This is a genomic window from uncultured Microscilla sp., assembly GCF_947493425.1.
Lineage (GTDB): Bacteria > Bacteroidota > Bacteroidia > Cytophagales > Microscillaceae > Microscilla.
Map to the genome: position 1 here is coordinate 1 of NZ_CANLRP010000043.1, position 50,738 is coordinate 50,738.

Annotated in this window: 41 protein-coding genes; 24 read left to right on the forward strand and 17 right to left on the reverse strand. The window is 41.0% G+C overall.

Going from position 1 to position 50,738, the window contains the following annotated elements; genetic code table 11:
* Positions 1-619: 619 nt before the first annotated feature.
* Together Q0954_RS13250 and Q0954_RS13255 are read right to left on the reverse strand one after the other, a co-directional pair.
* Positions 620-1,309, reverse strand: coding sequence for a hypothetical protein (locus tag Q0954_RS13250; RefSeq protein ID WP_299457572.1), 690 nt, complete (start codon positions 1,307-1,309; stop codon positions 620-622).
* Positions 1,310-1,626: 317 nt separating this feature from the next.
* Positions 1,627-2,223 carry a hypothetical protein gene (locus tag Q0954_RS13255; RefSeq protein ID WP_299457573.1) on the reverse strand — a complete coding sequence of 199 codons (597 nt, stop codon included), beginning with the start codon at positions 2,221-2,223 and terminating at the stop codon, positions 1,627-1,629.
* Between the two features lie 294 nt (positions 2,224-2,517).
* Between Q0954_RS13255 and Q0954_RS13260 the strand changes: the two genes are divergently transcribed.
* Positions 2,518-2,949, forward strand: coding sequence for a hypothetical protein (locus Q0954_RS13260; protein ID WP_299457574.1), 432 nt, complete (start codon positions 2,518-2,520; stop codon positions 2,947-2,949).
* A gap of 70 nt (positions 2,950-3,019) precedes the next feature.
* Here Q0954_RS13260 and Q0954_RS13265 read toward each other — a convergent pair whose 3' ends face one another.
* A complete protein-coding gene (locus Q0954_RS13265; RefSeq protein WP_299457576.1) occupies positions 3,020-3,928 on the reverse strand; it encodes an SH3 domain-containing protein in 909 nt (302 codons plus the stop codon).
* Positions 3,929-4,132: 204 nt separating this feature from the next.
* On the opposite strand from Q0954_RS13265, the gene Q0954_RS13270 reads away from it, so the two are divergent.
* Positions 4,133-6,202: a TonB-dependent receptor gene (locus tag Q0954_RS13270; RefSeq protein ID WP_299457578.1), complete on the forward strand. Its 2,070-nt coding sequence runs from the start codon at positions 4,133-4,135 to the stop codon at positions 6,200-6,202.
* Between the two features lie 12 nt (positions 6,203-6,214).
* On the opposite strand, the gene Q0954_RS13275 is transcribed toward Q0954_RS13270, so the two are convergent.
* Together Q0954_RS13275 and Q0954_RS13280 are read right to left on the reverse strand one after the other, a co-directional pair.
* Positions 6,215-7,090: an alpha/beta fold hydrolase gene (locus tag Q0954_RS13275; protein WP_299457580.1), complete on the reverse strand. Its 876-nt coding sequence runs from the start codon at positions 7,088-7,090 to the stop codon at positions 6,215-6,217.
* A gap of 211 nt (positions 7,091-7,301) precedes the next feature.
* Entirely contained in the window at positions 7,302-8,420 is a 1,119-nt protein-coding gene (locus Q0954_RS13280; RefSeq protein ID WP_299457582.1) for a hypothetical protein, read from the reverse strand.
* A gap of 485 nt (positions 8,421-8,905) precedes the next feature.
* On the opposite strand from Q0954_RS13280, the gene Q0954_RS13285 reads away from it, so the two are divergent.
* From Q0954_RS13285 to Q0954_RS13315, 7 genes are all read left to right on the forward strand, one after another.
* Positions 8,906-9,853 (forward strand): carbon-nitrogen hydrolase family protein, encoded by a 948-nt coding sequence (locus tag Q0954_RS13285; protein ID WP_299457584.1) that lies wholly within the window; start codon positions 8,906-8,908, stop codon positions 9,851-9,853.
* Between the two features lie 393 nt (positions 9,854-10,246).
* The gene (gene lipA / locus Q0954_RS13290; RefSeq protein ID WP_299457586.1) at positions 10,247-11,143 is read left to right on the forward strand and encodes a lipoyl synthase; all 897 of its coding nucleotides are present in this window, start codon (positions 10,247-10,249) and stop codon (positions 11,141-11,143) included.
* 120 nt (positions 11,144-11,263) lie between these two features.
* A complete protein-coding gene (gene lipB, locus Q0954_RS13295) occupies positions 11,264-11,968 on the forward strand; it encodes a lipoyl(octanoyl) transferase LipB (RefSeq protein ID WP_299457588.1) in 705 nt (234 codons plus the stop codon).
* 66 nt (positions 11,969-12,034) lie between these two features.
* Positions 12,035-12,457, forward strand: a complete 423-nt coding sequence (locus tag Q0954_RS13300) for a hypothetical protein (RefSeq protein WP_299457590.1) — start codon at positions 12,035-12,037, stop codon at positions 12,455-12,457.
* A 396-nt stretch (positions 12,458-12,853) separates the two neighbouring features.
* Positions 12,854-14,977, forward strand: a complete 2,124-nt coding sequence (locus Q0954_RS13305) for a PAS domain-containing protein (protein WP_299457591.1) — start codon at positions 12,854-12,856, stop codon at positions 14,975-14,977.
* Positions 14,978-15,017: 40 nt separating this feature from the next.
* Entirely contained in the window at positions 15,018-17,297 is a 2,280-nt protein-coding gene (locus Q0954_RS13310) for a SpoIIE family protein phosphatase (protein ID WP_299457593.1), read from the forward strand.
* Positions 17,298-17,471: 174 nt separating this feature from the next.
* Entirely contained in the window at positions 17,472-17,927 is a 456-nt protein-coding gene (locus Q0954_RS13315) for a hypothetical protein (protein WP_299457595.1), read from the forward strand.
* 159 nt (positions 17,928-18,086) lie between these two features.
* Here Q0954_RS13315 and Q0954_RS13320 read toward each other — a convergent pair whose 3' ends face one another.
* Positions 18,087-18,482 carry a hypothetical protein gene (locus Q0954_RS13320; protein WP_299457597.1) on the reverse strand — a complete coding sequence of 132 codons (396 nt, stop codon included), beginning with the start codon at positions 18,480-18,482 and terminating at the stop codon, positions 18,087-18,089.
* Between the two features lie 209 nt (positions 18,483-18,691).
* Between Q0954_RS13320 and Q0954_RS13325 the strand changes: the two genes are divergently transcribed.
* The 12 genes from Q0954_RS13325 to Q0954_RS13380 all read left to right on the forward strand — a co-directional run bounded on the left by Q0954_RS13325 (position 18,692) and on the right by Q0954_RS13380 (position 33,515).
* Entirely contained in the window at positions 18,692-21,646 is a 2,955-nt protein-coding gene (locus Q0954_RS13325) for an FAD-binding and (Fe-S)-binding domain-containing protein (RefSeq protein ID WP_299457599.1), read from the forward strand.
* A 501-nt stretch (positions 21,647-22,147) separates the two neighbouring features.
* The gene (locus Q0954_RS13330) at positions 22,148-23,755 is read left to right on the forward strand and encodes an AAA family ATPase (RefSeq protein WP_299457601.1); all 1,608 of its coding nucleotides are present in this window, start codon (positions 22,148-22,150) and stop codon (positions 23,753-23,755) included.
* A 495-nt stretch (positions 23,756-24,250) separates the two neighbouring features.
* A complete protein-coding gene (locus Q0954_RS13335) occupies positions 24,251-24,952 on the forward strand; it encodes an NAD(P)H-binding protein (RefSeq protein WP_299457603.1) in 702 nt (233 codons plus the stop codon).
* A gap of 219 nt (positions 24,953-25,171) precedes the next feature.
* Complete coding sequence (locus tag Q0954_RS13340) at positions 25,172-25,837, forward strand: hypothetical protein (RefSeq protein WP_299457605.1); 666 nt, start codon at positions 25,172-25,174, stop codon at positions 25,835-25,837.
* A gap of 165 nt (positions 25,838-26,002) precedes the next feature.
* Positions 26,003-27,019 carry a glycosyltransferase family 2 protein gene (locus Q0954_RS13345; protein ID WP_299457606.1) on the forward strand — a complete coding sequence of 339 codons (1,017 nt, stop codon included), beginning with the start codon at positions 26,003-26,005 and terminating at the stop codon, positions 27,017-27,019.
* A 15-nt stretch (positions 27,020-27,034) separates the two neighbouring features.
* Positions 27,035-27,952 (forward strand): glycosyltransferase family 2 protein, encoded by a 918-nt coding sequence (locus Q0954_RS13350; RefSeq protein ID WP_299457608.1) that lies wholly within the window; start codon positions 27,035-27,037, stop codon positions 27,950-27,952.
* On the forward strand, positions 27,952-28,830 hold the full coding sequence (locus Q0954_RS13355; RefSeq protein WP_299457610.1) for an FkbM family methyltransferase: 879 nt from the start codon (positions 27,952-27,954) through the stop codon (positions 28,828-28,830). The genes Q0954_RS13350 and Q0954_RS13355 overlap by 1 nt, the downstream gene beginning before the upstream one ends.
* A 4-nt stretch (positions 28,831-28,834) precedes the next feature.
* Complete coding sequence (locus Q0954_RS13360) at positions 28,835-29,950, forward strand: glycosyltransferase family 4 protein (protein ID WP_299457611.1); 1,116 nt, start codon at positions 28,835-28,837, stop codon at positions 29,948-29,950.
* The gene (locus Q0954_RS13365; RefSeq protein ID WP_299457612.1) at positions 29,947-30,822 is read left to right on the forward strand and encodes an FkbM family methyltransferase; all 876 of its coding nucleotides are present in this window, start codon (positions 29,947-29,949) and stop codon (positions 30,820-30,822) included. Before Q0954_RS13360 ends, Q0954_RS13365 begins: the two co-directional genes overlap by 4 nt.
* A 9-nt stretch (positions 30,823-30,831) precedes the next feature.
* On the forward strand, positions 30,832-31,740 hold the full coding sequence (locus tag Q0954_RS13370) for a glycosyltransferase (RefSeq protein ID WP_299457613.1): 909 nt from the start codon (positions 30,832-30,834) through the stop codon (positions 31,738-31,740).
* A gap of 50 nt (positions 31,741-31,790) precedes the next feature.
* Positions 31,791-32,747: a UDP-N-acetylglucosamine 4,6-dehydratase gene (locus Q0954_RS13375; protein WP_299457615.1), complete on the forward strand. Its 957-nt coding sequence runs from the start codon at positions 31,791-31,793 to the stop codon at positions 32,745-32,747.
* Between the two features lie 99 nt (positions 32,748-32,846).
* The gene (locus tag Q0954_RS13380) at positions 32,847-33,515 is read left to right on the forward strand and encodes an NDP-sugar synthase (RefSeq protein ID WP_299457617.1); all 669 of its coding nucleotides are present in this window, start codon (positions 32,847-32,849) and stop codon (positions 33,513-33,515) included.
* A 72-nt stretch (positions 33,516-33,587) separates the two neighbouring features.
* Here Q0954_RS13380 and Q0954_RS13385 read toward each other — a convergent pair whose 3' ends face one another.
* Together Q0954_RS13385 and Q0954_RS13390 are read right to left on the reverse strand one after the other, a co-directional pair.
* Complete coding sequence (locus Q0954_RS13385; RefSeq protein WP_002695639.1) at positions 33,588-34,340, reverse strand: 1-acyl-sn-glycerol-3-phosphate acyltransferase; 753 nt, start codon at positions 34,338-34,340, stop codon at positions 33,588-33,590.
* Between the two features lie 77 nt (positions 34,341-34,417).
* Entirely contained in the window at positions 34,418-35,605 is a 1,188-nt protein-coding gene (locus tag Q0954_RS13390; RefSeq protein WP_299457623.1) for a phosphoglycerate kinase, read from the reverse strand.
* A gap of 294 nt (positions 35,606-35,899) precedes the next feature.
* Between Q0954_RS13390 and Q0954_RS13395 the strand changes: the two genes are divergently transcribed.
* The gene (locus tag Q0954_RS13395) at positions 35,900-36,748 is read left to right on the forward strand and encodes a helix-turn-helix domain-containing protein (RefSeq protein ID WP_299457626.1); all 849 of its coding nucleotides are present in this window, start codon (positions 35,900-35,902) and stop codon (positions 36,746-36,748) included.
* Positions 36,749-36,896: 148 nt separating this feature from the next.
* Here the strand turns inward: Q0954_RS13395 and Q0954_RS13400 are convergent, their stop codons facing one another.
* The 6 genes from Q0954_RS13400 to Q0954_RS13425 all read right to left on the reverse strand — a co-directional run bounded on the left by Q0954_RS13400 (position 36,897) and on the right by Q0954_RS13425 (position 44,849).
* A complete protein-coding gene (locus Q0954_RS13400) occupies positions 36,897-37,610 on the reverse strand; it encodes a dienelactone hydrolase family protein (RefSeq protein ID WP_299457628.1) in 714 nt (237 codons plus the stop codon).
* Between the two features lie 63 nt (positions 37,611-37,673).
* Complete coding sequence (locus Q0954_RS13405; protein ID WP_299457631.1) at positions 37,674-38,378, reverse strand: ATP-grasp domain-containing protein; 705 nt, start codon at positions 38,376-38,378, stop codon at positions 37,674-37,676.
* A 9-nt stretch (positions 38,379-38,387) separates the two neighbouring features.
* Positions 38,388-38,993: a nucleoside 2-deoxyribosyltransferase domain-containing protein gene (locus Q0954_RS13410; RefSeq protein ID WP_299457634.1), complete on the reverse strand. Its 606-nt coding sequence runs from the start codon at positions 38,991-38,993 to the stop codon at positions 38,388-38,390.
* A gap of 123 nt (positions 38,994-39,116) precedes the next feature.
* Complete coding sequence (locus Q0954_RS13415) at positions 39,117-40,385, reverse strand: MFS transporter (protein ID WP_299457637.1); 1,269 nt, start codon at positions 40,383-40,385, stop codon at positions 39,117-39,119.
* Positions 40,386-40,585: 200 nt separating this feature from the next.
* Positions 40,586-42,397 (reverse strand): tetratricopeptide repeat protein, encoded by a 1,812-nt coding sequence (locus Q0954_RS13420; protein ID WP_299457639.1) that lies wholly within the window; start codon positions 42,395-42,397, stop codon positions 40,586-40,588.
* Positions 42,398-42,614: 217 nt separating this feature from the next.
* Positions 42,615-44,849 (reverse strand): tetratricopeptide repeat protein, encoded by a 2,235-nt coding sequence (locus Q0954_RS13425; protein WP_299457641.1) that lies wholly within the window; start codon positions 44,847-44,849, stop codon positions 42,615-42,617.
* A 359-nt stretch (positions 44,850-45,208) separates the two neighbouring features.
* Here Q0954_RS13425 and Q0954_RS13430 point away from each other — a divergent pair, with 359 nt between their 5' ends.
* Positions 45,209-45,586: a hypothetical protein gene (locus Q0954_RS13430; protein ID WP_299457643.1), complete on the forward strand. Its 378-nt coding sequence runs from the start codon at positions 45,209-45,211 to the stop codon at positions 45,584-45,586.
* Between the two features lie 37 nt (positions 45,587-45,623).
* Here the strand turns inward: Q0954_RS13430 and Q0954_RS13435 are convergent, their stop codons facing one another.
* The 3 genes from Q0954_RS13435 to Q0954_RS13445 form a co-directional block, all read right to left on the reverse strand.
* A complete protein-coding gene (locus Q0954_RS13435; RefSeq protein ID WP_299457646.1) occupies positions 45,624-47,237 on the reverse strand; it encodes a S41 family peptidase in 1,614 nt (537 codons plus the stop codon).
* Positions 47,238-47,420: 183 nt separating this feature from the next.
* Positions 47,421-47,987 carry a hypothetical protein gene (locus Q0954_RS13440; protein ID WP_299457648.1) on the reverse strand — a complete coding sequence of 189 codons (567 nt, stop codon included), beginning with the start codon at positions 47,985-47,987 and terminating at the stop codon, positions 47,421-47,423.
* Entirely contained in the window at positions 47,984-49,267 is a 1,284-nt protein-coding gene (locus Q0954_RS13445) for an aspartate kinase (protein WP_299457650.1), read from the reverse strand. Before Q0954_RS13445 ends, Q0954_RS13440 begins: the two co-directional genes overlap by 4 nt.
* 162 nt (positions 49,268-49,429) lie before the next feature.
* On the opposite strand from Q0954_RS13445, the gene fbp reads away from it, so the two are divergent.
* On the forward strand, positions 49,430-50,440 hold the full coding sequence (gene fbp / locus Q0954_RS13450) for a class 1 fructose-bisphosphatase (RefSeq protein ID WP_299457652.1): 1,011 nt from the start codon (positions 49,430-49,432) through the stop codon (positions 50,438-50,440).
* Positions 50,441-50,738: the final 298 nt, after the last annotated feature.

A 50,738-nucleotide genomic window follows, 5' to 3' on the forward strand; every position in this document is an offset into this window, starting at 1 on the left:
CGTTATTTCGCACATTTCATAAAGATAACTCCCTCATTGTCAATTTCATAATCATCATACATTTCAAAGAACTACCAAAAATTGTTTTTCCTTTAAGGAAATTTGCCAAGACTTGAGTTATGAGACAGCCCCTTGGTTTGCAGGCGTGTTACCGGCTTTATGGCTTGTTGATTCTGAGCGGTTTATAAAATGAGTAGATGGTAGTCCGTAAACCAACAGCTGGCGCACTCGTCCCCGCGTGTGTTCCTAACACATCAAGATCAAGCACTTCTAAAAGTGAAGGAACATGTTCAAAATAAGTGTCGAGATTGAGGGCGTATACTCGAGGCTGACTGAGGCACTTTTAGCCTTTGGCAGAGCTCAGCGCAGCAAGGCAGCATCTATGGCAACATCCGGAGGATGTTGAGCCAGACCGTGGGACGGTGCTACGGCGAAAAAAATCTTGTAGTCCCGGCGGAACTGTCGGGGTAACGAAAGTCAGTAAAGAGAACCGCAGAACGAAGTTCAAGCTCTGCGAAGGTAATATGTTCTAAACCGGACAGTTTCAATTTTTTATCGGGGTTATTGTTGAGGGCTACGCCCGAAATCCCGCTTACGGGGCGATCACGTTCCTAAGCAGCTACTTCACTACATAAAACCTTCCAAAACCAACAGTTTCTTCTCCTTTGATGTTGAGTCGCCAGTAATAAAACCCTGGAGGAAGTGATGTTTTAAAAACTGCCTTACTTTTGGGCAAATCCCAACGTTTGGGCTGGCTTTGGGTAGCCTTGGTAAACACTTCTAATTCAAGTTTTTGCCCTTTCAAGGAGGCACTGTTCCAACTAAATACCACTTCTTGCCCTGCCTTGAGCAAAGTATCTATGGCAGGTAGGTTTTTTTGAGGCGCTGTTATACCTCGCTGTTGAGCCATTTGTGCATCAAGTGCAGGCAGGCGTTGGTGGGCGTATCGCTTTTTTTGCTGTTGCAGTACTTGAGCGTATCGTTGCTGGTTTTGCCACCAGTTTTTCGAACGGTTCAGTTGCCAAACCACCCACACCCCCGTTGCTATCAATACAATTGCTACCACTGCGTATCGCCAGGTACTGTTTGCTTGCTTGGTTTGGCTTGCTTGTTTGGTAGCCCATACATTTTCTAATTGTGCTTTGACGCCCCCTTTGCCAAATACCTCGCCGACAAGTCTTAGGTTTTGGTAAAATTCCAATTCTTGTTTCAGGTTGACATTCGTAGTGAGTTCTTCTTCAAATGATTTTTTTTCCGCCCCCTCCAGCTTACCGTCTAAATAGGCTAAAATTCTTGTAATATTATCCATTTTTAAAAGCTTTGTGGTGTAAATATATCGTTAGGAATGGTGTAAAAATAAATTTCTATAGTAACGCTAAAATATTTTGCCGCGTATAGCTTCAAAAGATGAGATTAAGAATGCGTATTTATTTTGGTACCATTCCTTAGGAATTGTTCAAAAATAAATTTACACTCTAAGGGGTGATTTTTCGCCTTGATACTTCGTTATTTTTATTGCCCGTAGCGCTGCTATGGGCGCAAAAAATAGCCTCGTCTCAAAACAAAACCTCTACCTCAAGAATGGTAATTTAATTTCTCACCATTCCTTAGCAAGTAATTGTTGGTTTAGTAGGGTAAGTGGTTAGTTTTGTAAGTCAGGAAATTTATAATGTTTTGCAAAAGCTTTTTAAAGTAGGGCAAACACACTTTGCTTCGCCTTACCCTGATATAAGCTTCACTTAGCTGGGTTTTTTCGGCAATTTCACGGTCTCTTTTCCTTTCCAAAAAAAACATACGAATGATGTCAATACAATGCTTCAGCCCCTTTTGTTTTGCCATATCTTTGAATACATCCTGTACAATTTCATTAAAAGTATTCAGTCTTTCGTACTCGTTCTCTTCGGGCATCATATTGTTATCTTTAATTTCAGTTTTTTTCATTTTCTCTTTCAGTTTTTTTAGCCCCTTGCGTTTGATAATGCCATAAATATACCCACCCAAATCTTCCATTACTTTGCCTTTGGCCAAGTTTATAAACAACACAATGACTGTTTCTTGCCAAATATCTTTAGCATCTTCTTTCAATGTAGCAGATGGGTATTTAATAGAGCGTAAAAACGCTTCTGTTTTGGGGTAATATAGTTCGTAAGCCTCTTCCCAGGCATCCTGATCTTTTCTTTTTAGTTTTTCAATAAACCTCTCATAATTCTCTTCCTGCGGCATAAATCAATAGTTGAATAATAAAAAAATTAAAGTATTACCAAAAAAAACGCCTCAAACCTATAACATTTTTCCTCTTCTGGTAACGACTAGTTACAATAAGTGATCTGAAAAAAATAAGATGTGCCAATTCAAGAAAATATATTGTTCTCAGACGATTCAAAAAAAACGGTGCATAGCCAAAGCTATGAAACTTTGTTTTGAGTAGCATGAGGGTCATAGATACACTTTAATGGCTCAATTTATTTATGAAAGATCACTAAGATTATTTTTCGTACATTATTCAATACAGGCTTTATGAATCCATCTAAACCAACAAGTATCCCTGTTTTAATCATTGATCAAAATCAGTATAAAATCTGTCTGCAACAAAAAAGCACTCGGGTAGAAGTGAGAATGAGCCCGTTGTGCAAGGCGCTTTATTTTTTGTTCCTAAAACACCCTCAGGGAATTACCTTGTATGACTTACATGCTTACGAAAAAGACTTAATGCTTATTTATAAACGGATTAGTCGTAGAAACGACTTTGAAGCAATGAAAAAAAGTATTCATAACCTGGTAGATCGCAGCGAAAACTCTTTTCACGAGAAGTGCGCCAGAATCAAAGCCACATTTAAAAAAATAGTCCCACTTGAGCTACTAGACCTGTATTATATTAAAGGTGAACGAGGTGGGGAAAAAAAAATACATTTGCCTCATACGCAGATTATTTACACCCAGTGCACCTAAAGAAAACCCGGAAAAAGAAGACCATTGATAGGGTTCTTTTTCCGGGTTCTATACACTTGCTCGACGTTTACTAAGTCATAATGGGCATCAGAAATACGTTAAATACGTACCCCACTTTACCCTTATACTTTACTTGAATCCAAGTACCCGTATGATCGCCAATTGTCACTGTCTTAGACCTGTCCAAAGTAGCGCATTCGTTCACTACCTCTAGCATAGCCCCAGCAGGCGCTAAAACTACCTGCTTGCCATCCTTAGAGGGTGTATCCCTTAATGTTACTCCCGACGGAGTGGCTACCTCCATCTCAAGTGGACGCGATGAGCTTGCGTACATTCGCACAAAAGCATTGACTGTGTACCCTTCTTTGCCTTGGTACTTTACCTTGATCCATTTTCCTATCATTCCGCCTATGCATTTGGCTTTTTGTTGTAGGTTTACGTTTTCTAACACTTCTAGTTTGGCATCATAGGGCGCTATTATTACCTCTTCTGATCCAATATCGGGCTTGCTACGCAACCTTACCCCAGAAGGAGCCGCCACATAAGCCTCTTTGTCGTTGGTAGGGCGGGTAAACTTATTTAAGTCTATGCTTTTCTTTTTAGGCTTTTGCTCTGCTTCTTGCGAGCCTTCACTTTCGTTTTCTTTCCCTTTGAGACTTAAAAAGCCACTAAACACATACCCCTCATTCCCTTTCGCTTTTATTTTGTACCAATTGCCTTTTTTGCCTTCTATGGTTTCGGCAGGACCATTTTTATCCAAAATTTCAACCTCACTTTTGTCGTCCAACAAGGCTACTTGTTTGCTGTCGCTATTGGGTTTGGCTCTTAGGGTAAGCCCCGAAGGAGCATTGACTTTAGCGGTAAGTTTGTTTACATCATTGCTTACACTGTCCGTACTTTGTTCTTTTTGACTTCCACCACAAGCTGTCATCAGCAGCAAGGCAAACGCCATAAAAATGAAATGATAGGTATACTTCATACAAGTTGGGTTTTGATTAATTAATAACTTAATAATAATAAAATTTAAGGGGTTTTTGTCAATGCAAAGATATATACATCAAGAAACTTTACTTGGACATAAAAGTTTCCAAATGTTGCGGTTCCTCATTTGAATTCTTTATTTTTTTACCCCTACATTTACCCCTACATTTGCCCCTCAGTTGTATCACCCAAACAAAAATTTATGTCAAAAAAAACGCGGTTTCGTTTTTTCTCTCTCTACTTTTTATCTGTATCATTTACCATTTCGTTTGGTTTTGCGCAAATACCTGTCGATACCTCGCTTACCAGGCTTTTAGATAGTGTAATAGTAACTGCGTCGCGTATGACGGGTCTTGAACAACAAGTACCTTATGCTTTGACAGTTTCTGATGCGTTTTATATGCAAACCGGGCAACGTCAATTGTCTATCAACGAAGCATTGCAAAACATTCCAGGGTTGGTGGCACTCAATCCCGACAACTTTGCCCAAGACTTGCGGGTATCTATCCGGGGTTTTGGGGCAAGGGCAGCGTTTGGTATCCGGGGTATCAAAATTATGGTAGACGGTTTGCCCGAATCTACTCCCGACGGGCAGGCTCAAGTAGATAACCTTGATTTGGGAGCTTTTCAGCAAATGGAGGTAATCAGGGGGGCAAGCTCCAGTCTCTATGGCAATGCTGCAGGAGGTGTGATCAGCTTTAACAGTGAAGCACTGCCGCTCAAGCCTTATGTGGAGCTAGGACTTACTACAGGGTCTTTTGGTTTACAGCGTTCCCAGTTAAAAACCGGCTGGCAGCAAGGTAAGCTGGGAGGTTTTTTGCACGTAGCCCATACCCAAACCAAGGGCTATCGGTCGCAAAGCGCCATGCAAAGCACTTTGCTATACAATCGTTTAGAATGGAAACTAAGCGCTCGTACCCGCCTAAAACTTATTTATAATTATGTATTTTCGCCCAAGGCAGATGATCCTGGTGCACTTACCCGCCCAGAGGCTGATAACCAACGCAGGGCAGCTCGTGAAAGAAACGTGATGTTTGCTACCGGAGAGGCAGTAGAACAAGGAAAAGTGGGGGCAATACTGACCCACCAGTTCAGCCCTTATCAGCGTTTGCAACTCAAGGGTTTTTTCTTGGACCGTAGTTTTTCTAATCGACTTCCTTTTGAAAACGGGGGCATTGTTCAGCTCCGGCGGGCTTATGCTGGAGGAGGCGCCACTTACTATTACCAAAACCAACAAAATAATTATAGAATTAAGGCAGGTATAGACATTGAAAACCAGCGAGATAATCGGCAGCGTTACCAAAATCTACAGGGCAGTAGAGGGGTGCAAACGCTGTATCAAATAGAAGGCTTTTCCACTACGGGTCTGTTTGTATTACAAGATATTGAGTTAAGCCCTATACTTAAAGTTAATTTAGGAACCCGGTATGATTTTATCGGGGTGAGGGCAACCGACCGTTTTTTAAGCAATGGCGATGCTTCGGGTAATCAATCGTTTCGGGTGTTTAACCCCAGCTTGGGTGTGGTATACAGCTTTGCCCCGCTTGTCCGGATATACGCCAACTTATCTACGAGTTTTGAGACACCTGCCTTAAGCGAACTATCTGCCAATCCTCAGGCTACAGGCGGTTTTAACCCTGAACTCACCCCACAAAAAGCGATCAGTTATGAGTTGGGAGTCAAGGGTTTAGCACACAAAAAGCTAAGCTATACAGCTGCTTTGTTTTATATTCGGGTACAAAACGAACTACTTCCTTTTGAGTTGGCAGCTTTTCCTCAGCGTATTTTTTACAACAACGCGGGCGCTTCTACCCGCCAAGGCATAGAAACCAGCTTAAAATACCAGTTTGTACCTGGAGTTTTGCTGGAAGGCAGTTACACTTTTTCTCGATTTGTTTTTGATTCGTTTGTAGCTGATGGTCAAAACTATGCAGGTAAATTGTTGCCAGGAATTCCCCAACACATGGGGCATCTGGGCGCGCGGTACATGCACCCCAATGGGAGCTATATGGCAGTGAATGCCCGGTTTAACGGGCGTATGTTTGCCAACAATGACAATAGCCTGTCTGACCCTGGTTATCAGTTGGTAAACCTAAGGGCAGGTTGGAAAAAGTCATGGAAAAACTGGGTAATTGAGCCTTTTGCCGGGGTAAATAATTTATTAAACATGAAGTATACAAGTAACCTGAGAATCAATGCTTTTGGCGAACGTTTTTATGAGCCAGGCGCTACTATTAATTTTTACGGTGGTGTACGGGTGAGATTTTTCTAGTGCACCAGCAGGTTAGCCCTCAATCTCTGCTAAAAAATCATTCAAAGCGTGAGCTACTTCTTCGGGGAGTTCTTCGTGTACAAAGTGCCCTGCATCGAACTCTTTGACCGCGATTTGCTCAAAACAATCGTCGATGTGCTCCAGAAAAGAAGGAATAATGACGGAATCGCGTTTGCCATAAACATATAAAGAAGGCATTGTAAATTTATGTCCCTCATAAGTTGCCCAGCGTTTTTTGTCTTTGGGCAAGGTGCGGTAGTAGTAGGCACTGGTAGTAGGTGTATCCGGAATTTTAAAAGCACGCAAATACTCTTCTATAGCCTCTTCGGGAAAAAGCCTTTGCTTTGACATACGTAAAAAATAACGCAACCATACTTCTTCATTCCCTTCAATGAGGCGTTCGGGAAGGTTTTCTTGTTGGTAAAACAAATGGTACCAATTAGGCTGGTTGTCGTGCTGCAGGTGCGCTTCTCTTGCTTTGAGATTTCCTTTGAGGTTATTAATTAACAAAATATTCATTAAAACCATTGCTTGCACCCGTTTAGGCTGACTTATGGCCATTTCCTGTACTATAGCTCCGCCCCAGTCGTGCCCTACCAAAACTACTTGATTGACCTCCAGTTTATCGAGGATACGCCATATATCGGTAGCCATTTCATTTTTCAGATAAGCCGGACGCGCCAGGCTACGATCGCTATTGCCTAACCCACGCAAATCAGGGCGAATTAAGCGGTGATTTTTAGGTAAATAATCCAGCATGGCTTCCCAGCAATAAGAAGTTTCAGGCCAACCGTGCAACAGCACCACTACAAGTCCATCTTGTTCATTGTCGCGAACACTAAAAGCCCCATGACCTGTCTTTACTTCTTTGATAATTGTTTTTGACATAACCTTATAATACCTCTTTAGCTTCAAAGAGTGTGTTTTAGTAAGTAGCGCTCACTCACTCATCATATGCTAATTGCACTGTATTTGTGACCGCAAAACTTTAGATCAAGCTCGGAAAACACTACTTTCAGTTAATTGATTAGTTTGTAATTAAAGTATAAGGAAAAATAGGAAAATAAACCTGTTTCAACAAGTTTATAAGAGGGATAATCTATATAAATTTACCCGCTTGTAATGCTTCTGCCACACTACTTGCCAATTGTACCCCACTAAAAAACAATCCAATGCCCAGTACTTTTTGTCGAGATGAAAGGTTGACAAAAGCCAATGGAAGAAATGTAACCGACATAAGGGCATAAAAAATAGGATATAAGATAAAACAAACCAGTGCTGGAGTACCCGAAAATACTGATATGCCTAGTAACATGACTGCACAACCTACTACGCCAATCCAAGCAGCTTTGATCACCGAAAATCGTTGTGCCCATAAGCTCAATGGATAACAAAGTAAGGCAGAAAAGGCAATTAAAATAGAAGTAAAATAAGAGCTTTTAAAACCAGTAGACTTTAAGAAAGGTAGCTTTGCGGCAGTTAAATTAGGAAAAAGCTCAAAGAAGTACATGGTGGCGAATCCCATAAACAAGCCTAATAATAATACTACTCCAAAACGCGATGAGGCTTGAGGCGTGTCAGTGTTTTGATCGTGATCAGTGAGAGGTTTAAAGCTCCGAACTGTGCTTTGCAGCCATAAACCAGCGCCAAATACCATCAAACCACCTGCAGCAAAGGTAATAGGAGCACCAAAAAAGGTAATCAGGTCTATGATAGAAGGCTCAATAGAGGCCGCCATGTCAGTGATTACTGCAAAAATAGCCATAATCTGGGGCAGCTTTTCTCTAGGTACAAACATGTCCAGGGTAGAAATAGCCGGGCTATGAAATACGTTCATAAACACCAGCCATAGCACAATCATAAGTGGGAAAAACATACGTATAATGCCACCAGGGTTTGCCCATACAGTAACCGCTACTACCATAAAAACCATAGATACAAAGTTGATTCCTATGCCTACTACTGGTATGGTACGATTACCTTTGAGGCGTGCTTTGTCTGCAAACCAACCAGCAATAGGTGGGGTTACAAACAAAATAAGTCCTTGCACAATGGCTAGTTCAAATACGTATTGACTAAACCTAAACTGAGTAAGTAGTTCTGGTTGGTACTTGTTGTAGGCTACCCAACTAATGACAATTGCCAGGTTGAGGGCGATCAGACTCCACACTTGTTTCCATTGGATATTTTGCGATTGTAAATTGGATGTATTGCTCATAAAATAAATGATGAATGTTTATTTGACAGTGAGGGTATGTATAGGCACTGTCAGGGTTTATATTTTTTTATGCTTGGCTTTGCTGAAGAGTAGGTGCTTAGGAATGGTACCAAAATAAATTTACATTCTTAATCTCATCTTTTGAGGCTATACTTTGTTAAAAAATAGCCGAATAGCGCTGCTATTAGCCAATTTTTTGCCTCGTCTAGCAACAAAATATTTTATTAAACTATAGAAATTTATTTTTACACCATTCCTTATTAATTTTGGTGGAGTTGTAACTTTTCCCTTCGCGGGAACAATGACACCTACGCAAAAAAAAAGTGTTTGGATTTTATAGTAGTATCAAAAACCTGGCAAACTTTGACAAAGAGAAGGGTAAGTTACAATAAGTGTTGCTTTGCCTGGTTAAATGTTTTTAACCAACAGACGAGAACCATTTCTTTCCATATTTTATTGTATTACAAGTACCCAACGATAAACCAATGAAAGAAAATAAAATAAAAGTAGGCATTATTCAGCATAGCTCAGTGCACCAAAACCTGGCAGCAAGTGTAGAAAAACTCACCACATTACTAGAGCAAGCTGCCCGACAAGACCTTCAGATGGTAGTAGTAGGCGAAGGATGGCTCTCTGGCTATCCGGTATGGTTTGACTATGTACCTGAAGCAGCCCTTTGGAATCATTTACCTACTAAAAAACTATATGCCCGCTTTCGCGAAAATAGTGTAGTAATAGACGGGGCGGAGATGGAGCATATTTGTGCGCTGGCAAAAAAGCATCAGTTAGTGCTGAGTCTTGGAATGAACGAGCGGGTAGAAAAAGGCGTAGGGGTTGGGTCGGTATACAACAGTCTGGTGTTGATAGATGCCAACGGCATCATTGTAAACCACCACCGTAAACTAGTACCTACTTTTACCGAAAAACTTGTACATGCCCACGGTGATGCTGCCGGGCTCAAAGCTGAAGATACCAAAGTGGGCAAGGTGGGAGGTTTGATTTGTTGGGAGCATTGGATGCCGCTCAATCGTCAGGCACTGCACAACGACGCTGAGCAAATTCATGTGGCAATGTGGCCCAATGTACATGAAATGCATCAGGTGGCAAGTCGACAATATGCCTTTGAGGGGCGTTGTTTTGTCTTGGCAGCCGGACAAATGCTCAAAGCTAAAGATTTGCCCGAAGAGCTTACCTTGCCCGAAAACCTTGCTACCAACCCTGAACAATATATTTTGCGGGGAGGAAGCTGTATCATAGCTCCTGATGGCAGGTACATTGTTCCGCCTGTGTTCGACAAAGAGGAGATTGTTACTGCCGAAATAGACTTGCAGGAAATGTATTACGAAAAAATGACTTTGGACACCTCAGGGCATTATTACCGCCCCGATATTTTTAGCTTTTCTGTCAATAGAAATCGCCCCAGCTTTGAGTAAAAGCTACAGATTTGGGCATTGCGTTGGTTTTTTAGTGGTCACTTTCAACAAGGGCAAACTAATAGGCACCTACTCAAAACTTTTGGCAATCGTATTGGATCATTGTAACCAGTTTTTGTCTGAATTTAACCTGTAGGCGTTCACCAAATTTTATTTGGAATATTTTTTTATATTTGTAAAACCAGAACCTGCAAATGGTTGTTAGTTTGGCAATAATGCCATTCCTTTACAGCAATAAACAGGATATCAAGTATATTTAAAGCGTGTTTTGTAGGTTAAGAATGACTTTTTTAACCCCAAATGTGCTTATAAGTATGTATTAACAAGACAAACAAGGCATTGAAAAACGATACAATTGTTGAACCAACGCCTGACATTAATAGATGAGAAGATATGAAAGAAACCCAAAATAAGGCTCCCTTAAAAGCACCCGTTGAGGATAAGCAAACCAAATTGGGCAAACCCAAATGGTTGAAACTTCAAATACCCACAGGCAAAGAGTATTTAAAAGTAGACAAAATTGTAGAAGACCATGGTTTGCATACCATCTGTCGCAGCGGTAAGTGCCCTAATATTGGCGAATGTTGGGGAAGTGGTACTGCTACACTAATGATTTTGGGTGATGTATGTACCCGTGCTTGTACTTTTTGTTCGGTAAAAACCGGGCGACCTGACACGGTAGACTGGAAAGAGCCCATGCGGGTAGCAAAATCGGTGCAGTTGATGGGGCTTAAGCACGCCGTGATTACATCGGTAGACCGTGATGATTTGAAAGATGGCGGGGCTTCGGTATGGCAAGCTACCATTCAGGCGATCAAAAAACTCAACCCGGAAACCACCATGGAGGTATTGATTCCTGATTTTAAGGGCAAGCCCGAAAACATTCAATTAGTAATAGACGCAAAACCCGAAGTGATTTCGCACAATATGGAAACTGTTCGCCGTCTTACCCGCGAAGTACGTCGTAACTCTAACTATGACCGAAGCCTTTCGGTGCTTAAGTTTGTGGCAGAGGCGGGCATTCGTGCCAAGTCGGGAGTGATGGTAGGCTTGGGTGAAACCGAAGAAGAAGTATTGGAAACAATGGACGATTTGCGTGCCAACGGTGTAGAAGTACTTACCATTGGGCAGTATTTGCAACCTACCAAAGACCACCGCAAAGTATATGAATACATTAAGCCCGAAGTATTTGAGCGTTACCGTGTGGCAGGACTTGAGAAGGGTTTCAGGCATGTAGAGAGTGGACCAATGGTGCGAAGCTCATACCACGCTGAAAAACATGTGCACTAAAATTACACCTAACTTAGAGGGTAATTTACTTATTATCAATGGTTTGCTATTAATTAAACCATATATCACAAGGCGAGGGATGCAAATCTCTCGCTTTTTTTGACTTTTGAATTTTAACGCATGGATAAAAAAATGGCTACATCGCCTACCATTGTTTTTCAAGATTTAGGACTTATAGATTATAAAGAGGCCTGGGACTATCAGAAAACGGTATTTGAACAGTTGGTGGCGTATAAAAAAAACGCCAAAGATCATCCCAAACAAAGCTTGGTATCGCCTGATAACTACCTGTTGTTTTGTGAACACCCTCATGTATACACATTAGGAAAAAGCGGCAAGCCTGAAAACTTGTTGGTGTCAGAAGCCCAACTACAAAGCAAAGGCGCTGCATTTTATCAGATAGATCGGGGAGGAGATATTACCTATCATGGGCCGGGGCAGTTGGTAGGTTACCCTATATTAGACCTTGAGCGCCTTGGCTTGGGCATTAGGCAATATGTGCACCTAATCGAGGAGGCTATTATTCAATCATTGCAGTATTTTGGTATAGCCGCCACCCGGCTAGAGGGCGCCCCCGGAATATGGGTGGAACAAAGCAGGAAAATATGTGCGCTGGGGGTGCGCGCCAGCCGAGGCATTACTATGCATGGCTTTGCCTTGAATGTAAATACAAACCTGGATTTTTTTGGGTTTATACACCCTTGTGGCTTTGTTGACAAAGGGGTCACCTCTATAGAAAAAGAGCTTGGAAAGCCACTGGAAATGGCTAAACTCAAAGCTGTAGTAAAGCAAAATTTGGTAAATCTATTTGGAATAGAAACATAATCACGTATTTTCGTACATAACACTGTATTTATAAAGGAATTAGCACCATACACAAAAGACAAAAATATGTTACCATTCCCAAATTTTGAACAAGTAATAGACACCAAAGTAGCCTCTAGTGGACATCGTTATTATGCTTACGGACACATTACAAATATTCGCTTAAAAGAGTTTAAAGAGTGGACAGCCAAAGTAAAAGGTTCACAGTTGTATGATGTAGAGATAAAAATTGGTAATGGTTATGTAGAGCATTTCAAGTGTGATTGTTCTGACGGTTGCCTGGGTGAAGTTTGCAAGCATGTAGTGGCTGTATTGTATCATATCAAAGAAGATCGCTTGCAAACTGAGGAGGATTTTATTGAACTAAGCAATGAGGTAGATGGAATGTTGGCGGATTTGTCGAAAGAAGATTTGAAGGCTTTTATGGTAGAGTTTGCCACACAAAATAAGAAGTTTCGGGAACGACTTATGCTAGAGTTTGGTCAGTGAAGCGTGCTTGATTGTTGCGTTGAATAATTAACCTTTTGCCTGAAGCACTATTTCAGGCATTTTGTTGTGCCTGCTTGTATAAATAAAAAAACATGTCCTTTAACTTTATGCTTGAAGCAAAATACTTTTATATGCTGATAACCAATATATTAGCTAAATATATGAGTTGCTGCAAGATGTATGCTTTGCCAAAGTTTTGCCACCCCTGCAAAACAATATATCACAGCGCCTCATGTTCTGACAAACACTGTATTGATTACAAACACTAAGTAAGTATACCTAATCTGGTAAAAGTAAAATCCCTTGATTTTTTTATTAAAAGACAAATACCCTGTTTTAATGGTAGTTTGGGACTATTTTAGAGGGGGAAAGCTTGTTGACTATTAGAATAAATTTATGAAAAATATTGAGCACACAAATCATTTGAAAAACACCTTTGCAAAAACAGAAGATCAAACATTACAAGACAGACTATGGCTAGATGCTACCCTTCAGTCATTTGACGAAATACTGCGAGGTAGTTACGACAAATCTATAGAAGATTTTGCTGATGCGATATTGTATCATTTTGCTAAAATAACCCAGGCTTTACGTGGTACTTTTTTTACTGCCGATATTGACAAAGAGTTGTTGGTGGCTACAGGAGGTTATGCATGTAGGCCAGAACATTTGCCCAAAAAAGAATTTTATTGGGGGGAAGGTTTGGTAGGACAAGCCGTAAAAACTCAGGAAACCCTTTACATGAACAATTTGCCGCCCGTCAGCATTACGGTTGACTCGTCGCTGGGGCAAGTGCCTGCCGTAGCTTTGCTTATTGTACCCCTCATTTTTAACGAAGAGGCTTATGGAGCCATCGAACTGGTATTTGTTGAAGACCTGCCTGACAAATTTATACTGCTTTCTGAACGGTTGAGCAAAAATATTGCGTCTATGTTAGGAAGCATTCAGAGCAATATCAGAACCAAACACTTGTTAGAAGTATCGCAAGAGCAGGCAACCCATCTGGCAGCTCAAGAAGAGGAACTACGCCAGAATATGGAAGAAATGACTGCCACCCAAGAGCATCTCGAAAAGCAAGTGCAGGAAACCAACGCCATGAAGCAAGAACTGTTGGTGCGTGACCAATTATTGAATAAAATTGCTTTAGTATCAGAAACCGACCTCAATGGCACCATTACCTATGCCAACGAAAAATTTTCTAAAGTATCTAAATACAGCATTGAAGAGCTGTTGGGCAGTCCACATAATATTGTACGCCACCCTGAGGTGTCGCCAGCAGTGTTCAGAAAAATGTGGGATACGATTCAAAGTGGAAAAATATTTAAAGGGAAGTTTAAAAACCAGGCAAAAGATGGGACTACCTATTGGGTAGATGCTAGTGTGGCTCCAGTGCTCAACGACGAAGGCGTGCCAGTGCGTTTTCTTGCCATCAGGTTTGATATTACTGATGAAATGGAGAAAAGGGCAGAGGTGCAACACTTGCTGGAGCAGTCTCAACAGCAACAATCTGACCTGGTGACTTCAGAAGAAGAGCTGAGGCAAAATATGGAAGAACTCACGGCTGTACAAACCAACCTTGAGCAACAAATGCGTGCTACCGAACGGGTAAAAGCAGAACTGGAGGCAAGGGTAAACCTGCTTAATAAAGCAGCCCTGATGTCTGAAGCAGACTTATACGGCACGATTACCTACGCCAACGAGAAATTTTGTGAAGTATCTGGGTATACCCTTGACGAGTTGTTGGGTAAACCCCATAACATTATCCGCCATCCTGATACACCCAAAGAAGTTTTTAAAGAAATGTGGTCAACCATTAAAGATGGGAGGGTGTTTCATGCCAAGTATAAAAACCGAACAAAAGACAACGATGAGTATTGGGTAGACGCTACTATAGCTCCAGTGCTGGATGCTCAAGGTAATCTGATTAAATATATTGCGATTCGTTTTGACATTACCGAAGAGATGGAGCGACGCAATAAGGTGCAACATTTGCTTGAACAATCGCAACAACAACAGTCTGACTTGGTAAACTCAGAAGAAGAGTTACGACAAAATATGGAAGAGCTGCAGGCCATGCAAGCCAACCTTGAGGGGCAAATGGAGGAAAATCAAGAGGTAAAAGCAGCGCTTGAGGCACGTGATAATTTACTAAATAAAGCGGCTTTAGTGTCAGAAGCAGATTTGTATGGAACGATTACTTATGCGAATGAAAAATTTTGCAAAGTAGCGCAATACTCTTTGGAAGAACTGGTGGGCAAACCTCATAACATTGTACGCCACCCCGATACCCCCCAAGAGGTGTTCAAAAACATGTGGGCAACCATTCAACGTGGCAAAGTATTCAATGCAAAATACAAAAACCAGGCAAGAGATGGCAGTACATATTGGGTAGATGCTACTATAGCCCCAGTGCTGGATAAAAACGGAGATCCGGTGCGTTATATTGCCATTAGGTTTGATATTACCGAAGAAATGGAAGCCAGAGAAAAATTGATGAAACAAATACCACATAACGAGTAAAATAGTAGTGATGAAGAATCGTGCTTTTTTAAACACCACTATGAAAGTAAATAGAAACAATGGGGGTGAAGATGAATACTCAGACCAGGATATTGAGGCTTTAAAGGAAGAATTAAAACAGCTGAGACTTTTTAAAAAAGACCAGGAAGCAAAAGAAAAATTTGGACAGCATCTTACAGAAATAAAAGCTTTGCTTACTCGTAAGCCAGGGCAAGCAGTGGAAGTTTGGGCAGATGGTTGGATGGCTAAACTGGTACCCAGAATACAAGGAGTGCAAGCTGCTATGTACATAGTGACAGATAACAATACCAATCGCTTGGAGTATATCAGCGGTTTTGCTATTAGTGCCCGCTCACGTCAGACCTTGGCAAGCAGTCAAAATGCATTATTGCAACATGTGGTTAAAACTAAAGAGCCTTATGAAGTGCCATTGCTTGCCAACCCCCCAGTGTTACAAGCGGCTGCACATATTCAGCTAGTGCCCAAAACTTTGTTAATACACCCTTTTACCTATCAGAATGAGGTGCTGGGGGTGGTGGAAGTGTATTTGCTTGAAGCGTTAACTGAACAACAACGTGCATTGATAGCCGATTTGCAAGATTCTGTAGCTTTGTCCCTAAAGATGTATCGTGATAAAACCAGTTTGAAGGCGAGCCTGCATGAGATGCAGCAAACCAAAGACCGACATCAAAATATTTTGGACAATACCCAACAAGCCCTTGCTTTGCTCGATCAGCAAGGACAGATTTTGGATGCCAACAAAGCTTTTTTTCAACTATTGGACTATTCGGGTAAGTCCGAAGCACTGCCCAGTTTTTTTAAGCATTTGGCAGACGAAGCAGATCATAAACACTTGCAGTTGGTCATCAATAAACTGATGCAAACTGAACACAACAGCCAGATTACTTTACTGAGGTTGGCAAGCGAATATGGAGGCAGAGTAAAATACAAGTTCCATTTTACCAAAATAGCAGTACCTCATCAAAGCGACTCTATTTTGGTACAATTGCTTGGGTACAGCATCATCAACAAAAAACACCAACACACCGAGTTGTCGTTTGAGGTATTGAATGATGCCATGCAAGAAGTGTTTATTTTTGATATGCACAATTTGGAGGTGTTATATGCCAATAAAAGTGCTTTAACGAATATTGAATTTAGTTTGAAAGGACTCAAAGGGCAACGTTTTGATGAATTGCTGCCCCAGTTTAACCAAGACGCCTTGGTAGAAATTATCAAGGTTTTGAGCCAATCTAACAAAGAATACATCCAGTTTGAAGCGCAGTTGCGTCGGCAAGACCAATCGCTGTATGCTGCCAACCTCCGCCTGATCATTACCTCTTATAGAACAAAACCAGTAGTGGTGGCAATGGTGCAAGACATTTCGCAAAGAAAAGAACTGGAGCGAGACTTATTATTGCAAGGCGATAAGATTGCCAAAGAGCTTACCCGGAAGGTAAACGAAAAAGAGAAAAAGCTGGAGTGGGAAAAAGCTCGTACTCAGGAGATCAACCAACAAATTATTCAGCAAAATAAAATAATTGCTGATAAGCGAAAAAACATGCTCGATAGTCTTCAGTATGCCAAAATGATTCAGGAAAGCATTTTGCCCTCAGAGGCAACCATGCGTAAACACGTCATAGAATCTTTTGTGTATTACAAAGCCAAGGATGTAGTCAGCGGAGATTTTTATTGGGTGCACGAAAAGCAGGGCAAGGTGTTTTTGGTAGCTGCCGATTGTACTGGGCATGGAGTGCCAGGAGCCCTGCTGACAATGCTGGGGAGCAATTTACTAAAAGAAGTAGTGAAAACATCTGACACTGATGACCCTGCCGATATTCTGGAGCAACTAGACAAGGTAATGAGTGAAAGCCTGCAGCACGAAGAGGTCGAAAACCGCGATGGCATGGACGTTGCTTTGTGTGTAATTGATAAGCAAAAGCAACGCATATCGTTTGCCGGAGCCAAAAACCCACTGATTTATATCAAAGACAACGAAGTGCAAAAGATCAGAGGCAGCATTAGAAGCATAGGATCCTGGGCACACAACCTTCCCCCTTTTGTTACCCACCACATTGCTATAGATCAACCTTCTACTTTTTATATTTTTTCGGATGGCTACCAAGACCAGTTTGGAGGGGAAGCAGACAAAAAATTTATGGTAAGTCAACTAAAATCACTTTTCAAACAAATCCACTTGAAACCTATGGCAGAGCAAAAACAATTTGTAATTGATACAATGGATGCCTGGATAGGCAGGAGAAGCCAAACTGATGACATGCTGGTAATGGGGTTTAAGCTAAGCAATGATATAGCTTAACATACATTTTGTAGACCCGCCAACGATTACATAAAATTATGCTGTACTAAAAAAGTGAGGCTAATGGGCTGATTACTATATCGTTTGTATATATTTGCGCCTAATTCAATGTTGATGAGCAAACTCATTACTCCAGAAGTGAGGGTTTGCAGCCCGAATAAATTTAATAATGGTATGATTGAATGTAAACCTAAAGGAAAAGCCATTGTATCGCTCGGTTTGTTTGCCGTGATATGTTATGCTGTCAGTTTATTGTTGTTTTCGGTAGCCACCAAAACTACTTTTATTTATGTAGTCATTGCATTGGTCACTGTATTGGGACTGATCATAAACTTGCGTATGTTTATGACCTACAAGGTAATTACAGTAGGTAAAGGTAAACTATTTGTAAAACAACCTTACCTCTTTCGTACTAAAACCTATGAACTGACCAAACTTAAGTTAGTCAATGAAGAAAAAATAAAAACATTCAATGATGAGTATAAAGAACTACTGCTGGAGTTTGACAATGGTAAGCTAAAACTCAACAAGCAAGAATATACAGACTATGAAAGGTTTAAGTCTTATATAGATAAAAACAAGCCTGGGAAGAAGAAGAGTAAAGGAAAGGGTAAAAAGAGCTTGGGGTGAAAAATAAATTGGACAAACTGAAGTGCATAATCACTGATTGTGTAAAGAGTTAAGGATAAAAAATATGTGATAAAGTAAGTTGAAGGTAAGAAAAGTCTAATAAAAAATGAGTTTTTTCAAAAAAAAGTACATAGACCTATTTAAAGCATTATTATAATTTTATGCCCAATTCTTAAATTCAGCAATTAAACTTTCGGGCAAAGTTTGAGTTCCTTCCCAATAAATGCGCACGTGATTTTTGTTGAATTCTTCCGACCTTGCCGAATAAATAATCTTCATTTCATTAGGGCACTCCCGATTAAGCGTAGCAAATATATCGTAAGTAATTTCCCAGTATCCTCCTCGGCAGTTGTTGCCCGATGTATAATACTCTTGTGTATTTTCAAGGTAGTTTTGGAGGTTTTGAAGGGCTTTTATGAATATTTTGTAGGATTTTTGGAGAGATTTGCGGGTAAACTTTTCTTCGTTGTTGAGCAGTTGAATGATTTGGTCATATTTTATCAGTTGCTCATTGTGCAAATAGTGTGTGGCTAAATCTTCAAAATTAAAGTTCATAGGACCGTGATAAATGATATGTAGAGTATTAAGTGGTTGATTTCAATATAATGATAACCCTAAGTTACAAAATAAGTTGATAAGTAGCCGACTGACTAATGTAAGAATTGTATAAATATACATATTTGGCAGGCAAAAAATGAAAATACACACTTGAATTGTATATTTGTAAGTCATTACCCTTAAGTTGAACGATACTAGCGTTATACATGGACAATACAAACACCTCTTTGCCTGTTCAGTGGCAGCCGTTGGCAAAAGTATTAGATGGTGAGCTGCATACCGATGATGTCATGCGTACTTTGTATGCGACCGATGCTTCTGCTTACCGTGAAATGCCTGCTGCCGTGGCAGTACCCCGATCCAGTCAAGACATTAAGCACCTGATCAGTTTTGCCCGACAGCAAAAGTTGAGTCTGATTCCGAGGGCAGCAGGTACCTCTCTGGCTGGGCAAGTAGTGGGCAATGGCATAGTAGTAGATGTGTCGCAACACCTGACCCAGATACTAGAGATCAACGCAGAAGAAAAGTGGGTAAGAGTGCAGCCTGGAGTGATACGCGATGACCTAAACCATGTACTGGAGCCTTATGGCTTGTTTTTTGGCCCCGAAACTTCTACAGCCAACCGAGCCATGATAGGGGGGATGGTAGGCAACAATTCCTGCGGAACGCATTCGGTAGTGTATGGCAGCGCCCGTGAACATACCCTAGAGATCAAAGGTTTGCTTGCCGATGGGTCGGAAGTGGTTTTTAATGCTTTGAACGCCCAACAATACCAACAAAAAATAGCCGAAAGTGAGAAAAATACTTTCGAAGGTAAGATTTATCGTCAAATTGATCAATTGCTTGCCAGTGAGACCCACCAAAAAGAAATAAGAGAGAATTTCCCTAAACGTGCCATTCCCCGGCGCAATACTGGTTATGCCCTGGATATGTTGCTCGACCTTGAGCCTTTCACCCCGACAGGCGAACCGTTCAACTTTTGTAAATTGTTGTGTGGCTCTGAAGGTACCCTTATGTTTATGACCGAAATAAAACTCCACTTAGACCCTCTACCCCCCAAAGAAACCGGGTTGGTGTGTGCACACTTCAATACTATAGACGATGCTCTCAAAGCCAATATCATTGCGCTACAATATGGTCCTTCGGCAAGTGAATTGATGGATCATTATATCCTCGAATGTACTAAAGCCAACATAGAGCATCGTCAAAATCGGTTTTTTGTAAAAGGCGACCCAGAGGCTATTCTTATTGTAGAGTTTAATAAAGATACCCGCGAAGCAATAGCCGAAGTAGCGCAACAGATGCAACAAGCCATGGAACAAGAGGGATTGGGCTACCACTTTCCGGTGGTGTATGGCGACGATACCCGTAAAGTTTGGAACTTGCGTAAAGCCGGGTTGGGGTTGCTCTCCAACATTGTGGGCGATGCCAAGCCAGCCCCCGTAATAGAAGACACGGCGGTGACTATAGAAGATTTGCCTGCCTATATTCAAGATTTTAATGAAATTCTGAGTCAGAATAATATGTCGGCAGTGCACTATGCTCACGCTGGTTCGGGAGAGCTACACCTGCGCCCCATCATTAACCTAAAAACTGAGCAGGGACAAAAAGAATTTAGGCTGATAGCTGAAGAAATAGCCACGTTGGTGAAAAAATACCAGGGCTCACTTAGTGGCGAACATGGTGATGGTCGTTTGCGGGGGGAGTTTATAGAGCAAATGGTAGGCAAAAAAGGGTATGAGTTGATGAAGGAGGTCAAGCAGATATTTGACCCTGAGCATATTTTTAACCCCAACAAAATTGTAGAAACGCCCCCAATGGATACCTTTCTACGCTATGATGCCGGGCAAGATACGCCAGCATTTGATACTGTGCTGGATTTTAGTAGTACCCAAGGCATATTGCGGGGAGCCGAAATGTGCAATGGGTCGGGCGATTGCCGTAAAACCGAAATAAGTGGGGGAACCATGTGCCCAAGTTACATGGCCACCCGTAGCGAAAAGGATACCACCCGCGCCCGTGCCAATATTTTGCGTGAATACCTGACCCGTTCGGACAAACCAAATCGCTTTGACCACGAAGAAATCAAGGAAGTGATGGACTTGTGTTTGTCGTGCAAGGGGTGTAAGTCGGAGTGCCCCTCAAATGTGGATATGGCAAAAATGAAAGCGGAGTTTTTGCAACAGTACTACGATGCCAACGGAGTGCCTTTTAGAACTAAACTCATTGCTAATTTTACTCGCCTGAACAAACTGGCGGCTAAAATGCCCTGGGCGTATAACTGGGCGTTTACAAACCCTGTAACGAGTAAGCTGAGCAAAAAAATGTCAGGCTTTGCTGCCGAGCGAAGCATCCCTAAATTACATAAAACTACGTTGCGCAAGTGGTATAAAAAGCATTATACTGCTATAGCCCCCAAAGGTGCCACCAAAAAGGTGTTCTTGTTTTGTGATGAGTTTACCGATTTTAACGATACCGATGTGGGCATAGTAACGGTAAAACTGCTTGCCAAACTGGGGTATGAGGTTGTTATTCCTGAACACCTTGAGAGTAGCCGCACTTATTTGTCGAAAGGTTTGCTTAGAAAGGCCAAAACCATTGCCGAAAAAAACATTGCCTTGTTACAAGGAGTGGTAAGCGATGAAACTCCTTTGTTGGGAATAGAACCTTCGGCTATTTTGACTTTTAGGGACGAGTACATTGACTTGGTAAGGGGCAATACACAAGAGGAAGCTCGAAAACTGGCTAAAAATGCGTTGACAATGGAAGAATTTCTTGCCAGAGAAATAGATCGGGGAAATATTAAGGCAAATAGTTTTACAGAAGATAAAAAAATACTGAAATTGCATGGACATTGCCAGCAAAAAGCTTTATCATCACTTACCCCATCCAAAAAGATGCTTTCTTTGCCCAAAAATTATGAGGTGCACTTGATTCGTTCGGGGTGTTGTGGTATGGCAGGTTCGTTTGGTTATGAGCAAGAGCATTACAAAGTGTCGATGCAGATTGGCGAGTTGGTGTTGTTTCCAACGGTGCGCCAACAACCCCAGGAGGTAATAATTGTAGCTGCTGGCACAAGTTGTCGTCATCAGATCAAAGACGGTACCCAACGTCGTGCTTTGCACCCAGTAGAGGTATGGTGGGATGCCCTTAAAAAATAAATCATGTTACCTTTGGCTTATTAGTGCAGTCGGTAGACTTTTAATAGCGTTTTATACCTGCCAGATTTCCAAAACCTGGCAGGTATAAAACGCTATTAAACTTGCAAATGTAAGAAGTTTCTCAGGCTCCTCACTAACCAGTTGAAAAAAGGGTGCTTAAAATACGCGATTTATGAGTTTGCTAGTGCTCTGGGTACTAAGTTCCTTGTACATTCTTTGGCGTCCCCGAATCAAGTTCGGGACTATGAGCTTTTGCCCTCTGACTTCCTCGTAAAAAAGTTAGATAGCTATGGCTATCCGCCATATTTGCGACTTGTCAGAGAACAGAATTCATCCAAATCAATGCACAAATTATTTAATCCCTAAAGTATTAGTTGCCAATAGAACAGGTGTTAACCTGAAGCACCGATATGCATCGGCATCTAGAGACTTGCCCTTGTGGGCGCTATGGACTGTTGACAAAAAACTATTCACTGACAAAAAACAGATTACTATTATTGTATGACAGAGACAGCCTCAATGCTTACTGATGAAATTCTCCAGTTTTTATCTACTCCACAAGTATTTGCCGAAAGGCCCCAAAAAGTAAGTGTTGTACAAACCCACATCTCTATAGTGTCTCTGTTAGACGAGGTGGTGTACAAGGTGAAAAAAGCGGTTGACTTTGGTTTTTTAAACTTTATGAAACTGGAAGACCGCAAATATTACCTTGAAGAAGAGGTAAGACTCAACTCACGCCTTACCACTGACCTATACCTGGATCTGGTGCCTATTTACCGTCTTGACAACGGGGCTTTGAGTTTTACGAGTGAACAATCTACCGATGTGGTGGTAGAGTATGCGTTGAAAATGAAGCGCTTGCCGCATGAGTTTTTTTTAGATGAACTACTCAAAAAGAATACTTTTGATTGGCAAAATATTAACTTGATTGCCAATAAACTTGCCCGGTTTTATCAGCATATACCCGTAGATGCACATAAGAGTAAATGGGGACGTACTGAGTTTTTGCGTGAGATTATAGACGAAAATTTTGAGCAAATCACCCCTTTTGTGAATAATACCATTCAAACTATAGAGTTTAGGGTGTTGCGGGCTTATCAATACTATTTTTTAGAAAATAACAAGCCATGGTTTCACCAACGAGTGGCAGAGGGCAAAATACTAGAGTGTCACGGAGACCTTAAGTGTGACCATATTCATGTAGAAAATCAGCAAGTAAATATTTATGATTGTATTGAGTTCAACGAGCGTTATCGTTGCATTGATGTATTAAACGACATTGCTTTTTTGAGCATGGAGCTTGATTTTAGGCGTAAGTTTAATTTGTCTAATTACTTTGTAAATCAGGTAACCAACCAGTTAGAGACTGGGGAGTACCAAGACTTGTTTGATTTTTATAAGTCGTTTCGGGCGTTTGTCAAGGGCAAAGTAGAGAGCTTTACATCTACCACCCTGGAGGTGCCTGCCAAAAAACGCCATAAATGTGCTGAGCGTGCCCGAAAGTATTTTAAGCTGGCACTAAAGTATGCGTTGATAGGTTCAGAAGCTACCCTGGTAGTGGTATATGGTGGAGTAGCCACTGGCAAAACTACCTTGGCGCAAAAAATAGCCAAACATATGAATATCCAACATTTCAACTCTGATTTGATCAGGAAAAAAATGGCGGGTATTCCTACTTATGAGCGCACCCGCAGCGAAGATTTGCAAAGAGTCTATTCTACAGAAATGACTGAGAAAGTATACGAAACATTGATAGAGGAAGGGATCAATTGTGCTTTTCAGGAGGGAACCTCTATATTAGATGCCACGTTTCGGGATATTACCAAGCTAGAGAGGTTGTTAAAAAAAGTTCGTGAGGCACAGCCTTTAAGGGTGGTGTTTATTGAAGCAATTGCTCCCGATGAAGAAATTAAACAGCGTTTGCGCGCCCGCGAAAACGAACCAAATGTATCGGATGCGCGTATAGAGCATTTCGAAATGTTGAGACAATCACGCCATCAAATAGCCAAAATGTTGCCTAATCACCTTACCCTAAATACTGCCAACCCTTTGCAAAAAACAATGGTAAACTTGTTTGTGCAGATGTTTGAAGCCCGTTTGTTGAATTAAGTTACGGCTATAGAACCAATAGTCTATAGCATTTAGTCCGTAGTCCATAGCGGATTTGAGTAAATGTTTACCCTATTAATCATTGTACACCAATGGCGTATATTAAATTTGCTTACTTGCTTTATTTTTCAAAGGGTTTCAGTTTTACGTCTAAACACGTAATTAAATAGTTTTTAAACTTATAAACATTTGATAACCGAGCCTTTGGCGAGTCCTTAGATACCAATGTATATAGGTGTTCACCGAAGGTAATCAGTAATCAACTTTGACTAAAATCACTGTGGAGTATTATAGAACATAATCTGCCTTGTAAATGTTAAACCAAGTGTGCCTACGTTTTATTCAGGGCTTGTTACTTTTAAATAGTAAGTAGCAGCAAGCAATCAGCTATAAGCTACAAGCAAATATAACTCTCTCATAATATGATAGTTATACTTGCATATTAGGTATATTTAATTTTGTCTTGGTACATATCATATTTAAACTTTTTATTGTATGAATAAAATAGCCATTGTTGCCGGGGCTACTGGTCTGGTGGGCAGCGAGTTAGTAAAATTGTTGCTACAAGACGATGATTACCAGCAAGTAAAAATAATTGGTAGAAAAAGCATTGGCATAGACCACGCAAAAATAGAGGAGTTGTTGGTAGACTTTGATCAGCTAGACAATTATCAGGATTTTTTTGTGGGTGCCACCGAAGCGTTTTGTTGCTTGGGTACTACCACCAAAAAAATGGGGAAGGAGGGACTTACTAAAGTTGATTTTACCTATTGTCATGCGTTTGCTCAGCTTGCTGCCAAGGCAAATGTCGCCCAGTTTTTAATTATATCAAGCATTGGTGCCAGTGCCGACAGCCGCTACCATTACTCAAGGGTAAAAGCACGCATAGAAGATGCGGTTAAAAAACTGCCTTTCAAATCAATCCATATTTTGCGCCCTTCGCTCTTGGTGGGCAACCGTAACGAGGTGCGTATTATGGAAGATCTGGGGCGTGTATTCAGTGCTGCGTTTAACTCGTTTATTCCGGCCAAATACAAAAGTATCAAGGTTAAAACGGTGGCAGTGTTTATGCAAAAAATCGCCAAAAAACAATTGCCCGGACAATTTACCTATGAGTCGAACCAAATCAGAAAAATAGCGGTGAGCAAATTTGACTACGAAAAGTTTAGCGAATATACCGAGTACAAAGACTTGTAGTGTAGGGCTAGCGTCTTTTACATGCTATTCATTTTGGCTAAAGTTGGCGCGATCGCTTCGGTTTGTGTCCCCATAATCGAAAAATGTCGTATGTCTCTTTTAACTATGTTTTTTGTAAGTTTCTGAAAATCAACGTGATATAAGAAGCGTAGCTACTTAGGAAACAAAGTATACCTAGAACCTTGTCGGGGCTTTCAACTTACTTATTTGCAAACCTTTATGAAAAGATTTTTATTACTTTTGAGTATTTGTCAATTTGCCTGGGTGCTTACTTACTGTGGCAACCAGCGTAGCCTGGAGCCTACCAGCCCCACTACGCCTACCACCAACGACACGATATGTTTTGAAGCCGATTTGTTGCCTTTACTTAGGTTTAACTGTGCCAAGTCGGGTTGCCATGATGCTGGCACCGCTGCCAATGGGGTGGTAATGGAGGATTATGCGACGATAAGAGCACATGTAAGCCCTAACAACCTTGATCAGAGTGCTTTGTACAATACAGTAAAGGTGGGGAGCCACCAAGGGGTAAGCCTTGACCCACTTCAGGTAGAGTTGATTCAAAATTGGGTATTACAAGGAGCCCAAAATACTACAGGTTGTGGTGGGGTGGCTTTTAATTGCGATACGGCAAAGTTTACTTACAATGAGGTGGTGCGCATTATCATGGACAAAGAATGTGTAGGGTGCCATAATGCCAATACTGCCAACGATAACATAAGACTGGATACTTTTGATGAAGTAAAAAAGGTGGCAGCAAGTGGGGCTTTAGTGGGGGCTATAGAGTGGCAAAATGGCTTTAGTCCAATGCCTCGCAACCGTGATCAATTGCCTGACTGTGAGCGTACTGTTATTAGAAAGTGGATAACTGCTGGAATGCCTTTTTAGCAGGTTTACCAAAGTTAGAAACTATTGATAACAAGTGTCAATAAGAAAAATCAATTACCCAGAGCCCACTCCCTGTGGTCAAAAGTATTTTAAACATAAAACCATATAAGTCTTATTAAAATTTATTTAGTTTTGTGATTCAGAACCAGATAAAAGGTGTTGCGTGTGAATGAATTTCCAAAAATAACGATCATCACCCCTTCTTACAACCAGGGGCACTTTATAGAGCAAACTATTTTGTCAGTAGTAGAGCAACAATACCCCAATTTAGAGTATTTTATCATAGATGGAGGCAGTACTGACAATACTGTAGATATTATAAAAAAATATGAGGAGCATATCACTTATTGGGTAAGCGAAAAAGATAAAGGACAGAGCCACGCCATTAACAAAGGGCTGGACAAAGCCTCTGGGCAAATTATTAACTGGCTTAATTCGGATGATTACTATGAGCCCCACGCGTTGTTCAAAGTGGCGACAGCGTTTAACCGAGGCGAACACGTGAAAGTGGTGTGTGGCAGGAGCCGACTTTTTAAAGGACAAAAAACGGTGAAGTATTCGAATGGCACCGATGTATATACAGATAACCTTGCCAAAACTATAGGTTGGGCGCGGATAGATCAACCTGAAACTTTTTTTAAGGCTGAAGTTGTCAAAAAAATGGGATTGCTCGACAATCGTTTGCATTACTTGATGGACCGGGATTGGTGGATCAAGTATTTGCTGTTGTTTGGGCTACAGGGGGTAGTAAAAATGCCTGATATCTTGGTAAATTTCAGACTGCACGAAGATTCTAAAACGGTGTCGCAAAACGATGGGTTTCAGGTAGAACATGATACTTATTTTTATGCGCTTGCCCGCCAGTATGAACTTTCTAAATATGCCGAAATCGTAGCAGAGGTATGCACAGTAGATGAGCGTTTTACGGTACAGTTAGATGATTATGAACCAGATGAAGATCTGTTGGAAGAGGTGTTTAACTATTACTTGTTTTTGCGTGCCAATGAGTTTTATGCGCAAAATGAACCACAAAAAGCGCAACGTTTATTAGAACAAATCAATGTTGACTTGCTTGCCGAGGATGATCAAAAGCTTTGGAAAAAACTCAAGTTTAGAAATAAATACATTCCGCAACCAATTTTGAACATTTGGCGCAACACAGTTTCTAAAATTCGTAAATAACAAATCTCCAACGCCTTGCATTCAACTAAAATAAGTGTTATCGTGCCTAGCTACAATGGTGCACACAAATTGCCGAACATTCTAAAAGCACTCGAAGCCCAAACCATACAGGATTTTGAAACTGTAGTAGTTGTGGATGGTTCTACTGACAATACCCGTGAGGTGTTGGAGGGTACACAATGGAAATTAAAAGGCTTAAATGTGGTATACCGTCAAAACGGGGGACGTGCGGTAGCGCGTAACGCAGGTGTTGAGGCAGCTCATGGCGATTTGTTGGTTTTTTTCGATGATGATGTCAGACCAATCCCTGAGTGTTTGGCGTTGCATGTGCAACATGCTGTTGCCAAGCCCCATACAATTTTGGTTGGTCCTCCTTTTGAGGAGATAAGCAAAATGAAAACCGATTTTCAATTGTTTAGGGCTTACCTGAGTCGTACCTGGTTGCCGGCAGAAGGGTATGGTCTTATTCCTAACGCTCAACCTTTTATTACGGCGGCTGACTTTTCTTTAAGCAAATCATTATTTGATCAATTGGGTGGGTTTGATAAAAGGCTAAATGATGCTGAAGATTTTGACCTTGCGGTAAGGGCAGTGCAGCAACAAGTACCTATTTATTTTAATAAAGATGCCGTGGTATGGCACGACGATTTTGTGACATGTAGGTTGATGATAAAACGCCACAGACAATACCGCCAATCCCACCTTATGCTACAAACGCTTAAACCTGATTTATACAAGCATTTCGTTCAATATGAGCCTGCCCCAATTGGTACAGCGAAAAAAACAATCTATTGGTTTTTTAGTCAAAAGTTTTGGTTGTGGTCTATTGATAAATTCAATTGGCTCCGTATATTGCCTAAGAAAGTTCGGTATAAAATCTATAATATTGTGCTTACTGGATACTCTGTGTATTTTATCAATAAAAAAATCTGATGTTAAAAAAGCTAATCAAAAGCATCTATAAGCTATTACCTTTTAAAAAAGCCATTTTTGTAGCTTTGCGGGGGGTATGGTCTCCTCCACACCGGGTTTATCAGCATTTACATTTTCAAGGGAAAATCAACGTGAAAACAACTGGTAATCAGGAGTTTAAAATGTATCATTATGGTTTTGAGCTTGAAAATGAATTGTTCTGGAAAGGAATGAAAGGGGGGTGGGAGCAACAGTCAATACAACTATGGGAAAAATTGTGTACCATGAATGACTGCATTATAGATGTAGGTGCCAATACAGGAGTTTATGCACTTATTGCCAAAACTGTTCGGCCAACTGCTCAGGTGGTGGCTTTTGAACCTGTAAAACGAGTGTTTGAAAAACTTCAGGAAAACATCGCACTTAATCAGTTTGATATTGAAGCATATCAGTTGGCTTTGTCGGACAGTGATGGCAAAGCCACCATATATGACCAGGACACCGAACATACTTATTCGGTAACAGTGGGTCAGGATTTGAGCCCAAAAGGAGTTGATACAGTTGCCACTTCTATTGATATTATAAGGTTTGATACTTTTATAACTCAACACCAGCTGCCTAAAGTTGGGTTGATGAAAATTGATGTAGAAACTCACGAACCCGAAGTGCTGGAAGGAATGGGGAAATACCTGGACACAATGCGCCCTACATTGTTGATTGAAATTTTGACCAATGAGGTAGCCCAAAAGGTTGAAAAACTGGTAGAAGGAAAAGGGTATTTATATTTTGACCTGGATGAGAAAAACCCTCCTCGAAAAGTAGACCGTATTCAAAAAAGCGGTTTTTATAATTACCTGATTTGTACTGAGCCTATAGCCCAACAACTTCAATTAATCTGATACATTGCCTACAAACATTACTTACATACTGTCTGACATAGACAAAGCTATAGCCTTTGAGTGGATAGAGCAAGCATTGAGAGACTCAGAGTTTCGCCTGTCTTTTGTCTTGCTCAACCAAGGCGAGAGCCAATTGGAAACTTACCTAAAAATAAATGATGTACCAGTATATCGGATAGATTACCGTGGCAAAAAAGATGCTTTTAAGGCAATAAGGAGCGTTTGGAAGGTATTTAGGGCTGAAAAAACGGACATTGTTCACACTCATTTGTTTGATGCCTCTATGTTTGGCTTGCTGGCCGCAAAGCTTGCCCGAATTCCTAAACGCGTTTATACCCGCCACCACGGTACTTTACACCACGAGTTTTTTCCCAGGGCTGTTTATTACGACAAATTAATTCATTCGTTTGCTACTGATATCATAGCGATTTCGGGCATTGTAAAAGATGTACTCATTGAGCGGGAAAAGGTAGCCCAGTCTAAAGTACATTTGGTTCATCATGGCTTTAATTTACAAGGTTTTCTTCAGGTAAACCCAACAAAGGTTGCCAGCCTCAAGGAAAAGTATGGCATTGTGGGCAAACATCCGGTAGTAGGGGTAATAGCCCGACAAACTTATTGGAAGGGCATTCAGCATATTATACCTGCTTTTGCTGAACTATTGACACAATACCCCAATGCACATTTGATTCTTGCCAACGCCAAGGGTGACTATAAACGCCAAATTGATGAGTTATTGGAACAATTGCCCAAGGAGAGTTTTACTGAAATTGTCTTCGAGAACGACATTTATCATTTATATCAATTGTTTGATTTGTATGTACATACGCCTATCAATAAAGACCTGGAGGCTTTTGGACAAACTTATGTAGAAGCACTTGCGGCAGGCATTCCATCAGTGTTTAGCCTGTCAGGAGTTGCCCCCGAATTTATTAAGCATGAATACAATGCTTTGGTGGTTCCTTTTGAAGACAGTAAGGCAGTTTATACGCAAATGCTCAGACTTTTGCAGGATCAAGAGCTGACCCAAAAGCTTATACAACAGGGGCAACAAGATGTACAACAAAGGTTTGCATTGGAAAATATGATTTTGGCATTAAAAAAAATATATACTATATGAAGCGGCTCACTCAGGTAGTTCATAAAACGGTTTTGAATTTAGGGTTAGAAAATGCCTTCGCCTTTTTAGGTAAAAATATTCCTGCTTTTACCAAGTTTATTCCTCACCCTGAAGCTTATCAGACTGCACCAGAGAGAACAGTGACCAGAGATGGAGTAAAATTTAACTTGACATTGACCGACTTTATGCAGTGGCACGTGTTTGCTCATTTGCCCGATTACTCCTGGAAAAAAGCGGCTGAATACTTACAAGATCAAGCCCATGTATTAGATGTAGGGGCAAATTGTGGCGCATTTAGCCTAAAGCTGGCAGAAGAAGCCTATCGACAAAAAAAACAAGGGACAACCATTCACGCCTTTGACCCTAACCCTTATATTGTAAAAAAACTTGAGCATAATCTGTCGCTTAATCCACGCCTTCAAGCTTTGGTGAAAGTACACGCCATAGGATTGGGGGCAGACAATACTACAGCACCAATGGCATTTAGTAGTACCAATACTGGTGGCGCCAGGGTAATGGCACAAGGTGAGCAGGGCAAGGTAATGGTGCCTGTACAAACGATTGATAGTTTTGTGGAAGAGCATCAATTAGAGTCCATTAGTTTTATAAAAATAGACGTAGAAGGCTACGAGCCTTTTGTTTTTTTGGGAGCTAAACAAACCATTCAAAAGTTTCGCCCGGCCATGTATATAGAAATTACCGATGAGTGGTTCAAGGCAAATGGCTATTCCAAAGAGTTTATTTTTGAGCAACTGACCAAAGAGGGCTATAGGCTTTTGGTAGAAACCGGGCATCAGTTTGTAGATATTGCCACCCTTCAAAATACCATTGATCAAATCCCTCAGTTTAACCTTTTGGCATTGCCTGAATAAGTAAATCATATGACATCACCCCCTTATTTTAGTATTATTATTCCTACCTACAATCGAGTTGATTTTATTTTGAATACGCTCGATACAGTTTTTAATCAACAATATGCTGATTATGAGGTGATTGTGGTAGATAACTGCAGCACAGATAATACATTAGAGGCACTGCAGCCTCTGATAGACGAAGGCAAGATCAGGTTTATTCAACATGATAAAAACTATGAACGGGCAAAGTCGCGCAATACGGGCATGCAAAACGCCCAAGGTGAGTACTTGACCTTTTTAGACTCAGATGATTTTATGTATCCAGATAATCTTCTGGATGCTTATAATTATGCGCAACAGCACCCTGATAAAAAAGTTTTTCATAACTTGTATGAACTGGTTGATGAAGATAAAAAAGTATTGTCAAAGTATGATTTTCAGCCGCTTACCGATCCGGTGAGGCAGATTAGTGAAGGCAATTTTTTATCTTGTATAGGGGTATTTGTTCACCGTGATATTTATCAAAACATATCCTGGGATGAAACCCCTGTGTTGACAGGCTCAGAAGATTATGACTTTGCGTTGAGACTGGTGGCGGCTTTTCCGGCTATAGGTAGAATCAATAAGTTTAACAATGGGGTGTTAGACCATCCGGCGCGTACTATAAATACGGCACAATTACACAAGGCAGAAGAACGGTTTGAGTATTTTATAAAAAAACTCAACGAAGACAAAGAGTATGCTTTTTTTGGTAAATACTTGAACAAAATAAAAGCTACTTTATATATCTTTTTGGCAGGAATGGCCAAAGATGCCAATGACTTGGTGAAAATGAAAAATTACATCAAAGAGGCTTATAAGGTTGATAAAGGGGTTTGGAAACGAAGAAACTTTCAGAGTTTGAATTATCACTATATCAAAAAGAAATTATTTTAAGAACTAAGCAGCTTTGAATAGGTTGCCGAATGGCTTATTTAAAAAGAATTATGAAAAAAACATTATTAATTACTGGAGGTACAGGTTTTTTGGGCAAACGTTTGGCTTTGGCGCTCAAAGATGAGTACAAGGTGGTTTTGACTGGACGTAATAATAAGCAAAACCTATTGGCTAAAAAGTTTACGGGTTGTGAAGTAGCCCCAATGGATATCTCTAGTATAGAGTCGGTTAGAGATACCTTCAGAGAGTTTAAACCTCATGTGGTCATTCATGCGGCCGCTACCAAATTTGTAGACCTTGCCGAAAAATATCCCATGGAATGTATTGACGTCAATGTGGTAGGTTCGCAAAATGTAGCGCGCATGGCCATCGACCAAAACGTAGAAGTAGTGGTGGGCATTTCTACTGACAAAGCCTCGCCTCCAGTACGTAATACTTACGGAATGAGCAAGTCGGTAATGGAAAGGGTGTATTGCTCAATGAATGGCAAAACTGATACTAAATTTACTTGTGTGCGTTATGGCAATGTGGCTTGGTCTACAGGATCGGTGCTGACTATTTGGAAAAAAATGCACGAAGAAACCGGAGTAATGGGCACCACTGGTCCTGAAATGAGGCGATTCTTTTTTACTGTTGACGAAGCTGTAAATTTGGTGATTGCTGCCTTGAACAACATAGATGAAACTCAGGGTAAGGTATTGTCGCGAATGATGAAAGCAGCCCAAATGGAAGATATTTTGAAAACCTGGGTAAAACACAAAGGCGGAAAGTATGAAAAAATAGATGGACGACCTGGAGAACGTATAGATGAGTACTTGATAGGTGAACTTGAACTGCCGTTTACCCGTGAACTAAAATATGATGGTATTACTCATTACTTAATTTCGTTTAATGAAAAAGTAGCCAACCCAGTATCAGTAGGATTGTCGTCTGCCAATACCGAAAAGCTGACCGAAGAAGAAATTCTGGCAATTATAGACAATCCGCCAGCAGAGGAGGTAAACTAAATGAGACAATGAGTTGCCATAGCATGTGTTCAGAGCAGGTATGAACCCGAACCCCTGAACCATCGTCAAAAACTTGTAGTTATAAAAAAACCTGTACTAATGAGAAAAATACGACACGCCTTGATTATGGCAGCAGGACGCGGTACCCGCATGCTACCTCTTACCAATGTAATACCTAAACCTATGGCGCCTTACAAAGGGTCTACACTGATAGCTGAAGGCATCAAAAAAGTAACGCCTGCCATTGACTATTTGCATATTACGGTGGGTTATAAAGGAGCAGTGCTTGCCCAACATGTAATAGAGCAAGGAGTACATTCTGTATTTAACACCGAGGGTAAAGGCAATGCCTGGTGGATTTATAACACAATGATGGCACATTTGAACGAGCCTGTTTTTGTGCTTACTGCAGACAATATTACGGAGCTTGACTTTGACCTACTGTCAGAAGAGTATCATAAATACAACGAGCCTGCCTGTATGGTAGTGCCAGTGTTGCCTATCGAGGGCTTAGAGGGTGACTATATACACCACACCAATAACTGTGTGTATGAGCTAAACCGTCAGAAAAAGGCCAAAACCTATTGTTCGGGCATTCAAATGCTCAACCCTTATAAGATCAATCAATTGACGGAGAAAACAGGCGATTTCTATGCCGTATGGCAGCAGCTCATTGCCCAACAACAATTGTATTGTTCAGACAGTTATCCCAAAAACTGGTTTACGGTAGACACTATAGAACAACTTAATGCCTTGAACCAGAAATAACTTAAATAGTGGTAGCCCAGAGTGAACTACAAAAACAAGCCCCACTAATAAAGTGTATTAGTGGGGCTTGTTTTATATTTCAGTGTTTTCTTGTCCCAAAGCCATTCGTATTTGCTCTTCTGCTTTTTGTACTATCTCATCGGCAGAATAGTTGGCAGGCTCGATAGGAGGCAGTATTTGCGTTTTGTATTTTACTCCAAAAGGAATAGGTTTGAGTTTGTATTTGAGCAACTCCCAGGAACCTGAAATGGCTACAGGTATTACCAAAGCCGAGGGAGAATGCTGTAGCAAAGTTTTGATGCCCGTAGTTTTAAATGGTTTAAGCATTCCATCACGAGAACGGGTGCCTTCAGGAAATATACAAGCTGCCCGGTTGTGTTCTTCTATATACTTCCCCAGATTTTCTATGGCTTGGGTGGCTTGTTCGCGGTCTTTGCGATCTATCAATACCGAACCCCCGTGTTTTAGATTAAACGAAATGCTGGGAATGCCTTTACCCAGTTCTTTTTTAGCCACAAACTTGGCATGATTTTTTCGAAATAGCCAGATGATTGACGGAATGTCAAACATACTTTGGTGATTTGATATAATGATGATGGGGCGGTCGGTGGGTACTTTCTGAGCAGAGCGCAAGGTTTTGAAACGAGTGCCTCCCAGTCTGAGCGAGTTCATAATACATAGCTGTAATATATCTACCGTATTTTTGTGTGCTTTGTAGCCAAATCCAAAGTAAGCAATTCGCTGGATGACTTCAAACACCACTAGTGAACCCAAAAACGAAATAGCAAAAAAAGGCAACAGCAGCCATCCTAATATTTTATCCATAATTAATAATTTAAGAACTTATTTTTTTCAAAATTTTGGGCACTGCTCAAGTATTGTCAATGCCCAAAAATATATTTTTAGCCTTCCAATGCCTTCACACCAGGCAGAGTTTTTCCTTCCATGTATTCAAGCAATGCTCCTCCTCCAGTAGACACATAAGAAACCTCCTTGCCAAAACCAAGGTTGTTTACCGCAGCGGCAGAGTCGCCACCACCTATCAAAGAAAACCCTCCGTTTTGGGTGGCCTCTACTACTGCCTTGGCTACTGCAATGGTTCCATTGGCAAAGTTAGGCATTTCAAAAACCCCCATGGGACCATTCCATAATATAGTTTTAGAGTTTTGGATGGTTTCAGAAAATTTAGCCGAAGCTTTTTCTCCAATATCCAGCCCCATATAACCCTCTTTGATGGCCATGTTATCGGCAGACTCTCGGTTTGCATCATTTTTAAAGTCGTCTGCAATGACCGAGTCTTCGGGCAACAATAGATTAACCCCTTTATCCTTGGCTTTGTTTATCAACTCCTTGGCAAGTTCCAGTTTATCCTCTTCTACCAAAGATTTGCCAATATTGCCGCCTTGCGCCTTGAAAAATGTATAGGCCATTGCCCCACCAATCAACAAGTTGTCTACCTTGTCAAGCAATTGTTCGATTACCAAAATTTTATCTGATATTTTGGCACCTCCCATAATTGCGGTGAAGGGCTTTTCAGCTTTTTCTAATACCTTTTGGGCGTTGTCGAGCTCTGCCTGCATTACATAGCCACTTACTTTTTCGTCAAAGTATTGGGCAATTACTGCAGTAGAGGCGTGGGCACGATGGGCAGTACCAAAGGCATCATTCACATAAACATCGCCTAGTTTGGCAAGCTTTTGGGCAAAAGCCTCATCTCCTTTTTTCTCTTCTTGGTGAAACCGGAGGTTTTCTAACAATAACACTTCGCCCCTTTGCAATCCTGCTGCCAGTCTTTCGGCTTCATCGCCTATGCAGTCAGCCGCAAACTTTACAGTGACTGCCAAACGATCGCTCAAAGGTTTTACCAGGTGTTTCAGTGAAAACTTTTCATTGTACCCATCTTTGGGTCTGCCCAGGTGTGACATCAAGATAAGGCTGCCCCCGTCTTTTAATATTTTTTGCAAAGTAGGCATTGCCGCTTTTATTCGGGTGTCATCAGTTATCTCAAATTGGTCGTTGAGAGGTACGTTAAAATCAACCCTTACAAGTGCTTTTTTTCCGGCAAAGTTATATTGTTCTACTGTATTCATAAAGAAACTTACGAGTATAGGCTACAAAGTACAAGGCGCATACATTGTGGCCTGAGTTTGTTGTTTAAAATAAAAAATAGAGTACTGCCAACAAAGTTAAACCCCGATACTCTAGTGTCCAAAAGGATCGTGATAAATTGTAAAATAAATGGATGTTGGGGGAGGTAGGAGACAAGAGTAAATGAGCCTTTTATCTGTGAACCAATGCTGTTTAACGGTGTTAGTCTGTTGACTAAATGAAAATAGTTGTATATTACACTTATTTGAAAATATTAATAAAAACATGAATGAATAATGATATTAGCACATGAAACCTTGGATTTATTTGGTAAACCAGTTTTTGAACGTACTACCTTGCAGGCTCCTTTTAAAAAGAAATTGACCTTGTATAAGGAAGCTTGTTTTTTATATATTACCTGGGGGACTTGCCATACTTTTGCCCAAGATGTTGCGGTAAAAACTGAGGAAAAAGAGGCTGTATTGATGAAGTGTGGCCATTATGCAGGTAGGTTTCTGGGGGCGTCTCAACACACAACAGAATACCAGGCTATAGCAGTTCATTTTTATCCTGAGGTGCTTAACAAAGTGTATGAATATACTTTGCCCGATTGTTTGACAACTCCTCACCTCAACAAGCAAAGTATGGCCAAGTTACCGTCTGATGCTGGCCTTGAACGGTATATGGAAGGCATTGCTACTTGCTTTGAAAACCCTGATAAGGCAAACCAGGAACTAATGGCACTTAAACTAAAACAACTGGTAACTATATTGAGCGCTACCCAGCACTCGCCAGAGGTACGCGCTGTCTTGTCAAACTTGTTTGTGCCCACCAGTTTTGCATTTCAAGAGTTGGTAGCAGCAAATTTGTATACCAATATTACCCTGCAAGAGCTTGCCCAACTTGCCAGTTTGAGTGAATCATCGCTTAAACGAATGTTCAAAAAGGTGTATAATGAAAGCCCTGCCAGCTATCTACGCCATAAAAAACTGCTGCGCTCTCAAGAACTGCTTACCACCTCAGATCTAAGTATTACCCAAATTACTCTGGACTGTGGTTTCAACGATGTTGCCCATTTTTCCAAATTATTCAAACAAAAATATGGAGTTTCGCCCTCTGCTTATCGAATAAACCAGTTGGTTTAGTAAGTCATTTGAGGGTAGCTGGTTCGTTGATATTTACTCTGTTGCCAACGGGTGATTTTACAAAGCCTTTGACCAAAAAAATAAAGAAAATAGGGTGCCGCCTCATAAAATGCGTAAACATTTAGCTTGAGGTAGCCCCCTTCTCTCATCAATGGAATTTTTCTTCAAAGAGCTGTTTCATTGCTTGCCAGGCTCTTCGGTCGGTAGCAGGTTGGTAAAACATCCCTGGTTGATTGGCGTTGGGGTTGGTAAAAGCGTGTCCGGTATGGCCAAAAGCCAAAATTTGCCAGTCGGCTTTGCGCTCTGTCAGTTCCTGGGCCAAGGCTACCGTTTGTTCAGGGGTAGCCAGTGGGTCTTCCCAACCGTGTAGTACTAACACCGCCGCTTTGATGGGGGTAGGGTGAGACATAGCGGGAGCATCATATACCCCATGAAAGCTTACTACTCCCTGGAGGTGTGCCCCCGAACGTGCCAGGTCAAGTACCGCTTTGCCGCCAAAACAAAACCCAATGGCTCCTAATTGCTCAGTATCTGTCAAAGCGTGTTTTTTGAGCACATCTAACGCCAACTCCATACGTTGCAGCAACAGTGGACGGTCACTATTTAGTTCATCCATCAAAGCCTGGGCTTCTTCCTTGACTGAGGCACGCCTGCCTTTGCCATATAAATCTATAGCAAAGCCTACATACCCCATACTGGCAAGAACAACTGCTTTTTGGTTGTCAAACTCGCCTTGTCCTCTAAAGGTATGTACTACCAGTATACCTGGGCGCTTTTGCTGGGTAGTATCGTACCAACTAATGGTTCCCTCAAAATCATTGCCTTGAGCATCTTGATAAGTGATAGTTTCAGTTTTTATCATTGAATAAAATTTTTGTTACTTAACATAATTTAAAGTTATACAACTAATATTGATCAAACATTCCTATATCGTAGCCGCTCGAATGGAAGCAAGCACCTTTTCGGGACGACAGTGATTGAGCCCTGCACCCCAACTGGAATTAAACTCTATAATGCACCAACCTCCTGTTTTATTGTAGCCTATGTCGAGCACAAATGAGTGGGGGAGAGCCGCAGCCTCGGCAGCGTGCAAAAAATGGTGGATAAACTGTTGGGCAGTTTCAAGATCAGCGTTGCCTTCATACAAAGCCAGGTCTTGTACTTGTTTGCCTAGCACAAATGCGCGTGCTTCTGCCACCAGGTCAACCACCTCCGAGCAAATCAATATTTCGTTGTCCAATGCTTGTATTGCTTCCACTTCATTTTCCAGCCGAACTACTTTGGCAGCCAATAGTTTTGGCTTCACCGACTTTATAAATACGGGCAACTGGTCTGCTGCAAAATATTTCGCGACTATTAAGCCCAACTTCCGTTTGACCCAGCGATAAGGCAATTGGGCAACGAGTTCGTCTTGTGGCGATAGTAAAGTACGCCCCAATACCTGAGCCAACACCAAGGCAAAAGTATCGTTACCGTAAATACTAACGCGACCATTGCCAGTCTTGGGTGGATGCCAAAACCTGCCAATGCGTATTACTTTGCCTCCGTACTGTTGCCATACCAGCGCCAAGGCATCTCGTTCTTTGTCTGCCTTTTCGGGGATTAGTAATACTTCGTTTGATAAGTCCATTTTCACTGGTCAATACCCCCATTGTCCATCTACCAAAGCATCAGCAATCGCTTTTACAAATGAATCGGCCACCAACTTAGACTTATGCTCAGTTTTAAGCGTGTGCCAGGGCACGCCGTTGACATCTGCCATTTTTTTTGCCCATTTTATGCTGTCAGCATCTTCGGGGCTGCCCACAATAAAGCGCCGCTTATCAGGGTTTTTGACATATTCTTGTAAAAAGTAGCCATACTCCCAACGACTGGTAGGACCTATATTTGGGGCAAATACCCCTGCTTTTTCCTGGGTCCAATAAGTAGGTAACCAAAAAGCTGTAATATCGCATAAGTTCAGGTATTGCCACTCCCAGGGTATTTGTTTGTCTTGAATGGCCTCAGTCTGGTTAGCCGGGTGCGCATTGTCAATGTCTGCCCAATTACCTGTTTCAGGTTCAGGCGACACCACCATCATTCCAGGATGCAACCTTTCATCAGCTTTGAGCGCATTTATCACTGCTCGCCTCCAGCCAGTAGTCATGGCACCATTGGGCGGAGTAGGTCCTGCCAAAAACACTCCTTGTTTGGGGATGACTACATCATGTTTGCGTGAAAATAAAGTTCTGATAGTTTCTTTCATATTAAAATGATTTTGTTAGTGTTGGTTTTGCTTATTTCAATGACAAATACCTATAACAGAGAGAGCAAGAGTTTGATAGTCAGGCAAGCAGATAGTTAAGTTATTGCGCCATACAACAGGTATTTAGGTCATGTGTTCTTGTTTTACTCCAAACTGCAAGTACAAAAATGCGGCGAGTGCCGAAAACCCTCCTAACCAAAATGTCCACGGAAAGTTTGCTGGATTATTGGCAAACACCCAAGCCGATACAAGCGCCCCTATGCCAATGCCTGCTTCCAGGGCAATATACAAAGTAGCCAAGGCACGCCCTCTGGCATGATCTTGACTCAAATCAATGGTCCAGGCAAAAGCAGTAGGGGACATAATGCCCACCGCTATCCCAAAAAATACCGCACCTATCATCAATGTCAGCGGGGTAGTAGCCAGCCCAATGATTACCATAGAAATTAACTGAATGATAGCGCCTGCTTTTATCACTGGTACCCTGCCAAAACGATCGGATACTTTGCCTGCAACAAACCTGATACCCAACGAACTTAAAGTAAATACTGTAAAGAATAAGCCCTTGTTTTGAATACCGAGATGGTCGCTAAAATCGGGTACAATGGTAAGGATAATGCCAAACGAAAAGACAGACAACAGCAAAGTTACAGAAGGAGCAACTACCCTCAACTCTATAATATCTTTGGGGTTTATTTTCAACAAACTCCACCTAAATGGCTGGCGTTGCTTTTCGGGCAAGGTTTCTTTAAGTTTGATCAAGATAAGAATAGATAAAATAGCAAATCCTGAAGAACAATAAAACATATACTGAATAGGGTAATGCAAGGCAATATAACTACCAAAAGCAGGCCCTATAGCAGTGCCAATGTTATTGGTCAAACCAAAAATTCCCATAGCTTCGCCTCTTTTACGTATAGGTACTACATCGGCTACATAGGCTGCTGTACCAGTGGGTGTAAACCCGGTAGACAAACCGTGGACAAAGCGAATAAACAAAAAGCCACCTACAGTGAGCAACAGGGGGTATAAAAAACCAGTAAGAAAACAAACTACTGCACCAAATACAATGATAGGAATACGCCCTATAGTATCGGTAAGCTTGCCACTAAATGGTCGTGACAAACCCGCTGCCAGCGTAAATAAGGCAATGATAAGCCCCTTGTATTCTTTGCCTCCTAGCGAGGTAAGAAAAGAGGGTAACTCTGCCAAGATCATAGAAAAACTGGAAAAAAATAAAAATGAACTTAGGCAAAGCAGCCCAAATTGTGTGGTATAAAAGCTGGACTCTTGATCATTTATTTGTTTATTCAAATAAGGAGGTGATTTACTGGTTTGCTGCTTGTTTGATTCTGGAGTATTATGGGTATTATTAGTGTCTTGCATATACATAAATTTATGCCGCAAGTTGCCAAGATTATTCTATTTCCCAAAGTGTTTAGGGCATTATACAAATAAAGCCACCCCTGTATTCAGAGGTGGCTTGGGTAGAATTAGTCCAGAGTCGGTAGACCGTAGTCGGTAGCCATTAGAGCTTTATTAGTCCAGAGTCGGTAGACCGTATATAGGTAAAATAGACTAATTACTTATTTTTATTTTTTCTGGTCTTGTCCGATGCTAAAGTTAAGGAGCAACATATTTTTTGCATTGGTATTGCCCAACGCTTTAGCCTTGAGCCAATCAGCTTTTGCTCCTTCATTGTCTTTGAGCAACCACTTAGACTTGCCTCTTAAATAATAAGCTTCCGAATAGTTTATATCCAACAGCAAGGCATTATCAAAGTCTTTGATTGCGCTTCTGTAGTCTTTTAATCGTATTTTTGCGTGCCCCCTGTCCATGTAAGCTTCTTTGAAGCGGGCATCTGCCCAAATAGCTTGGGTATAGCGTGTAATGGCATCATAAAAAGCCTCGTCGTCCAATCTTTCATTACCTAGCTTATAAAACTGAATTGCTTCGGCATTGCTCGATGATAAGCCTGTATTATACTTGTTGGTTGTATTACTGGTGCGTTGATTGTTGCCGCCCCTTGTTTTACAATACTCCTGCATCAAGCCTTCTGCCTTATAATCACCCAATTCTTTGGCTTTCTTCAAATCTGCGCAAGTGCCTACTGCATCACCCAACTCGTAGCGTGCCAAGGCACGATTACGGTAAGACCATCCATCGTTTGGATCTATCTTCAAGGCGTTGTTGTAATCTTCTATGGCATCTTTATAACGTCCCAGGTAGTACTTGGTACGAGCGCGGTGGGCATACGCCCAGCGATAAGAAGGTTTTAAGGCAATGGCCTTGTCAAAGTCAAGCAAGGCTTCTGCATATTTTTTGGCCACCACTTTGGCATAGCCCCGGCTGGCATACGCCCAGTCATACTCAGGGTTAATTTTTATGGCCTTGCTAAAATCAGCAATTGCCTGATCGAGGTTACCTGCCTTACGGTTGGCTCTACCCCGGTGCCCATACGCCATGTAATGGTCAGATTTTAGGTGTACACATTTGGTATAAGCACTGATGGCCTCTTGCCACTTTTCGTTCAATAAAGCTTTGTCACCATCAGCAAAGTACTCATCAGCAGTCTTGGCGGGACCGTCACCAGTGCAAAAGTCATCTAGCCACTGTTGTGCTTTTTGGTTTTTTAGGCGCAACGCACTTGTCCAATCTTTACAAGCTTGCTCCTGGTTGCCAAAACGGTAATGAGTAATGCCTCGCCATAAGTAAGCATCAGAAAAACGAGGGTTTAGAATAATAGATTTTGAGTAATCGCGTACCGAATTGGTGTAGTCGCCCAACTTAGCTCTTACATAGCCCCGGTTGTTGTATGCCATGGCGTATTCTGGATCCATAGCAATGGCCTTGTTGTAGTCTTGCTCGGCTTCGGTAAACCTTTTTAGTTTGGCCTTGGCCCACCCACGATTATTATATGAAGCAGCATCTGCCATTTTTAGCCCAATAGATTTGTCATAATCATCTATAGCGCTCTGAAAAACCCTCATGGTAAGGTAAGTAAACGCCCGGTTATTGTAGGCTTTGGCAAAAGTAGGTTCTAAAGCGGTTGCTTTGGTATAATCACTCACTGCTTCTTTGTAGCGTTTTAGCCCAAAGTTTGCGAGCCCTCGGTTATTATAAACCTTCGATTGGTTAGGTTCTAGTCTTAGCGCAATATCGCAATCCTGCACTGACTCAAGGTAACGACCTAATCGGTATTTAGCGATGGCACGATTGGCAAAAAATGCAGCAACATTGGTTTTTTGAGCTATAGCGTTGTTATAGTCATTCACTGCTCCGTCGTAATCTTCTTTCATTAGCTTTTGATTGCCGCTGTCAAAATACTCCTCTGCAGTTTGCGCCCATGTTCCTGATGCTCCTAACAGGCAAATAAAAAACAAATAGTAGAAAGGTTTGCGCATTGATGTGTTATTTTGGTTCACAGTAATACTATCACTTAACAATTGTTATACCTAAAAATTTGGGTAGCCCAATTGGATTAATTTTTCAGACAAATCTAAGTGATTTATAATAAGTTTGTGATAATAAGACAAGTAAAATGCTATAAGGTAGTATTTAGCCGCAAAAAAAGCAAACAATTTTCATGTAAGTTTTGGTGAGATTTAGTAAAAAAAGTATTTATAGTCTGACGCCCAACAATAAAACATCATCTCTTTGTTCAGTGTTTTTCATGTGATTTTTCAAATGATCTAATAATACTTTTTTTTGCCTGGCAACTGGCCATGGCGAAATGTCAAACAATAATTGTTTGAGGCATGCTGTCCCTATTTTTCGGCGTTTTTCATCATTTTGGTCAGCATAACCATCCGACGATAAATACAACATGCTACCTTGAGGCAAAGGTAGTTGATGGCCTTCAAACTCCAAATCTTCACGCCTTTTGCTGCCTATAGACCGCCGGGTTCCTCTTACCTCGATCAACTCATTGCTTTTGGGAGTGATATAATACAAAGGACGACGCGCACCCGAAAAAGCTACATTCGTAACCTGAGTATTGTCTGTAGAGCTAAGCCTACACATGCCCACGTCCATACCGCTATTGGTATTGCTTTCTTGTTTTTTGAGTGCATAGCCAAATTTTACATTTAGCTCGCTTAGGATTTCTTGAGGCTGCATGATCCTTTGAACTTTCACAATGTGATCGAGCAAGGTATTGGTAATCATACTCATAAATGCTCCTGGTACCCCATGCCCAGTACAATCTACTGCCACTATAAATATATGCTCGTCAATTTTCTCTATCCAGTAAAAGTCACCCGATACAATATCTTTAGGTCGATAAATACAAAAATACTCTTGAAGAAAAGCATCTACCCTTGAGGTAAAAGGAAGCGTAGCATCTTGTATGTTCTTAGCTGCTTTGATGCTTTGTGTGATCATGGTGTTTTTTTCTGACAAAGACTTATTCTGGTTTTCTATAAAGTCACGTTGGCTAATGATTTCTTCCTGTTGTTGGTGTAACTCTTGGTTGAGTTTGCTGAGGTGTAAGTTGGCTTTTTGTTTTGAACGATAATACCTGTACAACACTACGGCAAGCAGCACCATTGCAAAAAAACCACCACTGATAATAATCAACCATAAATACTGGGTTTTCAGTTTTTGCAACTGCATCGCTTTTTCCTGCTTCAGTAGTTCATTTTCGTTTTCTTTGCGCTCGGTATCATACTTTGCCCGCATCTTGGTGAGTAATTTTTTGCCTCGTTGATCATATAATTTGGCATTTACCTTTTGATATTTTCTCAGGTAGTTCCAGGCTCCTATCATGTTGCCCCTGGCCGAATCGAGCAAAGCCAGACTTTGGTAATTATACATGACCAAATCATTCATCCCTTGTTTTTTGGTAATACTTAGGGCATTTTTAAGCATGGTATCTGCCCGGTTCAGATTGCCTGAAAGGACAAAGAGTTCTCCCAGGTTGGTAAAACTATTGGCAATTTGCCGTTGAGTACCCACTTTTTGTTTGAGCTTGAGCGATTGTAAAGAAAACTCTATGGCTTTGGGGTATTTTTTTTGGTAGGCGTACAATAAGCCCAGATTATATAAGGTGCTGGCAATTCCTCTTTCTGATTTTTGGGCTTTGTATATTTTTAGGGCTTTTTTATAAAAAGCCTCAGATTGCTTGTATTTTTTGAGCATGCGATAAATGACCCCCTTTCGGCGATAAATAAGAGCAATAGTCATAGGGTCGTTTTGCTGCTTAAATGCCTTGATTGCCTTATCATAATACTGTAAGGCTTTGTCGAACTGTCGCCTTCCCTTAAACATCCGCCCCAAACTTATGTATGACTGTGCAATGCCTTTGAGGTTTTGGGTAGAGTCATAAATATCAAGTGATTTTTGGTAATAAGTTTCCGACTCCTCAAGTTTGCCTTGCTCAGCAAACAAAGAACCTAATAGTTGAAAAGCTCTTGCCTTGATCAAAGGGTAGGAGGTCGCCTTCATTTTGTCCAGCGCCTGGTGGTAATATTTCAACGATTTTTTATAGTTGCTACGTTCCTGCCAAAACCTACCTTTTTTTAATAATGCCAATATTTCGTACTTCGGTAATTGTTTGTTGTGGGCTATTTCCAGCATTTCTCCCAGAAGCGAGTCTGCCTTGTAGTGTTGTTTGCGGGTTTCGTAGGCAGAGGCTACCTTCAATAAAAACCGGGCTTTTTGAGTATCGACTTTTAAGCTTAAATACTCTTTTTGTAAGCTATCAAGGGGGATTGATTGTGCCTGAACACTGGCATTAGCAACTAACAATACTAAAATACTTATGACCAGAATTTCACGCATTTTAATCAACTTTTTGTGTTTATGAGTTTGTACTTGTACTGTAAACATTAAGCAATGCTCGATCTTATGAAGCATTTGTTGAATATTTTTGTTATCAATTTCTTTTTCAAAAATATCTGAATAGGCTTTGCTTGATGCTGTTGAGAATATTCGAAAGTATGGAAGCCTCACCTTGCTCACCAAAAATTAATTATAAAAAATAGCCAGCGAACACATTACAAACGTCAAAGACTATGCTTATTAAAATAGTAAGGAACGATGCAAAAATAAAGTTCTATAGTTTAAGGAAATATTTTTTGGTCAGGCGAGGTCAAAAAACGCGGCATAGCCATAGCTATGGCAAGTTTTTTTAACGAAGCATGTCCAAAAAAGATGAGGTTAAGAATGTAAATTTATTTTGACACCGTTCCTAAGACCACAAAAAAATATTTATTATGGAATATGAAAACTTTAAATTTGGGATGCGATCCAGCAAAGTACAGGCACATCGCGATACCATTAGTGTCGAAGAGTTTCAACGACGCCTTAATTTTTATAAAAAGAAATACGAAGCTGAACAAAAAGCCAGGGATGAAGCTTGGTTAAACAGTCGTCAAGAAGAAACTCAGCTGAGCCAATCAGATGCCAAGGAGACCATTACAACACCGCTTGAACACACCGAAAAACATACTGAAGAAGCACCTCTCGAAGTAGATCGTCTGTTTTTACAACGAAATGACCAAACCGAGGGCTTGCTAAATAACGAAGGTGATATACCTGCGCCTGAAAAACTATATACCTCCTCTGCCCAAGGTAAACCACCAAGGCATTGAGACAAATAGTTTATCGTTGAAATACAGGAAAAAGTGATCACTCTTCCTCTTTTTTTCTTATCATCTCTAGTACATATTCCATTTCAGTATCTACACCTTTCAATATATCTCCCATTTTAGGTTGTAAATTATAGTCTGGCATAATACCGTGCCCCTCAGTTTTATAATCCGATGCAATGGCATTGCTGTATTTAATTAATGGAATTTTGAGACGCATTTTGGTATAAGGTAGGTTTACGTAACAGATACGTCCTGCGGTACACCCCTTGTAGCCTCCTCCTGTTTCTTCCCCTATAAAAAAACCTCGTTTATTGGCATGCACCAAAGAAGCAAACTGTGTAGTGGCCGAAAAGCTACGCCCATTAATTAATATATACAGGTTACGCTTGTAGTTATATTTGCTTGGCTTGTGAGTTTTGAGGTTGTAGTGTAGTTTATTGGAAACATAATACCCTGAGTCAGTTTTTACCAAGAGTTTATTGTTGACCATGCGACTTCGGTAAGAGTTAACATACCGCATAAAAGAGAAAGGGCGATTAGTAGTTACTTTCTCGTAATTGAAGTATTTAAACCTGCGTTTTGTAAGGTATGAGTAAAGCAAGATACCATTCCGAACTGTTCCTCCACTATTTTCGCGTAAATCTAATATCAAGTGTCTCACCCTTTTTTTGCGGAGGGTACGAAAAACGTTGCGTATATATTGACTAAAACTAAAGCCTTGCTTGCGGAGGGTATTGTTTTGAAAAGATTTGATTTTGAGCACGGCTACTCTGGCACGTTTGAGGGGGTGTTCGGTAGCTGGGCGGGTATTGTCTGCGCTTTCATCGTCTTGGTTGCCTATCATTTTGAACTGGAGGGCAGGTGCTTCGCTTTGCCTTTGTTTACGTACCGATTTTCGGTATTCTTTGCGGGAGAGAGAAGCAAGCCGATAGTGAACACGCTGTTTGCTTTGGGTTTCAATACATTGGATGTTGAATGTATCTACCTTGGCGTTGATATAATAAGGATATAACAAAGGAAAATCCTGATCGAGAATCCGATATTTGTAAGTAGTATTAAATCCATCGGAGGGGGTGTAACTAAATAGTTTATTAATGACTTTATGTATAGGTTGCCCGTTGATATGTGCTACCTGTAGTCCTAACTGTACCGTAGAGTCCTGGCTATGGTTTTGATAAATGTAGGCTTTACCATTGATAAACTTGAGATGCAATGGAAAGTAGTTAATTTTTTTACGGAAGTGATTTCTAAATTTGACTGAGGTATATAGTTGAGTATGCCCACAGTTGATTTGCACAGCCAGGGGGCGCACCAAACGGTAAAACTCTAACTCGGTCATAGGGCGAGTAATGTGTTTTTTGAGGCTATCATATTTTTTTGCAAATGCGGCTTTACTGGTATACCAATAAAATCCCGGATGCGCTTCCTTGAAAGCATTAAACAAGATATCGAAATCGGCTTTTAATTGCTTTACCGAGTATTTTCGGCTGGCTTTGAACCCAATAATTCGTTTTTTGGCAGAGGCTGTTACCTTATCGCTTGCTTTTACCTTTGCCTGAGCAATGCCTGAAGTATATACAAAGAGTAAAAGGTTACTTACAATAAATGAGGTGTACAGCGAAATACTTTGTCGATTTACATGGTTTCTCATGAATTTTTAGACGAATGTTTTTTGAATATTGTTTTTATCAAAATAAAAAATCCACTTGCGCTATGCAAATGGATTGTTGTCTAAAAAAAAGAGCGTGATACCAATGGGCGGTTTTATAACACTATTTTCTGCAAAAGAGCCTGGCTTTCGCCCCAACTTCCTATCATAAAAAATGCACACACCTTATACTTCTTCTTCCTCCTCATAGTCAATGTCAATACTCTTGACAATGTTTTGTAAATAGTTGTAGGCCGATAACACCCTATAATCGCGGCGTTCTTCGTCTTCACATTCAAAAAAGCCCTCTTTGGTCATTTTGCGTACAAGGTGGCTTACCCTTTCGTAATAGCTTGAGTTTTCGGAAATATCTCGGGTTACTTCAAACAATTGTTGTTGTAGGTTAGTATCCACCTTGCTTTTTTGCTCAATGTCGGTCATGCTAAACTGGTAACCCTCACCAAAACTATTGTCAAAATCAGCAAAGAAGGCTAAAATATCAATGTATTTATAAAAAGTTTCTATTTTACGCTCTAGTATATAGTTGGCTTCTTCTTTCGAAAAATAGTAATAGTTATTTCCAGCCTCAAGGGTAAAGCCAATGGCACCAAAATAATCAAATATCTCTTCAAAGTGCTCCTCTATTTGATTAAACAATTGTCGATGGCGGTATACCTTACTGTTGGCGCTGATAAAGTTGCCCCGGCTCAGCAAGTCAAAAATTTCTTTGAGAAAAGGAGTAATTTCTTTCATTTGTTTACATTAATTTGTGCCTCTACCACTGCTTGGTACACCTGGCCGTTACGTTCTTCCAAAAGTACTGTCCAGTCCTGAGTAGATGACTTGATAGTGGCAAGGTCATAATTTTTGATAGTTACCAGTTGTAAATCAGTTTGAGTACAGATGTGGTATTGTTGATTAAAAGCAGCAATAAATTTTTGGGTACGATGAGGGCGACCACTCACGCATATTTCGCATCCCAATGCCGATTTATGGATAAAGTGCCCCTCTATATGAAAAGCCTGTAAGCCCTGTAGTACCTCAATCAAACGTTGATTGGTCATAAAATTTGCCCCTTTTACTTTCAGTTTGATCAAGGTTTGGTTTTCTTTAAATATAATGGCCGGAATCATTTTTTCTACCTCAGTATGGCTTATGCAAGTACCGGTTTGCTTAGGGTGAATGAACGACCTGACATGCAATGGAATGTCTTTTTTCATTAAAGGGATGATCGTCTTGGGGTGAATCACCTTTGCACCATACTGGGTCATTTCGGCTGCTTCCCAATACGACAAATAAGCATATTTTTGAGCATTGGCTACTATTTTGGGGTCAGCGTTCAATATCCCATCCACGTCTTTCCAAATAGTAAGTGAGGTAGCTTGCAGGCTGGCAGCAAAAATAGCCCCGGTAAAATCAGACCCTTCGCGCCCCAATGTGGTGGTTTTGTTACCTACTGTACCAGCTATAAACCCCTGGGTGACTACCTGCCCCTGGGCAAGCATAGGCAAGACTTTTTGCCTAACACGTGATTCAGTAATTTCCCAATCTATTTGTGCGTCGCGCCACTCGGCATCAGTATATAATACCTGGCGGGCGTCCAACCATTGACAGGCAAGTCCTTCTTGTTGCAAGTACTTGCTAATCAGTTGGGTAGAAATGATTTCACCATAAGAAATTACCTGGTCATAGGCTTCATCGTATGACACCGTGTGGTGGCTCACGCTGCTTAATTGCTGCTTTAATTCTTCGAACAGGTTTTCGAGCAACGAAAAAATACTATCTTTGCGATCTGTAAATAAATTTTGGGCAATGTCCCAATGGTATTGTCTGATGTTTTCAAGCGTTGCCTGATAGTCTTGCTGCTCCCAGTGAAGACTAAAAAGTTGTTCCAGTGCATTGGTTGTTTTACCCATCGCCGAAATAACAATCACCAAACGTTGGTCGGCAGCCTGTTGCTTTAATATATGCAGCATATTTTTTACCGACCGGGCATCTTTAACTGATGCGCCACCAAATTTGAAAACTTTCATAAACAACCAAATTATTCAGTAAATACAAGAAGTTGAAGGAGTGTGCTACTTGTGTTTGCTGGCTTCCCATTGATGGGAAAGTATCCAAAGCGCATACACTTAATTTCGATTAAGTTTCAATACTAGATATATCTATGGTCTTATACAAAAAATGATGAAGCAATGAGCGAAAAATTATCTTTACCCATTGGTACTACTCTTAGTCGATTTATCAGGGAGCGACAAGAGCAGTTTACTTATGCAAGTGGGGAGCTGTCGCAACTACTGAGGGATATTTCGGTGGCAGCCAAAGTAGTAAACCGTGAGGTAAACCGTGCCGGGTTGACCAATATATTGGGTAAACATGGGGCTCAGAATGTACAAGGTGAAGAACAACAAAAGTTGGATGTAATAGCCAATAATTTATTTATAAAATCTTTGAGCAATGGAGGAGAAGTTTGCGCCATTATTTCGGAAGAAGATGAAAATATTACTGATACCCAAAACCCTCAGGGCAAATATGTCATTGCAATGGATCCTTTGGATGGGTCGTCTAATATAGATGTAAATGTATCTATCGGAACTATTTTTTCTATTTATCGACGACAGTCTCCAGTAGGTTCTCCAGTGCAGGAGTCAGATATTTTCCAGAAAGGCACCGAACAGGTAGGAGCTGGTTATACACTTTATGGTTCGTCTACTATGCTAGTGTATACTACCGGGCATGGGGTCAATGGCTTTACCCTTGAGCCTTCATTGGGCGAGTTTTTATTGTCACACCCTGATATGAAAATTCCCGCTAAGGGCAAAATATTTTCTATCAACGAAGGGTCAGCCATAGACTTTGGTCCAGCAGTGAAAAACTATATCAGCGATTGTAAAAAGAACAAGTTCAAAGGACGTTACATTGGCTCTTTGGTGGCAGACTTTCACCGCAACTTGCTCAAAGGAGGCATTTATGTTTATCCGTCTACCAAAAGTGCTCCCAATGGCAAGCTCCGTTTGTTGTATGAGTGCAACGCATTGGCTTTTATAGCAGAGCAGGCAGGAGGAAAGTCATCAAATGGTGTACAACGTACCTTAGAGATAGAGCCTACCGAGCTTCACCAGCGTTGTCCATTATACATTGGGTCAAAAGAAATGGTAGAGCGCGCCGAGTCTTTTATTATGGCAGGCGAAAATGTAGAGAAGTAGCAAAGTTTTAACTACAGCCTCAAGGTATAGGCGACAAGCCACAAGCTTGAGGCTGTCTCATAAACAGTCAAGTGTTTTTTAAAGTTAAAGCCGGGTAAATGGTGCTCTACTGATGGTGCTCTACTGACGCTCGTTTCCCAACTATCGACCTGCTTTCGCCTTGTCGCTTGGAGCTACCTCTCAAAAGGGCAATAAAAAAAGAGCCATACCAACCATTACCACAGACTAAACGCACTATGTTTTTTTTATAATCTTGGCATTTTCAAGCAATTGCCTTAGGTATTCATTACTCCAACCA

Bases quoted from the DNA above. Each gene is read 5' to 3' on its own strand.
- Q0954_RS13435 (WP_299457646.1), bottom strand. From the start codon at position 47,237: ATGAGAAACCATGTAAATCGACAAAGTATTTCGCTGTACACCTCATTT.
- Q0954_RS13440 (WP_299457648.1), bottom strand. From the start codon at position 47,987: ATGAAAGAAATTACTCCTTTTCTCAAAGAAATTTTTGACTTGCTGAGC.
- Q0954_RS13265 (WP_299457576.1), bottom strand. From the start codon at position 3,928: ATGAAGTATACCTATCATTTCATTTTTATGGCGTTTGCCTTGCTGCTG.
- Q0954_RS13385 (WP_002695639.1), bottom strand. From the start codon at position 34,340: ATGGATAAAATATTAGGATGGCTGCTGTTGCCTTTTTTTGCTATTTCG.
- Q0954_RS13370 (WP_299457613.1), top strand. From the start codon at position 30,832: ATGACATCACCCCCTTATTTTAGTATTATTATTCCTACCTACAATCGA.
- Q0954_RS13270 (WP_299457578.1), top strand. From the start codon at position 4,133: ATGTCAAAAAAAACGCGGTTTCGTTTTTTCTCTCTCTACTTTTTATCT.
- Q0954_RS13310 (WP_299457593.1), top strand. From the start codon at position 15,018: ATGAAAGTAAATAGAAACAATGGGGGTGAAGATGAATACTCAGACCAG.
- Q0954_RS13380 (WP_299457617.1), top strand. From the start codon at position 32,847: ATGAGAAAAATACGACACGCCTTGATTATGGCAGCAGGACGCGGTACC.
- Q0954_RS13255 (WP_299457573.1), bottom strand. From the start codon at position 2,223: ATGCCGCAGGAAGAGAATTATGAGAGGTTTATTGAAAAACTAAAAAGA.
- fbp (WP_299457652.1), top strand. From the start codon at position 49,430: ATGAGCGAAAAATTATCTTTACCCATTGGTACTACTCTTAGTCGATTT.
- Q0954_RS13420 (WP_299457639.1), bottom strand. From the start codon at position 42,397: ATGCGCAAACCTTTCTACTATTTGTTTTTTATTTGCCTGTTAGGAGCA.
- Q0954_RS13260 (WP_299457574.1), top strand. From the start codon at position 2,518: ATGAATCCATCTAAACCAACAAGTATCCCTGTTTTAATCATTGATCAA.
- Q0954_RS13300 (WP_299457590.1), top strand. From the start codon at position 12,035: ATGTTACCATTCCCAAATTTTGAACAAGTAATAGACACCAAAGTAGCC.
- Q0954_RS13315 (WP_299457595.1), top strand. From the start codon at position 17,472: ATGATTGAATGTAAACCTAAAGGAAAAGCCATTGTATCGCTCGGTTTG.
- Q0954_RS13250 (WP_299457572.1), bottom strand. From the start codon at position 1,309: ATGGATAATATTACAAGAATTTTAGCCTATTTAGACGGTAAGCTGGAG.
- Q0954_RS13445 (WP_299457650.1), bottom strand. From the start codon at position 49,267: ATGAAAGTTTTCAAATTTGGTGGCGCATCAGTTAAAGATGCCCGGTCG.
- Q0954_RS13325 (WP_299457599.1), top strand. From the start codon at position 18,692: ATGGACAATACAAACACCTCTTTGCCTGTTCAGTGGCAGCCGTTGGCA.
- Q0954_RS13340 (WP_299457605.1), top strand. From the start codon at position 25,172: ATGAAAAGATTTTTATTACTTTTGAGTATTTGTCAATTTGCCTGGGTG.
- Q0954_RS13355 (WP_299457610.1), top strand. From the start codon at position 27,952: ATGTTAAAAAAGCTAATCAAAAGCATCTATAAGCTATTACCTTTTAAA.
- Q0954_RS13275 (WP_299457580.1), bottom strand. From the start codon at position 7,090: ATGTCAAAAACAATTATCAAAGAAGTAAAGACAGGTCATGGGGCTTTT.
- Q0954_RS13405 (WP_299457631.1), bottom strand. From the start codon at position 38,378: ATGGACTTATCAAACGAAGTATTACTAATCCCCGAAAAGGCAGACAAA.
- Q0954_RS13400 (WP_299457628.1), bottom strand. From the start codon at position 37,610: ATGATAAAAACTGAAACTATCACTTATCAAGATGCTCAAGGCAATGAT.
- Q0954_RS13305 (WP_299457591.1), top strand. From the start codon at position 12,854: ATGAAAAATATTGAGCACACAAATCATTTGAAAAACACCTTTGCAAAA.
- Q0954_RS13365 (WP_299457612.1), top strand. From the start codon at position 29,947: ATGAAGCGGCTCACTCAGGTAGTTCATAAAACGGTTTTGAATTTAGGG.
- Q0954_RS13410 (WP_299457634.1), bottom strand. From the start codon at position 38,993: ATGAAAGAAACTATCAGAACTTTATTTTCACGCAAACATGATGTAGTC.
- Q0954_RS13415 (WP_299457637.1), bottom strand. From the start codon at position 40,385: ATGTATATGCAAGACACTAATAATACCCATAATACTCCAGAATCAAAC.
- Q0954_RS13285 (WP_299457584.1), top strand. From the start codon at position 8,906: ATGAAAGAAAATAAAATAAAAGTAGGCATTATTCAGCATAGCTCAGTG.
- Q0954_RS13280 (WP_299457582.1), bottom strand. From the start codon at position 8,420: ATGAGCAATACATCCAATTTACAATCGCAAAATATCCAATGGAAACAA.
- Q0954_RS13430 (WP_299457643.1), top strand. From the start codon at position 45,209: ATGGAATATGAAAACTTTAAATTTGGGATGCGATCCAGCAAAGTACAG.
- Q0954_RS13320 (WP_299457597.1), bottom strand. From the start codon at position 18,482: ATGAACTTTAATTTTGAAGATTTAGCCACACACTATTTGCACAATGAG.
- Q0954_RS13425 (WP_299457641.1), bottom strand. From the start codon at position 44,849: ATGCTTCATAAGATCGAGCATTGCTTAATGTTTACAGTACAAGTACAA.
- Q0954_RS13395 (WP_299457626.1), top strand. From the start codon at position 35,900: ATGATATTAGCACATGAAACCTTGGATTTATTTGGTAAACCAGTTTTT.
- Q0954_RS13375 (WP_299457615.1), top strand. From the start codon at position 31,791: ATGAAAAAAACATTATTAATTACTGGAGGTACAGGTTTTTTGGGCAAA.
- lipB (WP_299457588.1), top strand. From the start codon at position 11,264: ATGGATAAAAAAATGGCTACATCGCCTACCATTGTTTTTCAAGATTTA.
- Q0954_RS13330 (WP_299457601.1), top strand. From the start codon at position 22,148: ATGACAGAGACAGCCTCAATGCTTACTGATGAAATTCTCCAGTTTTTA.
- Q0954_RS13335 (WP_299457603.1), top strand. From the start codon at position 24,251: ATGAATAAAATAGCCATTGTTGCCGGGGCTACTGGTCTGGTGGGCAGC.
- Q0954_RS13390 (WP_299457623.1), bottom strand. From the start codon at position 35,605: ATGAATACAGTAGAACAATATAACTTTGCCGGAAAAAAAGCACTTGTA.
- lipA (WP_299457586.1), top strand. From the start codon at position 10,247: ATGAAAGAAACCCAAAATAAGGCTCCCTTAAAAGCACCCGTTGAGGAT.